Below are 54,289 nucleotides of genomic sequence, written 5' to 3'. Positions count from 1 at the left end.
TAGCGGTCGGCGGCGGTCTTGGCGAGCGCCTTCATCACCGTGGTGTTCACGGCGGCGGGGAGCGTGGTGCGGGTCTGGTCGAGTGGACGCGGATTCTCGGTGAGCGAGCGCGCCAGGATGGCTTGCACGGTGGGTCCCGTGAACGGCGGCTCACCGGCGAGCATCTCGTAGAGCACGCAGCCGAGGGCGTAGATGTCGGTGCGTCCGTCAATATCGGTCGCGCCAGTGGCCTGCTCGGGACTCATGTAGACCGGCGTCCCAATCGCGAGGCCGGTCTGCGTCAGCGCTTCGCCGCTGCTTTCCATCGCGCGCGCGATGCCGAAGTCGGCGACCAGGGCGTGACCTGCACTGAGCAGGATGTTGGCCGGCTTGATGTCGCGGTGGACAATCCCCCGCGCATGCGCGTAGGCCAACGCCTCGGCGACCTCGCGCGCGAGCCGCAGCGCCTCGAGTGCCGGCATCTGCTTGTCGCGCGCCATCCGCTCGGGGAGCGACTCGCCCTCGACCAGCGGCATGACATAGTAGAGGAAGCCGTCGGCCTCGCCCGAGTCGTACACCGGGAGGATGTTCGGATGCGACAGCTTGGCGGCGATCTCGACTTCGCGCAGGAAGCGGTCGGCGCCCATGGACGCCGAGAGTTCCGGGCGCATCACCTTGATGGCGACCTGGCGCCGGTGCTTGAGGTCTTCGGCGACGTAGACGGTGGCCATGCCGCCGCGACCGAGCTCGCGCTCGATCCGGTAGCGATCCGCCAATGCGGCGATCAGACGGGCTGGTGCGCTCACGCGCCTCGCTCGGGTCCGGAGGGATTCAGTTGTGTCGGGAACCCGGGAAATCTACTGCCGGAACGGGGATGGCGGAACGGGATGGGGCGCCAGGACCCGCCGTCGAGCTCGTCGCTCACGAGCTCGTCGCTAAAGCGACGGCTCGGCGGATGTCGCTAAAGCGACGGATCCCCACCTTGCGGGGGGCGTGTCGCTTTAGCGACACCAACCGAGCCGCGCCTTGAGCCGCGGGCCCCCGCGGGGCGCGTGGCGCAAGCGACCGGGGAGGGGGGGCGGCGAAGCGCCAGCCGGGGCGAGCGCCGCCGGTACCCCGGTTGGGCGTCCGTTGTCCTAGCCTTCGGCCATGCATCATCGTCTGCATGTCCACCTCGTCTGGACCACGCGGGATCGGGTCCCTTCGCTCGATTCCGGGCGGGCGGCGTATCTCAGCGAACATTTGCCGATCATCGCCAGGCAGGAGAGGGCTCGAGTGCTGGCGATTGGCCTGGTGACCACCCATCTCCATCTGCTCGTGCGGTTACATCCCACAAGCGACCTTCCACGTCTCCTGCAACGCATGAAGGGCGGCACCGCCCATGGGATCAATGCGGCCACCCCTGGTGCCCGTCGGCCGCTGAAATGGGCCAAGGGGTACAGTGTCACCTCGGTCAGCCCTGGTGGCCTCGAACGCGTCCGCGCCTACGTGTGCGCGCAGCACGTGCGCCATCCGACCGAGGCCATCGCGGGGTGGCCGCCTTTGGACGTTGTTGAATAGATCTCGTCGCGAACGAGCTCGTCGCTAAAGCGACGGGCTCCGTTCGGCATGGGGCATGTCGCTTTAGCGACACCAACCGAGCCGCGGCTCGGGAGCTCCCCCCCCGGGGCGCGGCGCCCGCCCCCGCGGCCCCCCCCCCGCCGGCCCGGCGGGGCCCCGGCCGCCGGCCCCCCCCCGCCGGGGCCCGACACCGACGCGGCTTTAGCCGCGAGCTCAATCGCGCCGCGGCTTGCAGCCGCGAGCTCAATCGCGCGACACCCTCACCGCTTCAGCCGCGCCGCCAGGTCGGTGAACCAGTTCCGTACCAGGATCACCGTCGGCCGAGCCGACCCGACGCCCGACGAGCGCTGGCGGGCGAAGAGGAAGCTCTTGCCGTCGGGGGCGACGGCGAAGGACTGGTGGAAGAGGTCGAGGTTGTAGCCGGTGACGTCGAACAAGGTCTGCAGCTGGACCACCTCGAAGGCGGTCGTGGTCCGGAGCTCGGCGGCGATCAGCTGCCCGGTGCCGCCGATGAAGTAGAGCTCCTTGCTGTCCGGGGACCAGACCGGCGACATCCCGCCGCCGTTCGAGACCTGCCACCGCCCGCCGTTTGTGGCGGGGAAGGGGCGCACGTAGATCTCGTTCGCCCCCGATTCGTCAGAGATGTAGGCGAGCCAGCGGCCGTCTGGCGAGAGCGCCGGGTGCATCTCGGTGAACTTCGAGGCCACCAACGGCACCGGCGTCGAATCACCACTGGTGCGGACGCCGACCAGGTCGCCCGCGCCGGCGGTGCCATTGTCGGTCCGGAGCACCAGCCACTGGCCGTCGTTCGACCAGATGACCTCCTGGATCGGCCGGTCGATCTTCGCCAGGCGCCGCTCTCCGCCGCTGCCGTCGGCGGCGATGCCATAGACGCCGCCGCCATTCAGCGAGTCGCGGATGAAGGCGACGGTCTTGCCATCGGGCGACCAGGCTGGCCGGCGATCCTGCCCGCCGAAGGAGAGGCGGGAGAAGGCGCCGGCGTCGAGCTGTTTGAGGTAGACCGAGAGGCCGCCACCAGTGGTGCCAGTGCCGACCGCGACGCGACGGCCATCCGCCGAGAGTGCGAACGAGTTGAAGACGCCCGACCAGCTGGTGTCGATGCGCGTGGCGGTCCCCTGCCGGTCGACGCGGACGAATTCGGAGTTCGCGTTCCCCGCCTTGCCGCGCGCGAAGAGCAACGTCCCGCTCCGCGAGATGGCGAGCATCGGCACGGTGCGGAAGAGGGCATGGATCGTCGTGCCATCGAGGACCGCCGTGGCCGGTCCGGTGATCGTCAACTTGTCGAGGTCGAACGGCGCCACCATCGCGGTGAAGTCGGTCCGCACGTAGAGCAGGTTGCCGCTCGGGAGGTACCACGCCTTCATGACGTCGGGGAGGAGCCTGGTGAGCTTGCTCGTCTTCAGGTCGATGACGCTCATCGTGCTGGTGGCGCAGTTCGATGTGCAGACGGCGGTGAGCACGCCGCGCGCGCCGGGGAGCGCGGTGACGTTGAGCAGGCCGAAGCCTCGGAGGGCCGTGTCCGCAAAGGTCGCGGTGTAGCCGCCCCCGGCGGCGCTCACGCGACGGAGCTCCGAGCCCGAGGGTGACGGATAGACGATGGTGTTGTCGTCGAGCCAGGCGAGGCCGTACTCCTGTGAGGCGGCCGAATCGGCGAGGACCATCGAGGCGCCGCCGTCGAGCCGCACCTTCTTGAGCTGGCGGTCGGCGGTGAAGGCGATCCACTGGCCGTCCGGCGAGAAGGCGGGCGTCGCCCCGCGCTCGGTGCCCGGAATGGCGGCGGCCTCGAGGCGGTCGGCGCGCTTGAGCCAGATCGGACTGTTCTGGATGCTCTTGCGGAACAGGATGTTCTCGCCGGTCGGCGAGATGGCGAGCATCGAGCCGGGCTGGTCAAACTCGAGCGAGTCGCTGACGACGATCGTCTGCCAGTTGGGTGCCTCGACCGCCACCGGGCGGAACCACGCGAACGCCGCGGCCGCGAGCGAGAGCACCGTCGCGCTGCCGAGCAGCATCGTGCTGCGATTGCTGCGGGGCGGCGGCGGCGCGCGTCCGGGCGGTGGAGACGGTTGCACCGGTCGCGTTGCTGAGGGCGACGGCGAACTCGGTCGCCGTGGCGTAACGATCGGCTGGCAGCTTCTCGAGCGCGCGCAACACCGCCGCCTCGACATGGTCGGGCACCGCCTTGCGCTGCGCCGAGAGCGGGCGCGGCTCCTCGGTAATCAAGCGCGCCACGATCGCCTGCACGCTAGGGCCCGTGAACGGCGCCTCGCCGACCAGCATTTCGTACGTCACCGCACCAAGCGCATACACGTCGCTGCGCGCATCGATGGTGCGCTCGCCCATCGCCTGCTCGGGCGACATGTATTGCGGCGTGCCGAGACTCAGTCCGGTCTGCGTCATCCGCTGGCCGCCGGCCTGCTGCACGGCGAGGGCGATGCCGAAGTCGGCGACCAGTGCGTGGCCGCCCTGCAGCAGGATGTTCTCGGGCTTGATGTCGCGGTGGATCACGCCGAGGCCGTGGGCGTAGCCGAGGGCATCGGCGACTTCGCGCGCGGTGCGGATCGCTTCGTCCACCGGCAACTGGCGGTCACGCTCGAGGCGGCTGCGCAGCGTCTCGCCGGTGACCAGCGGCATCACGTAGTAGAGCAGGCCGTCGGCCTCGCCCGAGTCGAGCAGCGGCAGGATGTGCGGATGCTGCAGGCGGGCCGTGGTGCGGATCTCGGAGAGGAAGCGCTCGCCACCGAGGGCCGCGCCCAGGTCGGGATGCAGCACCTTGATGGCGACGTCGCGATCGTGCTTGAGGTCGTGCGCGAGGTAGACGGTGGCCATGCCGCCCTGCCCGAGCTCGCGGTCGAGGCGGTAGCGGTCGGACAGTGCGGCAGCGAGGCGGTCGAGCGTGCTCATGGCTTGGTCACCGGGCGTTCACGACTGAAGACGTACTTCGTGGGAAAGTCCGGATGGCGATAGATGCCGGGCCAGGTCAATTCCAACCGACCGTCCTTGAGCAGACGGAACCGTCGCTGCGACATCCCGCCCGAGGGGCGGCTGCGTTCCAGGACGAGGACGTCCTTCTTCCACTCCGCGCGGGTCAGAAAGAGCTGCTCACCAACGGCCTCCTGACGCGCCACGCCGTTGGCGGTCCACCAGGTCGGGTACGCGCCGTCGGCAAAGATCGTCAACGTGGAATCCTCCATGGCGAAGATGATCGAATCGCGCGGGTTCATCTCGACCCAGAGTGAATAGGCGTCGCTCGGCCGCGGCGGCACCGGGAAGGGACCGTCGGCAAATCGAATCGCGTCCCGCGGCACCAGCACCGGCGGCCGGGACGGTTGGGTTGGCGCCGCAATGACGCGGGTCGAGTCGTAGACAGGATGCTTCGTGACGAGGTGCCAGGTCCCCAGCAGCGCCTGCGGGACCGGTGATGGCGACGACTGGGCGCCGGCCTGCTGCGCCGGAACAAGTGCCACACCACAGGCCACCATCAGGCGCAGGATCGTGGGGCGAGTGGTGTGACAGGCGCGCACGCTCACGGGAGCTCTCGGGTCGCTGGGGCAATTGTGATGGGAAGAGCTGGAAGATACTGCGTAGGCTGCTATTCGACTTCGGGTGATGTGGTGACGGATGATCAATGATCGATCACCGACTCACGTCTTGAACCCCAACGCCTCCGCCACCGCCCGCTGTCGATCGTCCAAGGTCAAGAAGGTGAGTTCGCTCGGGTCCGGGGCCATGGAGAGGGCCGTGGCCAAGTGCCAGGCATCGGCGCCGCGGACGTAGCCGGCCGCGAAGACGCGCTCCAGTTCTTCGCTGAGGGTACGCTCCTGGAAGACCCACTGGACCAGCTCGAGTTCCGCGAGGTTGGGTTCGATCTGCTCGCGACACAGGGCGCTTCGCCATTCCGCCTCGAGTAGGGGCGAGGCGTACAACTCGAAGCGGGTCAGGGCGTCTCGAAATCGCTCCGCGCCAGGCTGGCTGAATCGGATCGCGACCACGACAGAGGTGTCCAGGTAGGCCAACATCAGTCGCGATCGTCAAGGAAACGCTGCAGCGCACCTTCGCGATACTCCCCGATCGGGAACGCCCGCGGGTCGTCCGGCGTCGTCCGAGCCGGCGTGATCAGCCCCTTGGCGCGGAGTTCCTCGATCCGCTCCGCCAGCGTCGTCGCCTTCGGCTTCGGCTCGATCGGCCGCAGCTCCGCGACCGGCTGGCCGTGGACGGTGATCACAAAGCTCCGCCCCTCGCGGACCTGGCGGACAAGCGCCGAGAGCTTCGCCTTGGCGTCGTAGATGGAATATTCTTCGGCCATGGGGTATAATCTGGTCAGACTAGTCAGACTAGTCAATTGGTTGTAAGTCGTAGGTCGTAGGTCGTAGGTCGTGCGAGAGTCTTGGCGCGGACGCTACCTTTGGGTTGTCATCTTCCGCGCGACTTACGGCCGCTGGTCACAGGTCACACGTCACTGGCACTGGTGACGCCCGCGGCTCACAGCCTCCACCGAGCTCCCCATGCGCCTCCTCCCAGCCCTGCTCCTCCTCGCCGCCCCCCTCTCGGCCCAAAGCGGCGGCATCGTCCCGCCCGGCACGCTCTGGGAGAAGGGCTTCCGCGCCTGGGATGCTGGCCGCTACATCGAGGCGACCGACGCGCTCCGCTCGCTGTTGGTCCCCGGTGTGGCCCGGTCGTGGATCGACTCGGTCGCAGTCCTCACCGGTGAGCGCTACGAGACCGTGGAACTGACCCCCGACGGCGGGCGGCCGACCTGGTCCGCCGACGGTCAGACGATCGCCTACGAGAGCGGCCTCCCGGCCTCGCGCGTGACCCGGGTGGTCCGCCGCAGCGCCCCGACGAAGGCGCTGCTCGAGGTGGTAGGGAGTGGCGCCGCGCTCTCGCCGAGCGGATCGCTGGTGGCGTGGGTGGCGCCGAGCACGATGAATCGCGTACCGCTGGGCATCAAAGAGGTCGCCACCGGACGCGAGCTGCCGATTACCGGCCTCGGCGAGTGGCTGCCGACCGGCGCCACCTTCGGCTCCGACGACGCCACGCTCTTCGTGGTGGTCTCGCGCGCATCGGACGCGACCCGCAACGACATCCTCCGCCTGACGAGGAGCGGTGACGCCTTCGCGGTGCAGGGGATTGTCGCGCCGACCGCCGGCTTCAAGGGTGTGCCGGTGGCGCTCCCCGGTGGACGCTTCCTGGTGTACCCGATTCCGAGCGGCAATCCCGTGCGCCTCCCGGTCGGCCTGGCCGGACTGCGGGCCGCAGTGAGCTTCGCGATCGTCGACCTGCAGGCCAACACGGTTCGCCGTATCGACGGGCGCGCCGCGACCATCTCGGCCGACGGCTCAATGATGGCCTGGGTCGAGGGGAACCTCGTGGTGCAGGGAAGCGTCGCCATGGAAGAGAACCGGCTGGTGGCCGCACCCGTCGCGGGCGGCGGCGCGATGACGCTCTACAAGGGCATTCGTCGGATCGACGCGCCGGCGCTCTCTCCCGACGGCAACCGGATCGCGTTCCAGATGATGCCGGTGCAGGACTATGAGCTCTACACCCTCGACATTTCGCCGACCGCCAATGCAACACCGACACGCCTCACCCGCGAGATACAGCACGACGTCGTCCCGCAGTGGCTCAACCCCACGACCGTGATGGCCGTCATGGGTGAGCCGAGGCATCGCCGCTCCTATCTGTATGACGCCGAGACCGGCGCGCGGACCCGGCTCTTCCACAACAACACGGTGCGCACGATCGCCCCCGAGTACGAGTGGTTGCCGACGCCCGACGGCTCGGCAGTGCTCACCGTGGCCGAGCGCGATGGCAACACCGTGAGCGTGGAGCGCGGCCTCTATCTGACCGAGTTGAAGCGGCCCGTGACGCGCGAGGCGGTGATCGCGCGGCTCGACGCCGACCGTGCCGGCGAGGTGTCGCTGCGTGACCGTGGCATCGCCTCGTTTGCGCCGATTGCGGCCAAGGTCCGCGCCGTGACGACGCAGGTCGATGTGGGCCGCGTGTACGGCTACGAGAAGGCGCTCTTCGACTTCGACTCGAAGCACATCTCGCAGCCCGGCAACGCCAAGGCGATCGACTACCTCCTCGCGACCTACAAGAGCTTCGGCTACGACGCCCAGCCGCAGTGGTTCTCGCCGCAGGGGGCGTTGGGTGGGAAGTCGGCCAACGTCCTCGCAGTGCTCAAGGGGACGGAGAATCCGGAGCTGGTGTACGTGGTGAGTTCGCACTTCGATTCGCGCGCCGAGGGGCCGGGCGCGGACGACAACACCTCGGGGACGGCCGCACTGCTCGAGGCGGCGCGTGTCATGGCCAGGCATCCGCAGCCGGCGACGATCGTCTTCGCCTCGTTCACGGCCGAGGAGTCGGGATTGCTCGGGTCGCGCGAATACGTCCGCCGCGCGGTCGCCGATTCGCTCAAGCTCGTCGGTGCGCTCAACAACGACATGCTCGGCTGGGCCAACGACCATCACCTCGACAACACCATCCGTTACTCCAACCCCGGCATCCGCGACATCCAGCACGCCGCCGCGGCGCAGTTCTCGTCGATGATCACCTACGACGCGCTCTACTACAAGAGCACGGATGCGGCCGCGTACTACGAGGCCTACGGTGACATCGTCGGCGGCATCGGCTCCTATCCGGTCCTCGGCAACCCGCACTACCACATGCCGCACGACATCCTCGAGGTGGAGAGCCATCAACTCATCGCCGAGGCGAGCAAGACGACGGTGGCGACGCTGATGCTGCTGGCGTCGAGCCCTTCGCGCCTCAAGAACCTCGCGGTCGCGAACGGTGTGGCGACGTGGACCAGGAGCCCCGAGAAGGGTATCACCGGCTACCTGGTGACGTGGGGCCCGGCCGATGCGCCCGAGAAGAACCGCCTCCGCGTGACGACGCCGACGGCGCGGATTCCCCGACTGACCGCCGGGATGGTGGTGCAGGTGAAGGCGGTGAACGCGCGGGGGTTGATGGGGTGGGATTGGGCGCGCTTCACTGTGAAATAGGCGTAGCACAAGGCTTGTCATCCTGAGCGAAGCAGCCGGAACGGCTGCGCAGTCGAAGGACCTCTATCCCAGCGCACCGGGAAGAGGTCCTTCGACTTCGCCCGCTTCGCGGGCTTCGCTCAGGATGACAACGTGTTGCCACCCCCTCACTCCTCACCGCTCAATAGTTGTTCGGATACAGGAAGTAGCTGATCGACGTCCCATCCTCCATCTGCGCCTCGACCCAGACCAGGCCAAAGCGGTGATTGGCGTGGTAGACAAACTTGCGCACGCCGGCGAGGTGGGAATCCTGCTCCACCTTGATCGTCTTGATCATGAACAGGCCGTAGGCGAAGTCATCCGTCGTCGACACCTTTGTCACGGTCCGGGTGATGGTGCTCCCGTCGCTGAGGGTGGTGCGATACGTGTCGCCCACCTTCGCGTCGTAGCGCACCAGCGTTTGCTGTTTCTTGTCGGCGTTGAAGAAGTCCTGGATCCCCTCCGAGGTGATCCGGAGCTTGATGTCGGTGCTGATCGCGCCGCCCGAGAGGAAGCCGGCGACCCAGCCCCCGACGCCGGCCAGCGAGCCGGCCATGGCATTGACCTTGGTCTGCAACGCCGGGGCGTTGGAGAGGTCAGCGGTCAGGTGGAGCGTGGTCAGGCCGTTGTTGTTGGCGGTGACGGTCAGCGAACTGCCGACGTTGTAATAGGTCCCGTTCAGGTTGATCGAGCCGGTCGGGATGGCGTTGCCGACGGCGCTGATGGCGAGATCGGTGTCGCCGCCGATCGGTTCCGAGCCGGTGGGGCTGTCCTTGCCGCACGCGACAAACAACCCGCCGACGACGGCGAGCGCGAGAAGTCGAGTCCTGGTCCACATAGCGCCTCCAAGAGAAGAGGAGGAGTTGGGGGTGTCCTCCCAGCGGTGCGCTGAATCGAAGTTATGGGTCGCGGGGTGCGGGAACCAGATGGCGGCGCGGTCGGGATTCGCCGCGTTGCCGAGGCCGCGTGGGTCCTGCTATTCTTGGCGTCGGATCAGGCGTGGGTGTCGTCGCCCGCCGGAACGTTTCAAGGAGAAACTTCGTGCTCTATTATGTCGGAATGGTCCTGGCCGGGCTCGGCGCCGGGGTGTTGATCAGCGCGCTGACCTACGTGACCGTCATGCTCGGTCTCGTCATCACGTCGATGTTCGCCTTCACGGCCGGCCCGATTCTGGACAAGGTCCTCAAGGACTGACCGGCGGATCGCCCTCCTCCTTGGCGTCACGCTCTGGCGTGGCCGCGGTGCGGATGGCGCCTTCCAGGTTGATCTTCACGCCGGCGAGCAGCTCCCGCAGCCCGCGCACCTTGACCTGCAGCCCCCCCGCGCGGCGCAGCATCATCCCCATGTAACCGAAGCCGTCGCCGATCGGGGTCAGGTTCAGGGAACCGGCCTGGGCCTTGAGCTCGTCGCACATCCGGCCGAGGCCGCGCACCTGGCTTTCGTCGGCCTGCATGGTGCTGATCATCTCGATGATCCGAGTGGCCTTCTCGATCTTCGGGGGGAGCGATTCGAGCCAGGCCAGTTGGGCTTGCTGACGTGCGGTAAGCTTGGCGCCCATCACGAACTCCTGCGGGTTGAACCTCGGGGTCCTGCAATCCGTAGTCTCGGCGGGCACCGCGCCCACCGACCCCGTCAAGATAGAGCATCGCGATGAAGATTTCGGACGTATCGATCTCCCGACCCGTACTGGCCACGATGGGCTCCCTCGCCCTCGTGCTCTTCGGCGTGCTCGGCTACCTGCGCCTGCCGGTGCGTGAACTCCCCGACATCGATCCGCCGATTGTCTCGGTCGAGACCTCGCTGCGGGGTGCCAATCCGCGGGTGATGGAGTCGTCGGTGACGGACGTGCTCGAGGAGGAGCTGAGCACTGCCGAGGGGATCCGGACGCTGACCTCGTCGAGCAACGAGCAGCGCAGCAGTGTCCGGCTGGAGTTCGGCCTCGCGGGATGTTGAATCGGCGGCGCAGGACGTCCGCGACCTGGTGAGTCGGGTGCGCGGCCGACTCCCCGAGGACGTGGACGAGCCGGTGGTCGCCAAGCAGGATGCCGACGCGCGCCCGTTCTACTATCTGGCGCTCACGTCGACCACGCTCGACCTCCTCCAGCTCAACGACGTCGCCGACCGGATCGTCAAGCAGCGCCTGCAGACGATTCCGGGCGTGGCGCGCGCGCAGATCCAGGGCGAGCGGCGCTACGCGATGAAGATCTGGCTGGACCAGAACGCGCTCACGGCGCGGTCGCTCACGGTGCAGGATGTCGCGGCGGCGATCCGCGCCCGCAACGTCGAGGTGCCGGCGGGCCGGATCGAGTCGTCGCAGCGCGAGTTCACGGTGCGCTCGCTGGGCGAGTTGCGCACGCCGAATGAATTTGCCGACCTCGTGGTCTCCAGCCAGGGCGGCGTCCTCACTCAGGTTGCGCGACGTCGGCCGGGTCGAGCTCGGCCCGGCAAACGACCGCTCCGCCCTCCGCTTCGATCAGATGCCCGGCATCGGCCTCGGCGTGATCCGCCAGTCGAAGGCCAATGTCATCGAGGTCTCCAAGGCGATCCAGGCGGCGCTGCCCTCGATCAGGCCGCACTGCCGCCCGGCGTGAAGCTGGTGCAGGCATTCGACCAGTCGGTCTTCGTCGAACGCTCGATCCGCGACGCCCAGCGCACGCTGATCGAGGCGGCGCTGCTGGTCGTGGTCATCATCTTCCTCTTCCTGCGCAACCTGCGGGCGACGATCATCCCCGCCTTCGCCATTCCGGCCTCGATCATCGCGACCTTCGCGGTGATGTCGGCGCTCGGATTCTCGATCAACAACTTCACGCTGTTGGCGCTGACGATCGCGATCGGCATCGTCGTCGACGACGCGATCATCGTGCTCGAGAACGCCTATCGCCACCAGGAAGAGCTTGGCAAGTCGCCCGAGCAGGCCGCACGCGACGGCACCCGCGAGATCGGCTTCGCCGTCGTGGCGACGACGGCCTCGCTCATGGCGGTCTTCGTCCCGCTCGCCTTCCTCAAGGGCAATACCGGCAAGCTCTTCAACGAATTCGGCATCGCGGTGGCCGGCTCGGTCTTCATCTCCGGCTTCGTCGCGCTGACGCTGACGCCGATGCTCTGCGCCAAGCTGCTCAAGGTGCCGCCCAGCCACGGTCGGATGTACCAGCTGCTGGAGCGCGGTTTCGACGGCCTCGCGGCCGGCTATGCACGGGTCCTCGGCCGCGCCTTGCGCCACCCGCTCACGGTGGTGGTCGGGATGTTGGCGCTGGTGGTCGGCGCGGCGCTGGTGTTCCAGACGCTCAAGCGCGAGTTCATCCCGGCCGACGACCGTGGCGTGATCAACATCAACATCGTCGGCCCCGAAGGCGCGACGCTGCAGTACACCGACGGCTACCAGAAGCAGGTCGAGGCGATCCTCGCCAAGGTGCCGGAGGTCAACTCCGTCTTCTCAGTGATCGGTCGTGGCGGCTCGCCCAATGGCGGTTTCGTCGTTGCGCGGCTCAGGTACTGGGAGGACCGCGAGCGCAACATCGAGGATATCATCGCCGAGCTGCGGCCGAAGTTCGCGGCGATCGCCGGCGTGCAGATCTTCGCCTCCAACCCGTCGGCGATCGGCGGATTCGGGTCGCCGGTGCAGTTCATCGTGCGCCACCCCGACTATGACTCGTTGCTGGTCGCCAACGAGCGACTGATCGCGGCGGCGCGCAAGATTCCCGGCCTGGTCAACGTCGATACCGACCTGAAGAACAACAAGCCGGAACTGACCATCGCCTACGATCGCGACCGCGCCGACGACCTCGGCGTGCCGATCGGCGATGTCGCCACGACGCTGCAGTCGATGCTCCGGCGGCACCCGCGTCTCGACCTTCACGCGCGACTCGCGCATCTATGACGTCTTCCTGCAGCTTGATGCCGCCCACCGCGCCACGCCGCAGGACATGGACCAGCTCTTCGTGCGCGGGCGCAACGGGCAGCTGGTGCGCGTGGATGCGCTGGCGTCGATCACCGAGACCACCGGACCGCGCGGGATCGCCCACTACGAGCGGGTGCGCGCCTTCACTCTCTCCCGCCTCGCTGGCGCCGAGCCTCGCCCTCGGCGACGCGATCGATTCGCTCACCGCGATCGCCACGGCGCAGCTCCCGGCCAACACCACGATTGCCCTCGGCGGTGACGCCCGGGAGCTGAGCGAGAGCGGCAACGAGCTGCTGCTCGCCTTCGGCCTCGCGATCCTGGTGGTGTTCATGGTGCTGGCCTCGCAGTTCGAGTCGGTGGTGCATCCGTTCACCGTGCTCATGGCGGTGCCGCTGGCGGTGATCGGCGCGATCTTCACGCTCAAGCTGGCCGGGGCCACCATCAACCTCTACTCGCAGATCGGGATGATCCTGCTGGTCGGGTTGGTAACCAAGAACTCGATCCTGCTGGTGGACTACGCCAACCAGCTCCGCGCCAAGGGGATGGAGGTCGTGGACGCGATGCTCGAGGCGGGACGGATCCGGTTGCGGCCGATCCTGATGACCTCGGTGGCGACGATCATGGGCGCGATCCCGATCGCGCTCGGCTCCGGCGCCGGTGCCACCGCGCGCCGTCCGCTCGGCTACGCCATCGTCGGCGGGATCGCCTTCTCCACCGTGCTGACGCTCTTCGTGGTGCCGGTCGTCTGGATGCTGGCCGAGCGGGGGCTGGCGCGTCGACGCGCCATTCGGGAAGCGACGGCCGAGTTCGCGACGGTGGAGGCTCCATGATCGCCGCCCTCCATCTGCTCGCCACGCTGACGATGGCGCCGGTCGACACCCTGCCAGTGGTCACGCTGCGCGACGCGCTGCGGGAAGCGGTGCGTCTCGATCCGCTGTGGGTGCAGTCGGCCGGACTGGTCGACAACGCCGAGTGGGCGCGAAAGGCGGCGCTGCTGGTGTTCGTGCTGCCGACGATCAACGCCACGGCCGACTACTCCGAGCTCTCGACGCAGCAGTTCAACATCGGCACCGGCCGCGCGGCGAACGCCACGGGCCGCGCCTCGATTGACGCGCGGTACTGAGCTGTTCACCGGCGGGCGCAAGCTCTTCGGGGCACGGCAGGCGAGTGCCGACCTCGAGACGGCGCGGGCCGGCGAGCTCGCGCAACGCTACGAGACGGCGCTCAACGTGGAGCGTGACTACTACGACGTCCTCGGCGCGCGTGAACTGCTCGATGTGGCGCGCGACCGGGCCACTCGCGCGGCCGAACAGTTCGGCACCGCGCGCGCCCGCGTGACGAGCGGCGCGACGGTGCCGTCGGATTCGCTGCAGGTGCTGCTGGAACAGCAGCGCGCGGAGGCCGAGGTGTTGCGGCGTGAGGCGGCGCTGACCGTGGCGCGGCTGCAGCTGGGGCGGCGAATCGGCCGGGCGGTGCCGGTCGATGCGGCGCCGATCGATTCCACCACCCCCGCCGCGCTCTCCATCACGCTCGACGAAGCGGTGACTCGGGCGGTGGAACAGGGGCCGGCGTGGCGCGAGGCGCGCTCGGCCGAGAAGTCGAGCGAGGCGCAGATCCGCGTGCGGCAGGCGAGTTATCTGCCGTCGGTCACGCTGACGGCGTCGCTCGGCAAGTTCGACGACAAGTTCTTCCCGACCCTGACCAATCGGCGCAGCATCGGCTTCTCGATCGCGTTGCCGATCTGGGATGGCGGCCAGCGCGAGCTCGCCATCCAGCGGCTCAAGACCAACCGCACCGTGGCCCGCGCCATCCGCGAGGACCTCGAGCGCTCGGCGCGGCGCGACGTGACCGAGGCCTACACCGGCTACGACGTCTCGCGGCGGGCGCTCGACCTGGCCCACGCCGGGGTCGGGGTCGCCGCCGAAATTCTCCGGGTGCAGAACGCCCGCTATCGCGCCGGTGCCGCCACGGTGCTCGAACTGCTCGACGCGCAGGCGCAGCTGGTGCAGGCGCAGGCCGACCTGGTCCAGGCGCGTTACGCGGTCCGCCTGGCGCGCGCCTCGCTCGAGGTGATCCTCGGGCAACGATTGACCCCAGATTCTGAACGGAGCACCCCGTGAGCCGTCGTCCCCTGATTGGATATGCCCTGCTGCTCCTCGTCGCGTGCGGCGGCGCCGACCCGAAGGACGCCAAGGGCGGCGGCGGTGGCCGGGGTGGCGCGCAGGTGCTGCCGGTCGAGGTGAGTGCCGCCTTCACCGACACGGTGATCGATGCGATCATCGCCACCGGCCAGGTCGAGGCGATGCAGCGCATCGAGCTCCGTCCCGATATCGAAGGCCGAGTGGTCGACATCCTCGCCCGCGAGGGCGCCACCGTTGGCGTCGGCACGCCGCTCCTCAAGATCGACGATGCCGAGCTCAAGGCGCAGGTGGCCCGTGCCACCGCCGATCGCGATCTCGCGAGGCAGGCGCTCGAGCGGACCCGGTTGCTCCTGGCGGAGAAGGCGGCGGCGCCGGCCGACCTGGAGCGCGCCGAGGCGTCGTCGCGCGCGGCCACGGCATCGCTCGACCTGCTGGCGCTGCGCCTCGAGCGGACGGTGGTACGTGCTCCGTTCGCCGGCGTGGTCGGGCAGCGGCTGGTCTCGATGGGCGACTTCGTCAACAGCCAATCGCGGCTGCTCACGCTGCAGACCGTCTCGCCGGCGCGGATCAACTTTGCCGTGCCGGAGCGCTACGCCGCCGAGTTGAAGATGGGGCAGGAGGTCACCTTCCAGGTGGCGTCGTTGCCGGGCAAGACATTCACCGCGCGCGTCGATTTCGTCGATCCGGTCGTCACGCTGCCGGGGCGCACCATCACCGTGAAGGCGATCACCGCGAATAGCGGCGGCACGCTGCAGCCGGGGATGTTCCTCGAGGCACGGCTGGCGACTGCGATGCGCGCCAACGCCGTGGTAGTCCCCGAGGAATCGATCGTACCGACGGCCGGGGCCACCTACATCTGGGTGCAACAGGACAGCACGGTCACGCGGCGCGAGGTCGAACTCGGCGTGCGTTCCCCCGGCTTCGTCGAGATCCGACGCGGCATCGAGGTCGGGGACCGCGTCGTGGTGGGCGGGCTCGAGCGGCTGGTCGAAGGGGTGACCGTCAAGGCCACCACCGTCGAGCGGCGGCCGAAGGGCGCGCGCGAAGGGTGACGTTCCGCGCGGCGGCCGCTGCCTGCTGGCTGGTGCCGACCGTGCTCGGCGCGCAGGAGCCTGCCACGCGCTGGGCGGTGCAACTGCGCACCGCCGCCGGCGTGGAGTTCGCCGACCTGCGGCTGGATGGTGCGCGCAGTCGGATTCTGCTCGAATCGCACGACTCGCTCTTCTTCCCGCTCACCAAGCTGCAGCGCACCGGCAATCATCTCTCCTTCGCCGTCGGCGCGCTCGGTCTGCGCGCCGAGCTTGATGTCGATGGCGATGGTGCAGCGATGTCGGGCCGCCTCCGCTACCCCGATGGCGGCGGCGCCTCCTGGGAGGGCGAGCTGATCCGACCCGGGACGGCGCGCTGGCCGGTGCGACCGCGCGTGCGGGTGCGTCAGCTCGCCGTCGGCACCGGCGCCAACGCCACGGTGATCCCCGCTGCGTGGGTCGCCGCGCTCCCGGACTCGATGACACTCGAGCGAGAGTATGCCGAGTTGATGCGACGGACCGGCCTTCCGGTGGTGCGCGATCGTGAGCGGGCCGACCGTTCCCGCGCGATGGCACTCGGTGCCGACGAGGCGACGCGAGCGAGCGTGCGGCGGACCCTCGCGGCGATCGCGGCAAGCCCCGCCGCCGACAGCACCTTCCGTCGGCTCTTCGTCGGCCCCGCCGGAGTGATCATCGACCTGCACGAGCGCGCCGAGGCGCTGGCAATGGCGCGCAGTCGAGGAGGCTACCAACGGGACGCGGCCGCGCGCGGATTGCGCCGCCTCGGCGTGCTCGACGCAAACACCGTGAACGACGTGGGCCGGATGCGCGCCGCCGCGCTGGCGTCCTGGCCCGCCTGGTTTCGCCACGACAGCACGATGGCCCGCGCGATGGCGGCGCTTGACGCCAGCGACCCCGAAGCTCGTCGCGAGCTCAACCTGCTCTTCGAGTGCTACCTCGACGCAGTGCCATGGTGGCGCGAGGCAGTGCAATGGCTGCTCGATCACCCGTGGATCGACACTCCCATGGGGCCCCGCGCCCCCGCCCAGTTGATGGCCAAGGTCTGGGGCCGTGCGACGCTCGCCCCACCGGTGCTGCTCCCGGAGCCACTCGGTGGCTTCGCAGCGATGCCACTCGTCAACGGCGATCGCCTGGCCCGGACCCTGGTCGAGCCGGCGAATGCCTCGGCCCGTGAGTGGCTGCCGGCGGGGCGCGTCGAGGCGCTCACGGCATGGTCCGCCCTGACCTGGTCCGACACGCTCACCTTGTCGGCGGCGGGCGGCGACATCGCCCTCCTCCCGCCGTCCCGCGTGCCGGGCCTGCAGACGCTGCTCGCGACGGCCGACGGGGTTCGGATCGACCCGGGCATCATGCCGCTGCTGGCGGTGGCAACCGTGATCCACGAGTGGCACCACATTCTCGCGGCCGCGACCCGACTCGAAGGGCAGGGTGTCTCACGGACCGACCGGTCGACCGTCGTCCGCCTGCTCGAGGACGATCCCTGGTTGGCGGAGGGATTCGCCGAATGGGCCACCGAGGAGACGCTCCGTCCCGCCGCGGCGTCGACGCCGCTCCTGCTGCTGCTCGACGCCGAGAAGCGGATGGCGCTGTGGGGCGGCATGAGCGAGGATCCCCACGCGCTCGGGTACCGACTGGTCCGGGCGGCTGCGGCGCGCCTTCCGGTGGCGACTCGACGGAGTACCTTCGTCACGCGACTGCACGATCCGGCCGCCGTCGCCCGACTCGCTAACTTCCCCGCCGGCGCGCGCGGTGCGCCGTTGCTGCTGCGACGGCCGGTGACGGCCGCGGTGGTACCTGAAATCACCCTGACCTGGGATGCCGGCGTGGCCGATGCCGTGGCTCGTCGACTCCTTTTTCCTCCCTACCCTCCGGAGCACTGATGGCCCGCCCGCTTTCCTGGCTCGCTGGTGTCGCCCTTCTGGCCGCCGCGCCACTCGCTGCGCAGCAGACTGTTCCCGAGCGCACCGCCGGGGAGCGGACGTCGAGTCACGCCGAGGTGCTGGCCTTCCTCGACTCGCTGGCCAACCACGGCGCCGCGATCCGCGTCGGGACGCTGGGCGAGTCGCCGCAGGGTCGCCGGATTCCGTACGTCGTCGCGGCACGCCCGATGGTGGCCGACCCGGCCGAGGCCAAGCGCAGTGGCAAGCCGGTCTTCTACATCCAGGGCAACATCCACGCGGGTGAAGTCGAGGGGAAGGAAGCGGTGCAGCGGTTGCTGCGTGACATGACCCTGGGGCCGCTCACCAAGCTGCTCGACAGCGTGATCGTGGTCTGGGTGCCGATCTACAACAGCGATGGCAACGACGCCTTCGGTCCCGGGGATCGCAACCGCGGGGGGCAGAACGGCCCCGCGATCGTCGGCCTGCGCGCCAACGGGCAGGGGCTCGACCTCAACCGCGACTACGTCAAGCAGGAAGCACCGGAGACGCGCGGTTCGCTGGCGCTGGTGGCGGCGTGGGATCCGGATGTCTGGATGGACCTGCACACCACCAACGGCTCGTACCACGGCTACGCCCTGACGTGGGCGCCGGGGCTCAATCCGAATCAGACACCGGCCAACATCTGGTTGCAGGACAAGGCGCTGCCCGAGATTCGCAAGCGGATGCGGGACCGCCACAAGTTCGAGACCTTCCCCTACGGCAACTTCCGCAACCAGCATCCCGACTCGCTGGTGCTCGGCTGGGACACCTATGAGTCCTACGCGCGCTACGGCAGCAACCTGATGGGGATGTCGCGGATCTCGATCCTCTCCGAGGCGTACAGCAACGACCCGCTACTGAAGCGGATCGATGCCACCTACGCGTTCATGATCGAGTCGCTGCGCTACATGGCCGAGAAGCAGGCCGACCTGCGCCGGGTGATGGCGGCGACGATTGCCGCGCGTCCCGACTCCGTCGCCGTGCGCAGCGCCTTCGCGCCGCCGCGCATGGACACCGTCATTGCCGAGCTCACCAAGCAGGGTGAGGGGAACGGCGGCTTCTCGCGGCGTCAGCGCACCGGCGAGATGAAGAAGGTCTTCATGCCGGTGGTCGATCGCTTCGTCGCCACCCGTCGCGAGGCGATTCCGGCGGCGTACGTGCTCGACGCGCAGTGGACCGAGGTCGTGGCGCTGCTTCGTCGGCAAGGCATCGTGGTCGAGAAGCTCACGCAGCCGTGGGTCGGCCAGAGTGCGCGCTTCCAGGTCGACTCGGCCGTGGTCGCCGCCCGCCCCTTCGAGGGGCATCGGGCCATGAAGGTCGACGGCAAGTGGGTCGCCCCGGCGGCCGATTCCCTCCCGGCCGGCAGCTACATCATCCCGACCAACCAGCGCTTCGGCATGCTGGCGGCCTTCCTGCTCGAGCCCGCGTCGGAGGACGGCTACACCACCTGGAACTCCTTTGACCGCGCCGTTCGTGCCCGGGCGAGCCATCCGGTGCGCCGGTTGGCGGCCCTGCCCAGCGTGCCCCGCGCGCTGGTGCCGTGACCTCCGCAGCATTACGGATGCTCCAACCCGGGGACAGGGCGCCAGATTTCACGACGCTCGACGCCGAGGGGAAGCCGGTCGCCCTCTCGGCGCTGCGGGGCCAGCGAGTGGTGCTTTATTTCTACCCGAAGGACGATACCTCGGATTGCACCGAGCAGGCGTGCGGCTTCCGCGATGCCTGGCGGAAGCTCCGCCGGCGAGGCACCACGGTCCTCGGCGTGTCGCGGGACGACGTGAAGGCGCATCGGAAGTTCGCAGCGAAGCACGCGTTGCCCTTTCCGCTGCTGGCCGATGATGAGCATGCCATCGCGCAGGCCTACGGCGTCTGGGTCGAGAAGTCGATGTATGGCAAGAAGTATTTCGGGATCGCACGCACCACGTTCGTGATCGACGCCGAGGGCGTCATCACCCACGTGTTCGAGAAGGTGAAGGTGACCGGGCATGCCGAGGCGGTCTTGGCAGCGCTTGATGACTGACTGCTGTTTTCACGCACCACGAGGTTTCCCATTCGTACCCCATTGTCGGCCACTGCTGCCCTCGTCCTCCTCGCCGGCTGCGCCACGCAGACGGCCAACCCAGGGCCCGGCAGTTCGGCCTCGACGACCTTCTTCGCGCCCGAGCCGGGAGAGCGGCACTTCGGCCGCCTGCGCCAGCTCACCTTTGGCGGCAACAACGCCGAGGCGTATTTCTCGAGCGACGGCAAGTGGCTCACCTTCCAGAAGCAGAAGAAGGTGACCGAGGGTTGCGACCAGCAGTACATCATGCGCGCCGACGGCTCCGACCTGCGGCAGGTCTCGAACGGCCTCGGCCGGACCACCTGCGGCTACTTCATCGCGAAGGACCAGCGGATCATCTTCTCCTCGACGTACCGGGGCGACCCGGCCTGCCCGGTCCCGCCGGATCGGGCGATGGGCTACGTCTGGCCGCTCGGCCGCTTCGAGCTCTTCACCGTCAAGCGGGACGGCACCGATCTCCAGCAGCTGACCGACAATGGGGCGTACAACGCCGAGGCGACGGTGTCGCCCGACGGGAAGCACGTGATCTTCACGTCGACCCGCGACGGCGACGTCGAGCTCTACACGATGAATCCTGACGGCAGCAATCTCCGTCGTCTGACCACACGGGTCGGCTACGACGGCGGCGCCTTCTTCTCGCCCGATGGGACCAAGATCGTCTGGCGGGCGCAGTACCCGGTGACGGCCACCGACAGCGCGGACTATCAGCGGCTGTTGAAGGCGCGCCTGGTGCGCCCGGCCAAGCTCGAGCTCTGGGTCGCCAACGCCGACGGCAGCAACCCGAAGCAGATCACCGCGCTCGGCGGCGCCAACTTCGCGCCGTTCTTCCACCCGGATGGGAAGCGGATCATCTTCTCGTCGAACCACAAGGACCCGAAGGGCCGTGGCTTCGACCTGTTCATGATCAACGCCGACGGCACGGGGATCGAGCAGATCACGCAGTACGGTGACTTCGACGGCTTCCCGATGTTCTCGCCGGATGGCAAGCAGCTGGTGTTCGCGTCGAATCGCCACGGCAGCGAATCGGGCGAGACGAACCTCTTCATCGCCGACTGGAAGAACTGAGCATGATCAAGGGCCGCGTGGCCGGTGCGCTCCGCATTCTGGTGGACTGGGTCAAGTCCATCAGCATCGCACTGGTCGCGTGGTTCCTGTTGCGCACCTTCCTGATCGAGGCGTTCCGCATCCCCTCGGGGAGCATGCAGAACACGCTGCAGATCGGCGACTTCCTCTTCGTCAACAAGTTCCTCTACGGCGCCGAAGTGCCGCTGCTCAAGGCGAAGCTGCCCGCGGTGCGCGAGCCGGCGCGTGGCGACATCGTCGTCTTCGACTCGATCGAGGAAGACCTGAAGGTCGTCAAGCGGCTGATCGGCCTTGCCGGCGACACGCTCGAGATGCGGAGCGGCGTGGTGTATCGGAACGGTCGCCGTCTCGAGGAGCCGTACGCGGTCAACAGCGAGCCGGAAAAGTCCGAGGACCAGCTGATGCGCTCACGGATGCGCGCGTGGCAGGTGCCGCACTTCGCCGGGCCGGTGCCGATGGGCTACGAGCCCGACCTGCACGACTGGGGTCCGGTCGTGGTGCCGCAGGATTCGCTGTTCGTGATGGGAGACAATCGCGACGGCTCGTATGACGGCCGCTACTGGGGCTTCCTGCCGCGCGTCAACGTCGTCGGCACGCCGGTGCTGGTGTACTTCAGCTACGACGTGCAGAGCCTGAAGTCGATGGCGTTCCTGACCGAGGTGCGGTGGCACCGGCTCTTCAGCACGCCGCGCTGATCACCCGTGTGCGACGCACGACAACGGCCACTCCTTACGGGGTGGCCGTTTGCCGTTCCCTCGGGAAGAGCGTTGCCGCCAGCAGCAGCGCCCCCGCCGCCATCGCCGCCGAGAGGCGGAAGGCGCCTTCCGCCGACGCCGCCTGCATCACGGCGCCGGCGACGATCGGCCCGATGATCCGTGCCAGTGACGACGCGCTCTGCGTGACGCCGAGCGTGCGGCCCTGCACGGTGGCCGCGGCGCGGCGCGAGGCGAGGCCGATCATCGCGGGGCCGGCCATCCCGAAGCCGGCACCGAGCAGCGCCAGCGCGGTGTAGAAGAGCGGGCCCGGTGCGCCGACCGCGCCGGCGGGCGGAATCAGCAGGAAGCCGACCGCCATCACGCCGGCGCCGAGGCGCGCGACACCGACCTCGCCGAGCCGAGTGACCAGGCGCCCGAGCAGTCCGCCCTGCACGATCGCTGTTGCGAGCCCCACGTACGCAAACCAGTAGCTCACCACGCTGCGGCTCGCCTTGAAGCGCAACTCGCCGAAGAGCGGGAACACCACGTACATCACCGAGAAGGCGAGCGTGGCGAGGAAGAGCACCGCGACCGGTGCGGCGAGCGCGCGCCACGGCGTGCGTGCGGCCGGGGCATTGGCGGCCACCGCGGCGGGGATCGACTCCGGCAGCACCCGCCACGCCATGATCAGATTGATGGCGGTGATGATGGCGGCGATGATCCCCGGCAGCGTGTTGCCGATCGCGGCGGTGATGCCGCCGAGGATCGGGCCGACGATGAAGCCCAGTCCGAAGGCCGCGCCGACCATCCCCATCGCCTTGGTGCGCTGCTCGGGGGTGGTCTCGTCGGCGAGGTACGCCTGCGCCACGTTGACCGTCGCTCCCGACCCGCCGTCGAGGACGCGCGAGAGCAGCAAGAGGGGCAGCGAGTTGGCGAAGGCGAAGACCAGGTACGAGGCGACGCTCCCCGCCAGCCCGATCAGCAGCACCGGACGGCGGCCGATCCGGTCGGAGACCCGGCCCCAGAGTGGCGCCAGGACGAACTGGATGGCCGAGTAGGAGGCGACCAGCAACCCGATGTTCCCCGGCGTCCCCCCCAGCCGCGCCGCATAGCTCGGCAGGAGCGGCAGGACCATCCCGAACCCGATGACGTCGATGAAGACGGTGGCAATGACGATGGGAATGGCGGAACGGGGCAGGGACGCAGACGTGGTCATCGGGGGAGGATGGCCGACCCCCGGAGGCAGGTCAAGCTGGGGGGTCGATCAGCGAGGCGAGGTGGAGATGCCGGCCCGGTCGATATAGGCGACCAGACGGGCGCACTGTCCGCAGGTGAGGACGACCCGACCCAGCGACGCTCCCCCTTCGGCGGGGCGCTCGGGTGTTCGCTCCATGGCCTCACTGCCGCAGGATGGGCAGTGGATTGCCCGTCCCTCCCGGTCGGCGCTGATGAGGGCGAGTGCCTCGTCCGGCCGGTATTCCTTCACGTGGCGACGGCCCATCGTCGCTCCTCTGTGGCTCCGGGGGCCGGGAAGTCGGACCCGTGGCACACCCTCTTAGCTACGCTTTTTCGGGGGGTCCGTCAAGAGTCCGACCGTCCAATACCTTGACGGGGGGTGTCCGCGGCGCGTACGTTGCCGTTTTTCCGAGGCCCGTGAATGACCGAATTGGCCGCGCCACAGATCTCCTCCTTGATGGAAGCCCTCCCGGGCATTGCGCATGTCCTCCGGAGTCCGGTCGCCAACGCGATCGTGGCGCTGTCGCGGGCTGGCGCAGGCTTGGAAGAGTATGCCATCGCCCACGCCGAAGAGCTGATGCGCTACGGCGTCCGGCGGAACCTGCTGACCCACGACGAGGTCGAGAAGGTCCTGGCCGAGATTCGCGAGACCCCGGCCGGGAAGGCGTCGAAGCCGTTGGTGATCGAGAAGCCGAAGCGGCCAACGCCCCCGCCGCCGGTCCACCACACGCCCGCCAAGCCCCCGGAAGCCCCGGTGGCTGCCAAGGCGGTCGGGGTGAAGGCCGCGGTGACCTCCAAGGACCCGAAGGCCGCCCGCACGGCTCCTCCGGTCAAGCCGGCCGCCAAGGCTCCGGCCAAGCCCGCACCGAAGCCTCCGCCGAAGCCCGCGGCCAAGGCCGCCGCCAAGCCCGCGCCAAAGGTTGCCGCCAAGGCGCCGGCCAAGCCGGCCCCCAAGAAGCCGGTGGCCAAGGCCGCGCCCGCCAAGAAGGTGGTGCCAGTGAAGAAGGCGGCGAAGAAGAAGAAGTGACCTGTCACCAGTAACCTGTGACCCGGGTCACTGGTCACTGGTCACCTCAGTTCAGACGCGGAACCCGCGCACCAGTCTCGTCAGTCGATCGGCGGTGTCCACTACGGTGGTCGCCGCCGTTGCGATTTCATGGGTGGCGCCCGACTGCTCGACGGCCGAATCGGTCACCGCCTGCGCCGCGTGCGCGTTGACCTGCGCGGCACGAGCCACGTCAGCCGCGGTGGCCCCCAGGCGGTCGGCGAGCTCGCGGTGCGCGGCGGCCTCGCGCGCCACCGTCCCGGCGGCTGCGGCAACTTCCTCGACCGAGCCGACGATCTCCGCCAGCGCCGCGGTCACCCCAGCCGCCACGTCCTCGACGCCCGCCACGCGCTCCGTCCCCGCCTCGACCGTCTGCGCCACCAACCGCACCTGCTCATCGAGCGTCGCCACCGTCTTGGCGATCCGCCGCGCCCCTTCCGCACTGGTCTCGGCGAGCTGCCGGATTTCGCCGGCGACGACCGCGAAGCCTTCCCCGGCCGCCCCCGCGCGCGCCGCCTCGATCGCCGCGTTGAGCGCCAGCAACTCGGTCTGCGCCGCCAACTGGCCGGTGAGCGCCACGAACTCCGACACCGCCGCGGCTGCATTGGTCAGCCGGCCGACCGAGGACGTCGTCTGCGCCACCACCTCGTGCAACTCGAGCAGCGTCTCGGAGGCCGCGCCAAGGTGGCTGCGGTGGGTGTCGGCGGTGCGGCGAATCCGATCGGCCACCAACACCACGCGCTGGCCCGCGCCCGCGCTGCGTGCCGCGGCCGCGCGCAGGTCGCTGAGCAGGTCGTCGCTCTCACGCGTGGCCGTCGCCTGTTTCTCGGCAGAGGCCGACACCGCACCGATCGCGCGCGACACCTGGGTGGCGCTCTCGGTGAGCTGCTCCGATCGCCGCGAGAGCGCGCCGGCATTCTCGGTCAGCGTGCTGCTGACGTCGGCGACGCTGCCCACCACGCCGCGCAGTCCTTCGCTCATCCGGCGCACCGCGGCGGCGAGGAGGCCGAGCTCCTTCGGCATCGGGCCCAGGTCGATCGGGCGGAGGTCGCCAGCGCCGACTCGTTCGGTGGCCTCGACCAGTCGGCGCAACGGGAGCACCACCGCACGCACGGTGTAGACCGCCGACCAGATGCCGAGGATCAGGGCCAGGCCGAAGAGGAGCCAGACATAGGTCCGCCGCTCCTCGCTGTTGCTGGCGAGGTCGCTGGCACGATCCGACGCGGCCGCCGCCTGCACCGCGACCAGGGCGCGCACGTCGTCGAGCAACGAATCGGCGGTCGCGACCCGGCGGCCGTCCGGCGTCCCGGGGGCGCTGCTCCGTTCGAGTCGCGAGACCAGGGTATCGATACGGCGGAGGGCCTTCCGCTCGGGATCGGTGAGCGAGAGCGCGCTGTAGCTGCCGCTCGCACCGCGCACATTGGCGAAGGCCGCCGAGAGCTGGACGCGGCTCGCCGAGTCGTCCGGCGTCAACGCCAGTGCATCCCCGATCCGGACGGCCGTCACCACGTCGCGAGTGAGTTCCTGGACGACGACCGTTGCCTCTCGGAACGTCGCCAGCTCGTCCTGCACCGCCGAATCGAGCGATTTCATCGCCGACACGCCCTGCAACGTCATCCCCCAGACCAGCAGGAGGAGGAGGACGGTGCCGGCGGTGACCCGACTGCGGAGAGAGGGGAGGTCGCTCATGGCGCGAAACGTGGGTCCGCACGAGGCATGGACGCAAGCGGGGGCCCTACCCGCGACTGCCTCGGCGGTCTATCATCACAGCATGACAACCCCGACGACGCTGACGATTCGCACCTTCGCGGACCGGGCCGAGGCGATGGCGCATGCGGTGCTGCGAGCCGGCGAGGCGCCGCGCTTCACCGCCTTCGACGACACGATCGGCTGCCCGATGGAACAGCTGCTCGGTGCCCTCGAGTGGACGCGCGTCGTCGGCATTCTCCCCGATGACGACCTCCTCCATGCGGGGCGCCTCACCAGCGACACTGCGGCGGCCGTCGTCGAACGGAAGACTGCCGAGGGACGCCGCTACATCTTCCTCGGCCCACGCCTCGACACGCCGCAGGCACTGCCGGAAGATGGCGAGGTGCTGCTCGACGAGCCGGGTGTATTGGCGATCGGTTTTGCGGAGCGGGCGATCGCGCTGGCGCACTTCCTTCGCATCACCATGGGCGCCGGGGCGATCTTTGCGCAGCTGGGGCGTCGTGCCCCGGAGCTGCGCCACTTGCGGCGCTGGTTGCCGCCGATCGTGCAGGAACTGGATGGATCACGCCGAATGATTGCCGGGTGGTTTGCCGCCTCAGCCGGGGGTGTCCTCTTCCTCGGCGACGAGGGGACCGACGCGGCCTGGCGCTACATCGAAGTGGGGATCGACTCATGAAGGCCGGATGGATGATGCTGGGCGCCTTGCTGGTGGCTGCACCGCTCGCGGCGCAGGCACCGCCCTCGCCCTCGGAAGCGATCAAGAAGATGACTCCAGAGGAGCGGGCCCTGGCGCAGCGCAAGCTGAACTCCGCTGCCTCGATGCTCTACGACATTCCGCTCGACTCGGCCAAGAGCGGGCTGCGCGGCCTGCTGATGGTGATGCGCGACTCACTGATGGTCGTGCAGGCGGAAGCGTCACGGTTGCAGCGCGCGTCGTCGCCAGCGGTCGCCACGTCGGCGGCCCGGCGGCTCCGCGCCGCTTGCGGTGCGGCGTCGCGGGTGATGATCGGTGCGGAGCCGCACATCGCCGGGATGAAGGCGTCGGCCAAGGCCGGGGCTGAGGCGCTGATCGCCTATCAGAAGGCGATCGTCGTGACCAACGCCGAGATGATCAAGTGCGACCGCAGCGTGGCGCTCCAGTTGGCCTCGCCCAACCCGGGGCTGCCCCAGCTCAGGACCAGTGCCGTCGGCGCCGAAGCAGCCGCCGTGAACTACGATCAGGCGGCCGACGGCCTGCTGCGGGTGTTCGACATCCCGATGCGCCCCAAGGGTGTCCCCGGCGGATTGTAACGAAGTACGGCGGATGGCATGTGGGGATGTGGATTAACATCTCCACATCCCGTGGAGAAAGGGGGGAACTGCCGTGGTGATGGGCACTTCGAACCCACATTGTTGCCCACCGCAGGTGAGCTAACCCGAATAAAATCAGGCACTTGCGGCTTTTCTGGGGTACGGTAGCTTGGTAGGAGTACCGATGGGGCGTGTCGCACGCTTCATCCTCTCCGATCCAGCGCCTCGGAGAGCCGTGTGGGCGAACGGTCCGCGAGCCGATCTGACCCACAGCGCTCATTCCCTCGCAACGCCCCCGAGCGTCTGCGCTGGAGTGCGAAGCGGTCGATCAGCCCTGCTGGTCGGCCGCTTCTTCGTTCCCGCCATCCTCGTCTCGCCCGAAGTCGGGCGCCAACCGCACCAACCAGCGATTGTCGAACTGCCAGACCTTCTTGGTCGAGGTCCGTGCGTCGCCCGGGAAGAGCTCGGGTGAGGCATAGGCGTCGTTGATCGAGGCCGTCTTGGCCGAGGCGTCGTCGGCGTAGTGGAGAATCTCCGCCTCGAGGGTCAGCGGCCGCACCGGCGAGCCAAACTCGAGCTGGCCGTGGTGCGAGAGGATCAGGTGCTCGATCAGGAGCTGTTCCTCCGGCGTGCACGGCGGCGTCGGCTGCGCGGCGACGCGCTCGCGGAACATGGCGTAGCCCTGGGTCACGTGCCCGAGGAGCCGGCCGCGCTCGGTGGTGTCGAAGACGCCGGTCTCCCAACTGTAGGTCTCCAGCTTGCCGATGTCGTGGAGCATCGCGCCGACGGTGACGATCTCCGCATCGGCCCGCGCCACGCGCGCCATCTGCTTGCCGATGCTGACCACTTCGCAGGTGTGCTGCAACAGCCCGCCGATCGCGGCGTGGTGGCCGGTGCCCGGCGCGCCGGGGCATTCCTGATACCGGCTGCGGAACTCGTCGTCGGCATAGAAGAGGTCGACCACGGCGCGGAGCCGCGGTGCGGTCAGCTTGGCGCGGATATCGTCGAGGAACTGCCAGTAGCCATCGACCGCGCCGACGGACGGCGCCAGATCGGCGAGCGGGATCGACCCCTTCGGCAGCGCCCGCACCGAGGTGGCATCGAGCTGGCGCGACTCGCGGTACGCCGTCACCGTCCCGACCACCTGGACGATCATCCCCTTGCTGAGTCCCTTCACCTGATCGTCGCGCCCGGCCCAGAACGGCGCCGTGTCGATCCGCCCGGTCCGGTTGCCGAGGACGAGGACGGTGCGCGGGTGGTCGCCACCCTTGGCCACCACGTCGAGGACGAGGAAGGGGTGGTGGACGGAGTCGCCGACGGCGAGGGCGGAGATGTCGAGCATGCGGGGGGACCGGTGAGGGGTGACCAGTGACCAGTGACCAGTGGCTCCGACCCGGGTGGTCTTCCTGGTGACGGGTTACGGGTTACTGGTTACGCTGGCAGCAATCTACTCGTGTCCCGTGACGCCCTTCCCCGTATCATTCACCCATGCCCTCCCTCCACATCCGCCTCCTCGTCACCGATCCCGCCCGCGAGGACGTCGTCGCCCTGGCCGACACGCTCCGGGCTGGTGGGCACGTGGTGGTCTTCGAGGAGGTCGCGACGGTGCCGCCCGGGGTGGCACCGGCACCGGAGTTCGTGGTGACCGAGGCGGCGATGCTGCCGGCCCCCGAGACGCTGGAGGCCGCTGAAGCGCGTCACCTCCGCGCCACGCTGCACTTCACCCACGGCAACCGGCGTCAGGCGGCGCTGCTCCTCGGCATCGCCCGCTCGACGCTGCTGGCCAAGATTCGGAAGTACCACCTCACGGGGTGATCCGCCCCAACCGCGAGATGACGACCCGGCGGCTCGCCCCAAGGCGCGTCAACGTGAGCGTCCGATTCGACACCCCCACCGCCAGCCCTGCCGCCCCGAAGTGGATCGGCGCCCCGCCCCCGCTCAGCTGGACCCCGCGCGTCCCCGCCCCCGCATGCTGCCAGCGCAGCGTGGTGTCGCCATCCATGAGCAGCTCGAGTCGATAACTGCTGTCGCTCAATGTGAGCCGAGTCACCGCACCGAAGCGGATGGCGTCGAGCCGGGCGGCGTCGAGCGCCACGACCAGCTCGGTGGCCTCGTGGCGGAGCGCCGCTGCCGAGGCGACGGCGCCGAGGTGAGGGAGGCCCAAGCCGGCGAGGATGCCGATGAGGACGAGAACGAGCAAGAGCTCCAGCAGGGTGACGCCGCGAGTCATGCCCCGACAATAGCAAACGCGGGATCCAGTGCTCGGCACCGAACCCCGCGTGATGGACCCGATTGCCGCCGATCAGGGCGCGCGACTCTCGTCGAGGAAGACCAACGCCCGCCGACGGGTGATCACCGCCGCCAGCGCCCGATGCACATCCGGCGAAATCACCGTGCCGACCAGGTCGCGCATCCGGGACACCGCCTGCTCCTGACTCATCTTCTCCTGATACGGCCGCACGGTGGTCAACGCGTCGAACACCTCGGCCACGCCCAGGATGCGCGCACCGATCGGGATCGCCTCGCCCACCAGGCCGTCCGGATAGCCCGTGCCGTCATGACGCTCATGGTGCGACCGGACGTAGCTGATCACCTCACGCAGGTGATGCAGCGGCGCGAGGATCTGCGCCCCGATCAGCACGTGCGTCTTGACGTGGTCGAACTCCTCCTCGGAGAGCGGCCCGTGCTTGTGCAGCACCGCTTCGCGGATGCCGATCTTGCCGATGTCGTGGAGACGGCCCGCCGTGCGCACCATCTCGATCTGCTCGTCGGAGAGCCCCATCTCGGCGGCGATCATCGCGGAGAGGTCGGCCACCCGCGCCGAGTGGCCGCGGAGATAGGCGTCCTTGGCCTCGAGCGCGTTGACGAGCGCTTCGAGCGTGGCCACCGAAATCCGCTCGAGATTGCCGCGCTCGCGCCGCAGCTCGGCGCCGCGCTGGACGATCTCCTGCTTGAGCCACGCCTGCGTCTCGGCCTGTTCGATCAGGTCGCGCCGACGCGCCAGTGCCCGCCCGATGGCGCGCTCGAGGTCCTGCAGGTCGACCGGCTTGACGAGATAGTCCATCGCCCCGCGCTGCATGCAGAGTGCGGCGGTGTTGGCGTCGTTCACGGCGGTGAGCATCAGGATGGCGGCGTTGGGCTCTTCCTTCAGGATCATCGGCACCATGTCGGGGCCGGAGGCATCCGGCAGCCGGACATCGAGCAGGATGCAGGCGATCTTGCGCCGGCGGATCTCGGCCAGCGCCTCGCCGGCCGTTCCCGTGGCGATCACCTCGTGACCCATGCTGGTGAGCAGGCGCTGCAGGGCCGACCGGATCGAATCCTCGTCATCGACCACCAAGGTCGTGACCAGGTCGATCTCATCTCCCATCGGGTCGGCGGTGTCGGGGCTCATCCGTGCTCCGGAAGTGGTAGTCCTGCTCCTCCTCTCAATATATCGGTCGTTCCGATCCGCGCCTCGTGTGGCGGTCCCGATTCGAAACCCCCGGCGCCATTCGCCCCGTACAGGGAGGGCTGTGTGGCCGTCGGGTGGTCCCGTTGGGCCGCCCGATCGCCCCCCGGGCGCGGCGGCCGGGTGTTAGCTTATCCGACTCAATTCCCACCCCCTCATGAGGTCGTCCCCGATGAAGCGAGTCTGTTCGGCACTGCTGCTGCTCCCGCTGGCCGTGAGCGCGGTTTCCGCGTCTGGCGGGCGCGACGAGCGCGCGTCGTCTCTCCCATCCTTTGGCGCCACCGTGGCGATCGTCGGCGACCAGGCCTTCGTCGGCGAACCCCGCGGCGCCAAGGGCGGGACGGTCCACATCTACCGCCGCGGGCCGGCGGGCTGGAAGGAGACCGGGACCTTGACCGCTCCGGCCGGCGCCCCCAACGACGGCTTCGGCACGACCCTCGTGAGCGACGGGACCACCCTGCTGGTCTCGCGGATCGATGGCCCCACCGCGACCGATAGCGCCAAGGGCGCGGTGCACGTCTTCCGGAAGAACGCCGCCGGCGTCTGGACTGCCGCCGGCGTGTTGCAGGCCGGGACCCGCGTTGCCCGCGGCGACTTCGGCCGCTCGATGACCATCCTCGGCGACGTGGTCGCCATCGGCTCGCCGCGCGACGGCGCCGGCGCGGTCTACCTCTACCGCCGTGGGACCGACGGGAGCTACACCGCCGCCGGCACGCTGGCCGGTGCCGAGCTCGGCGATGCCTTCGGGTCCTCGCTGGCGTCGGATGGCCAGCGGATCGCCGTCGGTGCGCCGAGCCGGTCGATGCGGAAGGGCGCCGTGCTGGTCTTTGGCCGGCAGACTGATGGCAGCTTCAAGTCGGAGGGGGTGCTGCTCGCCTCCCGCGGCGCCGACAACGCGCAGTTCGGCGTGTCGATCGCCATCAAGGGCGACATGATCGCCGTCGGCTCGCCGGGGGCGCTGCCGATCACCGGCCAGGGCAACGGCACGGTCGGGATGGTGGTCGCCTATCAGTGGAATCCGAAGACGTCCGCCTGGCGTGAGACCGATGCCGCGGTGCCGTTCTCCTATGCCGGTGCCGGTTTCGGCACCTCGGTGGCGTTCGCCGGCAACGAGTTGCTGATCGGTGCGCCGGCGGCGGTGCGCAACACCGGCCACCTCTATCGCGCCGCGCTCGGCAAGGATGGCAAGTTCACGTCGGTCGCTCGCGTCGACGTGGCGGGGATCGACCCGGGTGCCCGGTTGGCCGATGTGGTGGCCGTCTCGGGTGACGGCGCCGCGATCGGCATGCCGCGCGATGGTGGTGGCGAAGGGACCGTGCTCTTCCTCGGCCGCTCGGTTGCCGGCACCTGGAGCGTCAAGAACACCATCATCCCGGCACCCGCCGAGACGTGGACGGCGATGACAGGTGCCGAAGTCGTCTGCAAGGACGGCAAGGTGAAGGATTGGGAGTGCGGCAACACCGGGCTGATGTCGTACCTGCCGATCTCGGCGATCGGCGGCAAGCGCGGCGTCGGGCTCAGCGGCAACTGGGGCTGGACCGACCCCGAGACGGGCAAGGACTACGCGCTCGTCGGCCGCACCGATGGCACCTCGTTCGTCGATGTGACGGATCCGGCGCGCCCGCGCTACCTCGGCAACCTGCCGAAGACCGCCGAGGCGCAGGCCACCTCGTGGCGCGAGATCAAGACGCTCAAGCACTACGCCCTGATCGTTTCCGACGCGTCGGGCCCGCACGGTGTGCAGATCTTCGACATGCACCGGCTGCGTGGCGTGAAGACGCCGCAGGAATTCACCCCCGACGTCACCTACGACAAGGTCGCCTCCGTGCACGACATCCTCACCAACGAGGAGTCGATGTTCGCCTACGCGGTCGGCAGCAACGGCCCGGGTGAGAATTGCGGTGGCGGCTACCACATGATCGACATGCGCGATCCGCTCAAGCCGACCTTCGCCGGCTGCCACGCCGACAAGCGCACCGGCCGCAGCGGCACCGGCTATTCGCACGACGCGCTCTGCCAGGTCTACCGCGGGCCGGACACGCGTTATCAGGGGAAGGAGATCTGCCTCGGCTCGAACGAGACGGCCATCTCCATCGCCGACTTCAGCGACAAGAAGAATCCGACGGTCCTCGGTCTGGCGACCTATCCGGATGTCGGCTACACGCACCAGGGGTGGTGGAGCGAGGACATGCGCTACTTTTACCTCAACGACGAACTCGACGAGACCGGTGGCAAGGGCGACGCCGCCAAGGCGACCCGCACCCTGATCTTCGACTTCGCCAAGCTCGATGACCCCGTCTTCGTCGGGCCGTTCCTCGGCACCAGCAAGGCGTCGGACCACAACCTGTACGTGAAGGGCAACCGGATGTACCAGTCGAACTACAAGGCTGGCCTCCGCATCATCGACATCACCAACCCGACGCAACCCCGCGAAGTCGGCTTCTTCGACGTCGAGCCGGGCGAGAACTCGCCGGGCTTCTCGGGGACGTGGAACAGCTACCCGTACTTCAAGAACGGCTCGATCCTCGTGAACAACATGGGGAAGGGGATCTTCCTGGTGCGTGACCGCACCTCGACGGTGCCATGATCCGCAGGTTCCTGACGGCCGGGGCGGCATTCGCCGCCCTGGCCTGCAGCGGCGGGGGTGCTGCCCCCGCCACGGCCCCGAGCCCGTCCGGCGGGGCCAAGTTGTATGTGGTGAATCAGTCCGGGGCGAGCATCTCGGTGATCGACCAGCAGCGGCTCGCGGTCGACACCGTGATCGACCTCCGCGGCCTCGGCTTCACCGCCAACGCCAAGCCGCACCATATCGCCGTCGAAGCCGACGGCGCGTTCTGGTATGTCTCGCTGATCGGTGACGGTCGCGTGCTGAAGTTCGACCGCGCCAATCGTCTGCTCGGTCAAGTGAAGATGGAGACGCCGGGATTGCTGACGCTCGACCCGGTGCACGACTCGCTCTATGTCGGCCGCTCGATGACGGCGGTGAATCCGCCGAAGGCACTCGGCGTGATTGCGCGGAAGGCGTTCGTGATGGTCGAGGAGCAGGAGATCCTGATTCCGCGGCCGCATGCACTCGCCGTCACGCTCGACGGGAAGTGGGTCCACACCGCGTCGCTCGCCGAGAACCGGATCGCGTCGGTCGAGACGGCGACGGGTCGGGTGACGATCACCACGATCCCCGGTGCGCCACGCTCGCTGGTGCAGTTCGCGCTCTCGCCCGATGGCAAGACGATGGTGGCCGGCGGTGAATTGTCGAACACGCTGTTGCTGTTCGACCTCACCAAGCCGCCGCCGTTTGTGCCGGTGAAGGAGATTCCGCTGGCGGGGAAGCCGTGGGATCCACGCTTCTCGCGTGATGGCAAGCAGGTCTACATCACGCTGCTGGTGAAGAACGCGCTGGCCGAGGTGGACGTCGCGACTGGCACGGTGCGGCGCATCATCGAGGGGCGGATGGCGCAGCCCTACGGCCTGCTCCTCCGTGCCGACAACAAGTACGCCTTCATCGTGAACCAGAACACCGGGGCGATCACGCCGGGGCAGAGCGGGCACGAGATGCACGGCATGGAGGGCCACGCCGCCACCGATGGCTGGCTGACGATCCTCGACCTTGCCGCCGGTACCGTCCACTCGACGCTGATGCTGGGCAACGGCCCGACCGGGATCGGCGCGGCGCGCGCCCGGTGAGCCGCCGTCACACTCTCGCGGTGTGTGCCGCCCTGCTCCCCGCTATGCTCGGGGCGCAGGGCGGTGCCGCGTTCGCTCGGAAGATCGCGCCGTTCCCCGTCGCCGACCGCGCCGGCACGCCGATCGCCGAACCGTTTCTTGGCGGGCTCGACGTGCCGCGGCCGCAGCTGGTCGACATCGACGGTGACGGCGACCTCGATCTCTTCCTGCAGGAACGCGCCGACGCGCTGATGTTCTTCGAGAACGTCAAGGGCAAGCTGCAGTGGCGCACCGATCAATACGGCGGGATGGCAGTGGGGGAGTGGGCCCGCTTCGTCGACCTCGATCAGGACGGCGTGATCGACCTCCTCACCGAGATGCCGAACAGCTACATCCGCCTCTGGCGCAACGTCGGGACCAAGACCGCCGCACAGTTCGAGGCGGCCGCCGACTCGCTGCGCGACAGCGAGGGACAGCCGATCTTCGCCGATCGGCAGAACATCCTGAATCTCGTCGACCTCAACTGCAACGGCCGGCTCGACCTCTTCATCGGGCGGGTCAGCGGGACGATCGTGCATTACGAGGCCGAGGTGGCGACGAAGGGGAGCATCCCGCGATTCCGGATGCTCACCGAGCGCTTCGAGGAGATCGAGATCGTCGGGACTGGCAGTGACGGCACCCGTCCCTCGCTGCATGGCGCCAACACCATGGCCTTCGGTGATGTCGACGGCGATGGCGACCCGGACCTGCTCTGGGGCGACTTCTTCGAACCGGGGCTGTTGTTGATCGCCAATCAGGGGAGCTGTGCGCAGCCCGACCTGCGTCACCCGCCGGCGCAGTTCCCGGTGACGCCGCCGCTGCTCACCAGCGGCTACAACGCCCCCTCGCTCGGCGACTTCGACGGCGACGGCGACCTCGACCTGGTGATGGGCGTGATTGGCGGCGCCTTCGGCCCGAACCGGACCTCGATCGACAATCTCTACCTGGTGGAGCAGGTGAAGCGCGGCGAGTGGAGCACGCGCACCTCGCGCTTGTTGCCGATGCTCGATGTCGGCAGCGAGAGCGTGCCGACGCTGGCCGACCTCGATGGCGACGGCGACCTCGACCTGCTGGTGGGCAATAGAATCGTGCAGGGGGAGGGCGAACGCGGCACGCTGACGTGGCTCGAGAATGTCGGCAGCCGCACGGCGCCGTCATTCCGCGACCGCGGGCCGCTCGGGTTGCCGACCGAGTTCAATCCCACCGCCGCCGTGGCCGACCTCGATGGCGACGGCCTGCCGGACCTGGTGGTGGGCACCTGGCGCGACCGCGTCCAGTGGTTCCGGAACAGCGGCACCAAGTCCGCCCCGACGTGGACGCTGGCCGACAGCGCCCTGATCGTGCTGACGCGCGGCAGCAACTCGGTGCCGGCGCTCGCCGACCTCGATGGCGACGGCGATCTCGACATGATGGTCGGTGAGGCGAGCGGGCAGCTCAATCTCTATCGCAATGTCGGCAGCCGCACCGCGCCGAAGTTCGAGCTGGTCAGCGACAACTTCCAGGGAATCGACGTCGGCCGCCGTGCCTCACCGACCTTTGCCGACCCCGAGCGCACCGGCCGCCCCGACCTCTTCCTCGGCAGCGATGACGGCGGCCTTCAGCGCTGGCGCAACGTCAGCGCCGGCAACGAGATCCGCTTCGTCCTCGACTCGAACTACACCGTCGCGACGCACCGCGGGTCGGCGGCGACCTTCGGAGACTTGTATGGGAGCGGGGTGCTGGCGTTGCTGGTGGGTGATGTGAGTGGGGGATTGCTGTACTTCGAGCGGCCGAGATAGTCGATGATCGATGATCGATGATCGATCATCGAGTGTCATCCTGAGCGGAGCAGCCCGAAGGGCTGCGCAGTCGAAGGACCTCTCTCCGCGAATGCGGAAGAGGTCCTTCGACTGCGCCCGCTTCGCGGGCTGCGCTCAGGATGACAATCTCAATCCATCATCGATCATCGATCATCGACCATCGATCATCCCACAAATTCCACTTCCACCTTCCCCGGAATGATCCCCGCCTCCGCCGCCTCATCGAGCAGCAGCTGCACCGCTTCGCGGCCGCGATCGCCGTAATCGACGGTCCACTCGTTGACGTACATCCCGACAAATTCATCGGTGCGCTCATCGGAGATGCCGCGGTTGTACTGCTTGGCGTGGGCCAGGGCGTCGGCGCGGTGGACGAGGCCGTAGACGATCGACGCCTTGAGGTCCTTGGCGACCTGCTCGATCACCTCGCGGCCGAGGTCGCGGCGGACGACGTTGCCGCCGAGCGGGAGCGGGAGGCCGGTCTCGTCGAGCCACCACTCGCCGGTGTCGGCCCAGAGGTGGAGGCCGTCGTCGACGTAGGTGAGCTGCCCCTCGTGGATGATCAACCCGAGGTCCACCTCGCCCTTGTGGACGGCCTCTTCGATGGCGTCGAACGCCATCACCACCGGGACGAAGTCGGGCTGCCAGAGCTTGAGCGCCAGGTAGGCGGTGGTCAGCAGCCCCGGGACGGCGATCCGCTTCCCCTTGGCGGCTTCGCGGATGATCGCAGAGTCAGCGCGGCGGTCGCCCGGGGGCGGCGTCAGCGAGACGAGCCGCGGGCCGTAGCCGTCGCCCATCGACGAGCCGCTGTTGAGCAGCGCGTAGTCGTGGGCGATATAGGCGTAGGCGTGGATCGAGACCGCCGAGACGTCGAGTTCCTTGTGACGCGCGCGCTGGTTGAGCGACTCGATGTCCGAGAGCTCATGCACGTACGTGATGTCGGTGTCGATCTTCCCTTCGGCCAGCGCATAGAACATGAACGCGTCGTCGGAGTCCGGCGAATGGGCGACGCGAATGGTCGTGGTCATTTACTTGGGTCCCGGGGTGGTCTTGAAGTTCTCGAGCAGGGGACGATGTGCCTCGTACTCGTCGCGCTTCTTGGCGATCTCGGCGTCGTAGTGCTTCCGGAAGGCGGCCCGCGCGGCCTCAGCCTCGGCCTTCTTCCCCTGATAGTCGCCCACGATGGCCTGGACGAAGAAGCCCATCAGGTTGTTCGGGGCTTCCTTCAGCATCGTGTCGGCCAGGGCCAGCGCCTCGGGGAACATCCCGACCTGGGCCTGGATCATCGCCGTGTGGTAGCGGGCGTCGATGTCGCGGTCACCCGGGGGGAGATTGGTGTAGGCGCCGAGGGCCATCGGGGTGAAGCGGAAGACGGTGGCGGTGTCGCCCTTTTCGGCCGCGGCGGTGACCCGGTCCGTGAGCCGGGTGAACTGCTCGCGCGGCGTCATGTTGGAGATGTCCGGGGCGGCGGTGGCTCCCAGCGCGCCTCCGGCCGGGGCCGCGCTGCCCATCGCCGGCGGCTCGGCGGAGGTCCGGTCGGTCGCGGCATAGATCACGGCCACCACCGCGACCACCGTCAGCAGCCCGGCCACGATCCAGGGAGCCGCCTGCGTCGGGGCCGTCGGGGCCGCCGAGCCGCCCGCCGCAGCGTGGACGTGCTGGGCGGCGTGACCCGCCGGCGCGCCACCGGCCGGGGTTCCACAGGCCGAGCAGAAGCGGACACCGTTCGGCAGGGCCACGCCGCAGCCGGTGCAGAAGCGCTTGGTCGAGGAGGAAGCAGGGGTATCGGACACGGAGTCTCCAGGGAATTGCCGGGGGATCGCCACCATCGGCGGCGCCGCAATATAGTGTCCCCTGCTGGCGCAGGCCGTGGCCCCTCGCTACCCTTGAAACGTCTTTCGCCCCGGTGACCATGACCACACCTCCTTCCGATACGATCGACCTCTCCAATGCCGACCACATGGGCGACCTCGCCCGGGGCGGCACCAATTGGTCGGTCCACCTCGAGACGCGCCAGGACGGCCCCCTCGCCGTCGGCCGGGTCCACTTCGTCGCTGGCGACGTCCGCCGCTCCTCCGCGTGGATCTTTCGCGAATGGAGCGTCCCCGACGTGAAGGCCCGATTCGCGGAGTTTTCGCCGCTGGAGTTGTGGCGGCTGTTGGAGTCGTTGAGCTGAAGAAAAACAGGATGATCGATGATCGATGATCGATGGTCGATGGGGCTCCGTGCGTTCACGGGGGCTGTCGCTCGGCGTGCGCTATCGATCATCGATCATCGATCATCGATCATCGTGGCGTTGATCCTCGCCCCGGCACCGCTGCTCGCCCAGGCCACCGTCGCCGCCGTCGTCCTCGAACGCCGCTCCATCTTCGACCCCGACGAGTCCCGCTTCTGGTTGCTCAACCTCGTCAATCGGCTCCACATCACCACGCTGCCGTATGTGGTCCGGCGCGAGGTGCTGCTCCATCCGGGCGAGCCGTATGACTCGGCGAAGATCGCCGAGAGTGAGCGCAACCTCCGCCGGCTCGGGGTGTTCCGCAGCGTGAAGATCGACACCAGCTCGGTCGATTCCGGGCTGGTGGTGACGGTCACCACGCGCGACGGCTGGAGTACGCGGCCCGACTTCCGCTTCGGCTCCACCGGCGGCCAGGTCGTCTATACCCTGGCGCTGATCGAGGACAACCTCCTCGGCACCGCGACGCAGACGTCGTTGCTGTACCGGAAGAACCCCGATCGGAGCACCACCACGCTGGCGTTCCGGCAGCCGCGGCTGATCGGCGGCACCATCGGCATGGTGGCCGCGCTGGAGGACCGCAGCGACGGCCAGTTGGCGGCGGGTACCATCGGGAAGTCGTTCTTCAACCTCGGCGCCAAGTCGGCGTGGAGCATCACCGGCGACACTCGCCGCGAACGGATCCTCCGCTTCCGCGACGGGATCGAGCAGGCGACCGACACGCTGCAGCGGCGCTACGTCCTCGGCCGCGCCGAAGTGGCGCGCGCGCTGCGGACACCGAGCCTCGGCTATGTGCGGGCCGGAGTGGTGGCGCAGCTCCGGCGCGACGACTTCACCACGCAGGCCACGTATGACAACATCGGGATCACCGAGCGATCGGTGACCGGTGCGGTCGGCGGCTGGATCGAGGCGCGGAAAGGACGCTACGTGAAGCTGCAGGGCTACAACTCGCTCTCGCGCGACGAGGACGTCGATCTCAGTACCGTGGTGCGCGCCTCGCTGCTGCTGGCACCGTCGGTGTTCGGTTACGAGAAGAGCGGCATCGCCCCGGCGATCGCGGGCCGCACCGGACACGGCTCGGCGCGCGGCTTCTCGCTGCTCGAGTGGAATGTCGGCGGGATGATCACCAGCAGCGGCCTCGACTCGGCCACCGCGCAGGTCGCGGCCACGGCGGCGTGGATCCCTTCGCCGAAGCATCTCGCGCTCGTGCATGCCTCGGGGGGCGTCCTCCGCGGACTCCTCCCTGGCAGCGAGTTCGACCTCGGGCTGGGCGCCGGGCCGCGCGCCTTCCGGTCGCACGCGTTCACTGGAGACCGCGCCTTCTTCGTGACGGCCGAGTATCGCTACGGCGCGGCGGTCGACTTCCTGAAGGTGATGGACGTGGGGATCGCGACGTTCGTGGACCATGGTGGCGCCTGGTATCGTGGTTCGACGATGCGCACCGGGTGGGACATGGGGGTCGGGCTGCGGCTCGGCGCCTCGCGCGCGCCGGACCTCGAGGCCAACCGGATGGATCTGGTCTATCGGGTGGGGAATGACCGCGAAGCGTCGGGCTGGGTCTTCGTGGTGGGGAAGGGCTTTACCTTTTCGACTGGGCTGCGCGGCGGACGCTGAGCGGCGGCGGGTCGATACCGAGGGAGGAGCACGTCATGTCCGAATCCGATGCACCGAAGAAGAAGCGCCGTTGGGGACTGATCGCCGTGGCGGTCGTGGCGACCCCCGTCCTCCTCTTCTCGATCTACGCGGGCGCCGCGCTCAACTGGGCCTACTCCGAAGGGGAGCGCGCCGGCGTGCTGCAGAAGTTTTCGAACAAGGGATGGCTCTGCAAGACGTGGGAAGGGGAGATCGCGATGACCACCGTGCCGGGCGTCGCCCCGGTCATGTGGACCTTCACGGTGCGGGACGACCTCGTCGCCAAGTCGATGAGCGAGGCGGTCGGGAAGCGTGTCGTGCTCCACTACGCCGAGCATCGCGGGGTGCCGACGACCTGCTTCGGCGACACGCCGTACTTCGTCGACAAGGTCACCATCGCGCCCTGACGGCCCACTATATTGTGGGGTCTGCCAACGTGGAGCGCACGTGATGTTGTCCAAGGTTGTCGCGGTGGTGATCGGTGCGGTGGTCGCGCCGGCAGCGCTGCTGTTTCACACTGAACTGAAGAGCTCCATCCCCGAGCGCGATTCCACCGTGAAGGGGCCGCCGCGTGAGGTCGTCCTGACCTTCACCGGCAAGGTGAATCCGAAGCTGTCGTCGATCACCATCCTGCGTCCCGATTCCAGCAACGTGATGTCGCTGGTGATCGACACCAAGGCGGCCGGCAAGGAGCTCCACGCACCGGTGACCCGGCCGATCCCGCCGGGGCGGTACGTCGTGCGCTGGAAGACCGCCGCGGCCGACGGCCACGTGGTCCGCGGCGCCTACAGCTTCTCGGTCGACTTCGTCGAGTGAGGCGGGCGTGGTCGGTGCTGCTCGCCGTGGGCGTGCTGGCTTGCGGCGAGAAGATCGATCGTGAGCTCTCCCCCGGCGGCTTCATCGGCGCCGAGGTGGTCACGCCGCGCCCGATGCCGAACGTGGTCCTCACCGACGCCAAGGGCGCGCCGTACAACCTGGCCGAGCAGACGCGCGGCACGGTGACGCTGCTCTTCTTCGGCTACATGCATTGCCCCGATGTCTGTCCGGTGCACCTCGCCAACATCGCGGCGGTGCTCGACAAGCTGCCCGAAGAGGTCTCGCGCCAGATCAAGGTCGTCTTCGTGACGGTCGATCCGGCGCGCGACTCGATGGCGGTGCTGGCGCCGTGGGTGGCGGGCTTCGACCCGCGCTTCACTGCGCTCACCGGCAGCGACTCCACCATCAAGGCGGCGCAACTCGCCGCCGGATTGCTGACGGCCGAGCAGGACACGGTGACGGCGAGTGCCGCGGGGACGTACCTGGTGGGGCACGCCTCGCAGGTGATCGCGCACACGCGCGACGGCCTCGGCCGGGTGCAGTATCCGTTCGGGACCAGGCAGCGGGATTGGGCGCATGACTTGCCGAGGCTGGTGGAGTATGGCCGATGATCGATGATGGATGATGGATGATGGATGGTGAGGGGTGAGGGGTGCTCACCGCGTTGTCATCCTGAGCGGAGCCCGCGCAGCGGGCGAAGTCGAAGGACCTTGTTGCCTCGGCGAGAGGTCCTTCGACTGCGCAGCCCTTCGGGCTGCTCCGCTCAGGATGACAACTTTGCGAGACCTACGACCTACGACCTACGACTTACGACTTATGACCTCCGCGCGCCTGCTCCTGCTGCTCATCTGCACCACCGCCTGCGGCGCGGCGGAGGGTCCGCTCAGGGTGTCGCGGCTCGAGGTGAGTGTGGCGCCGGTCGGTGCGGTGGCCGCGTCGGGGTATCTGGTGTTGCGGAATGCTGGCGAGTCGGCCGACACGCTCGATCGGGTGACGACGCCCGCTGCCGATTCGGTGACGCTGCACGAATCGATGGATCATGGCGACGGCCAGGTGATGATGATGCCGCTGACGTGGATCGCGGTGCCGGCGGGTGACTCGGTGGTCTTCGCCATGGGCGGGCATCATCTGATGCTGGAGCATTTCCCGACGCCCCTCGCGGTAGGTGCCGACGTGGTGCTGACGTTCCACTTCCGCAGTGGGCTGACGATTGAGCAGTCGACCACCGTGCGCGCAGTGGGCGGAAAGGAGTAGCTGATGCAGTGGTGGTGTGCGGCGACCGGGTTGCCGTGGAGCTGGCAGTGGCAATGGTATCCAGGGGTGAACCTCGCGCTGCTGCTGCTCGCGTACGCGTGGTGGCAGCTCGGCGTGCGGCAGCAGTGGACGCGCCGTCCGTGGGGGTGGTTCTGCACGGCGTGGATCGCGCTGCTCGTCACGCTCGACTGGCCGGTCGGCAAACTCGGCGCGGGGTATCTCGCCTCGGTGCACACCTTCCAGTTCCTGATGCTCACCCTGCTGGTGGGGCCGGCGCTGCTGCGCTCGATCCCCGAGGAAGGGTGGCTCGCGTTTGCGCCGGTGGGCTCGAGTCGTCACCGGCTGCTGAGCACGATGGCGAAGGCGATTCCCGGGCTGGCCTGCTACAACCTGATCGTGGTGACGAGCCACCTCCCCGCCGTCGTCGACCCGGCGATGCAGTCGCAGCTCGGCTCGTTCCTGATCGATTGCAGCTGGCTGGCGGCGGGGCTCTTCCTCTGGTGGCCGCTGGTGGCGCCGAAGGCGTTCAAGCAGCTCGGCACCTTCGGCAAGATGGGCTACCTCTTCGGCGCGACGATCATCCCGACGATTCCGGCGATGATGATGGTCTTCTCCGACTGGCCGATGTACGCGCTGTATGAGCTGGCGCCGCGCGTCGACGTCCGCTTCTCCGCCAACGACGACATCATGCTCGCCGGCCTCACGATGAAGCTGCTCGGCGACATTCCGCTCTGGATCGCGCTGGCCGTGGTCTTTTTCCGGGGCACGGCAGAGCGGGATACCGTCGATGCATAAACGAGCGGTGATGGTCGCCTTGGCAAGCGCTGACGGCGGCGAGGTGAGGGGTGAGGGGGAACTGATCGAGATTCCCTTTGGCACGCGCGTGGTGCGCGCGGTCGGGATCTTCGTGGTGGCAATACTGGCGTCGGTGGCGCTGATCCCGATTCCGATCATCCATCTGATGGGACCGCCGCTGCTGCTGATTGGTGGCGGCATCGCGGCGGGGCGGCAGCTGCGGGCGGTGGCGCGGCTCACCCCGATCCGGCTCGCCTGCCCGAAGTGTCAGGCGGTGAACCGGATCGGCGGCGGCTTCGGCATGATCCACCCCGACCAGCCGCTCGCGATCAGCTGCGACTCGTGCCGGCGGGGGCTGACGGTGACGCTGGAGCGGGATGGGTAGAGTCCAGCCCTGGCCGAGGTCACAGCGTGGCGAAATAGGTGCGAGTACGCCACGAGCTTCGTCGGTGCACCACGCCTGAGCTACCGACTCGGACGGTGCAGCACCTTGGTGAGTGTGCTGTCCGCAAGCAATCCGATAGTCCACTCCCCTCCCTTGCTCCCGTCTTCGGCCCAGTAGACCGAGCCGAGGCGTGCCAGACGAATGCGCTGCACTGACGCATGCTTGGATGGGAAGAGTAAGCCTGCGCGAGCACAGAGCGCGTCATCACGAATGATGATCACGCTATCGGCTGGCATGGTTTTCAGCCCGAGTCGATTTCGAAGGTCCTGCAAGATCGGATGCGCAACGACGCCGCGCACGTAGATCTCAAAGTCTGAAAGTTCCTTCTCCGCTGGCCAGCAGTTGGTGCTGGTGTTGCCCCCTGGCACCGCGTGCCCAGGAAAAACACCAAGGGTGATTGCGGCTAGTACGCCGAGCATGCTTCGCACGGTGATCATTGGCTGGCTCCTAGTACGTGAAGCGGACCGGACACCCGGTCGCGAAGTAGGCCCACCGATTGCGGTTCCCCAGCCGATTCTGTGTTAGTACGCCGGGATCGAGTCGCCATATATCGGTCGCGTCGACAGTGTAGGTGCTGATCTTGGTCGTCGTTGCCCCGTCCCAATCTTCAGGGGAGCCACCACCACCCGCGATATTGTCTGGGCTGACTGACCCGCCGCCTTTAATGCACGGCGTGTTCACTCCGACGACCGCTTGATGCGTGTGAACGTATCCAACAATCGCACCGGGCGCTTGTCCCGTCGCGAGCGGATAGAACTTGCACGCATCGGTGAGCGTCAAGTCGGGTGCAAGCCGGATGAACTGAATTGGAGAGTTGTAGTACTCCTGATAGAAGTACCCTCCCATTTCTGTGTTGGCGGCCCTTGCGTCAGCAAACAGCGCGCGTAGTGAATCCATCATCGCTTGGCTGTTCATTGGGCCGCTTCGGCCTGCCAATTTGCCGGGTTCAACCGTCTCGTTGTTCCAAGCCCTGCACAAGGTATCTGACGCCGCGAGCGGGTCCCAAGGGGCAAGATCACCTGGGGGCGTTCCGCCCACACCGGATCCTCGGTCGACCCCAAATTTCTGGCGGTGTCCACGGCATAGGATACGGCAGGCCACCGTCGTGCCACCAGCGGTCAGCGTGCCAGAACGGGCCGGTTGCCATCGCCTGAATGACGGTCGTCGTGATGTCACCCAGGTACTGGATCGAGTCACCGTTGCTTTCCTGCGAGGCCATGCGGTCAGCCGGAAGCGTAACCGTCGCTTCGTCGGCGCCTGTCGGAAGTTGAGCGCAACCGAGGACGAACAGGATCATCATGGGTAGCACACTTCGTTTCATCCACGCCAATCTCATGGAGCCCTCAGGGGAAGTGATGGGGAGCCGGGGCGGAAGGTCAGAGCTTTCTAGGCCCTGGCGGTCCAGGCTTTCCGAGTATTCGATGAGGAGGGCGCGTGGTGGATCACCGGCAGCCAACCCCACCACCACAGGGTAAGCTGCCACTATCAACGGATCATCAAATCGAGAAACACCAAGGCGTGTCGCGGCCGTGGTCTTTCAGTACGTTACGGGGTGGGTGTGGGCAGTTGCTGCCCCGGGAGGTTCGGGCAGGGGAAACTTCTTGCGGCGCTAGGCTGCGCGGGCTGCGGCCCTACCGCCCCAGCACCACGTCGACTTCCTGAAGAATCTGCTCCACCTGCTTCGCCGTGAGCTTCCCGGCCCTCTCCGTCAGCACGGCACGATCCAGTGCCAAGATCAGGGTGGCGTTGGCGACCGAGGCCTTGGGCAGGCCGGTCGACTTGGCGGACAACGGCGTGTTCCCCGGCGCCTCTGCCCAGGTCAGGTTGCTCGTCAGTGGGATGCAGACCACCGTCGGGAGCTTGCTTCGGTTGAGCGAGTTGCCCTGCACGACGACGACTGGTCGACGAAAGCCCGGTCCCGAACCGACCGGGTCAGGCAGTTCCGCCCACCAGACATCGCCCTGCGCGACGGCTACCACTCGCTCTGCTCGAGCGTGCGTCGGCTCGCGGCCTCGATGAACGGGTCGATGGCGCCCGCGCCGAGCTGGTCGACCACGCGGTTCATCGCCTCGGTCACCTCATCCGGGGCGTGCCGGGTCAGATATTCCGTCAACGCGTCAGCGTACAGCTGGCTGCGGGATTTGCGCGCGCGCTTTGCCAGCTGGTCGGCCGCGCGGAACAGTGCGTCCGGAAGGGAGATCGCCGTTTTCATACCCATAGTATAACCGCCGGCCGGAACGGGGCGCCACCACCTTCCCCGGGGTCCGACGCCGCGACGGGCACCGCACCCCGTGATGCAGGGTACGCTGCCCGTCTCAAGGCATCGTCAACGCGGGCGGGGTTCGCCCGAGTGCGCGCCTACGCCACCTTCGGCCCGCAGCGGTTGATGCCCAGGGCGGTGTAGAGGGGGCAGAAGCCGGTCAGCCCGGTCAGCAGGGGGACGAAGCCGAGCCACTGCAGCACGGTCCCGGCGGTCCCGGTGACAGTGTGGGTCCAGCCGAGGTAGAGCATGGCGAGGCCGGCGACGACACGGATCCCGCGGAACAGGGGGGATTCATTGCAGGGCATGGGGTACTCCGGATTGGGCAGGGAGGGGGGACACCCTGCCCAAGAGGATAACGCCGGGTACCGGCCCCCGGTTCCCGATTCGGTGGACACTGGCCAGAGGGGCGACTAGAATCCCCCGGCATTCGGCGCCGTAGCCAAGTGGTAAGGCAGAGGTCTGCAAAACCTCCATCACCGGTTCGACTCCGGTCGGCGCCTTGAGAAGCAGCGAACAGCGAACGGCGAACAGCGGACAATTCGCCGTTCGCCGTTCGCCGTTCGCCAATCCGGACTCCCCCTATGGTGAATCTTTCCCCAGTTCCGGGGTATGATGAGACTCACTTCTACTGTTGAGCCCATAATGATCTCGGATCTGCTGGCTTTTGGTGGCGTTGGGGCACATCCCGTTCAACCGAAGGAACTCGCGGCCGCTCGGCCGCTGTACGAATGCCGCGCGGCGCTGCTCGCGGCGCACCTGGCGCATGTCGAGGCGACCTCGCCGGCCGACGCCGGTCCGCACCGGATCGCCGCGGCGCGTGCGCAGGGCGAGCTCGCGTGGCTGGCCGTCCGTGAGGCCGAGGAGCGGACGTACGCCGAGTACACGCGGGCGAACCCGGCGGGGCTGGGAAGGGATTTGAAGGAGATGGTGGCGAGTTTCTTCGGACGGTGAAGGGGGCTCAAGGCTTGTCATCCTGAGCGGAGCCCGCGAAGCGGGCGCAGTCGAAGGACCTCTCCCGGCGCACGGCAAGAGGTCCTTCGACTACGCAACCGTTCCGGTTGCTCCACTCAGGATGACACACGCCTAGGGAACCACCCTTCTCGCTATCTTGCCGCATGCCCCCGCTTTCCCCCCGTTTCGTCGGTCGCCGCTGGACCCTCGTCGGCCTCGTGCTGGCGATGTTCCTCTCGGCGATCGAGGCCACCGTCGTGGCCACCGCCCTCCCGACCATCGTGCACGACCTGGGCGGTGACGCCCGCTACGGTTGGGTCAACATCGCCTATCTGCTGGCCAGCACGGTCGCGATTCCGCTCTACGGCAAGCTCGCCGATCGGCATGGTCGCGCGCCGCTGCTCTATGTCGGCCTCCTCCTCTTTGCGCTCGGCTCGCTCGTCTCCGGCTTTGCGCCGACCTTCGACCTGCTGGTCCTCGGCCGAGTGATCCAGGGTGCCGGGGCCGGCGCGATCCAGCCGGTCACGATGACGATCGTCGGCGATCTCTGGGAAGTGCACGAGCGCGGCAAGGTGCAGGGGATCATCGGCGCGGTCTGGGGCACGTCCGGCGCGATCGGTCCGCTGCTCGGGTCGCTGCTCGCGACCACCATCGGCTGGCGCTGGATCTTCTGGATCAACATTCCGTTTGCACTCGCGGCGATCGGCATCGTGGCGCTCGCCTATCGCGAGCCCGCACGCGTGCGCAGCACTGTCCCGCTCGACCGACTCGGCGTGCTCTGCACCGCGGTCGGTGCGTTTGCGTTGCTGCTCGCGATCGAGCAGGTCGCGACGCTCCCGATGGCGATCCTCTCTGCGGCAGCGTTCGGTGCGCTGATCTTTGTCGAGGGACGCGCCGCCGATCCGGTCATCCCGGTGCAGATCCTCCGCTCACCGCGCCTCGGCACCGGCATCGCGCTGCTCGGTTTAGTCGGGGCGATGATGATGGTGGTGCTCACTTGGCTGCCGCTGCGGCTGATTGCAGGTGGTGGCTCGATCGCCGCGTCGGCCGCGCTCTCGCCGCTGCTGCTGGGCTGGCCGATCGCGGCGAGCCGGTCGCCGGCGTTGATGATCAAGAACGGCCGGCAAGCGACCATCCGGCTGGGCGCGCTGCTGCTCGCGATCGGGGCGATCGCACTCGCGGGCTTCGTCTCGAGCAGCGCACCGATCTGGGTGCTCGCAGTGATCATGTTCGTGATGGGCCTGGGCTTCGGCCTCCTCTCGACGACGACGGTGGTCGATGCGCAATCGACCGTCGCGCACGGCCAGCGCGGCGTCGTCACCGCACTCGGCGCCTTCTCACGCTTCCTGGGCGGTGCGATCGGTGTCGCCGCCCTCGGCGCGCTGCGCGGACTCCCTGGCCCGGTGGCCGGGCACGGGATGACGTGGGTGTTTGTCGGGCTGGCGGGGGTCGGGCTGGTGACGATGGTGGTGGCGATGGGTTATGCGCATGACATGCATGTCGAGGTTTCAGCCGCGCATGCTTGACCTGAGCGTAGCGAAGGGTCAATGCGCGGTGATCGATGATCGATGATGGATGATGGATGATGGATCACGGCGTTGTCATCCTGAGCGGAGCAGCCCGAAGGGCTGCGCAGTCGAAGGACCTTACCCGGATGGCTCTTCAAACAGGGGCGGATTGGAGTGGCGCCTCGCCCGGCTCGGTATGCTGATAGCTTCATCAAGACTCTCAGGAGGCCACCGATGGCAGGTTCCGAAAAGGTCCAGGGCCCAGCGTCCTACTTCCCGTCCATTGAGAAGAAGTACGGCCATCCAGTGGCCCACTGGTTCGGCGTGCTGAAGCGCGCCGGCGATCTCAAGCACATGGAGCTGGTCGCGCTGCTCAAATCGGAGCACGGCCTCGGGCACGGCCACGCGAATGCGCTGGTCGCGTATCATCTGGCGAAGCGGTAGGGCTCGGCCGAGCTTCCGCGCCACTGGCGGCCGCGCCGGTGACGGGGTCGTGGTAGCTGGAATGAGTGAGCGTCCGGGCCCCTTTCGCCCGGCGCAACGTCCACCCCGCAGCACCACGCACGATGGCACTTCCCCATCCCCCTGATGAGGCGCCACCATGTTCGGGAACATCGGCCCCCTCGAGTACTTGATCGTCCTCAACATCATCGCTGTCCCGGTGGCTGCGGGCTGGCTCCTGATCCGGGCCTGGGACCGGCGGGACAGTGCGGCGCGCGACCTGCACCGGCTCAGCGCGGAGGTCGCGGCGCTGGCCGAGCAGAATTTCCTGCTGGCCGACGAACTGGCCGAGCTCGCCGCCGAGGCGAAGGGGTCGACACGCCTCGCGGCAACCGAGCGGCAGCCGCGCGCGACGAGCAGCCTGACCCATCCACCGACGGCGTAGGAGACTGACTGATGGGCGGACTCCTGCTGTTCATGGTCCTGGGTGGTGCCGCGTACTATGCCGTGCGGATGCGCCGGAACAACGAGATCCACGGTTCCCTCGCGGTGCGCGTGAGTGAGCTCACCAGTCAGGTCGGTCAGCTTCGCGAGGCACAATGGAAGATGCGGGCGGCGATTGACAGCTTGCGCGAAGAGCAGGATTTCAGGGATCAACTCACCACGCCGAGCGACAAGGGAACAGTGGGCGCCACGAGCCACGATCCCGGACATCGAGGGATCGTGATCACCCCGGAGGTTGTATCCTGCTGAGACAGATCGCGCTCGCCGGCGCACTCACCCTGCTCACCTCTTGCCGCGAGGCCGACCCTGCGTCGACGTCCGCCGCGGTCATCGACCTCGGCCCGGTCCTCGACAGCGTCGTCGGCGTCGATCAGCCCGAGGTGGCCTACGAGACGGCACCTGGTGTGTTGCTGCTCCCGACCCACGCCTGCCCGGATTGATCCGACTCGATTTTCGCGACCGGACGCCGCGACACGATCGGTCGCGCCGGGGACGGCCCCGGGGAGTATCGGGGACCAGGCTTCGTCTTCGCGTTGCCGGCAGGCCGCATTGGCGTCGTCGACGGAGTCGCCAGGCGCGTCACTGTCTTGGCCCCGGCGCTGACCTTCGAGGAGCACCGTGCCATTCCCGCGGGGCTCTCGCCGTTCCTGCTGCGTGCCGACACGCTGGGCAATCAGCTCGGTGTCGGCCCAGGCGCCCCGCAAGCGGCGCCCGGTGATTCCGCGCCCGTCGTGCGCCTTCGTGCGGCGGCCACGACCGTCGACACCGTCGGCTTTGTGGAGCGGTTGCAGACGGCCCCGATCCAGATCGGTCAGATGGGGATGATGGCGCCGGCGGAGTACGCGCCGCGCGACCTCTGGGGCGTCGATCACGACGGCACGGTGTGGATCGCGCGGGGATCGCGCCGAGTGTTGGAGTTCATCAGTCGCGAGGGCACGCTGACGACCTTCCCGCTCCCGTTCGCGCCGATCCCGACCGTCGACGCCGATCGCGCGCTCTTCCGCGGCCTGCCCGCGCCCGAGGGGCTCGACCGCGCCGCGCGGGAGCTGGCACCGATCAAGGGTCCGTTCCAGGAAGTCCGCGCCGACCTGTCGGGGCGCTACTTCCCTCTGGCTGAATCAGCCGGCGGGCTACACCACGGAGCAGTATGCAGAGTTCGATCGCACCGGCGTCCACCTCCGCACCCTCGTGCTGCCACAGTCGTGGAAGATCATCGCCGTGAGTGCCACCGCGATCTATGCCGCGCGGGAGTCGGAGAGCGGGGAGTGGGTGGTCCGGCGCTACGAGCGGCCGCGGTGAGGGCCGCGCTCTCTGGAACCGCCTCGATGAGAGGACCTCGATGATTCGCACGCTCTGCATGACGCTGATCCTCGCCCTCCCCTCCGTGGTCGCGGCGCAAGGGAAGCCGGCGCCGCCCACCTTGGTGCGCACCGAGCCCGGCAGCTGTGCGCGCTGCACGATGACGCTCAGTTACGTCGCGACCGTCGGCTCCATGAACGACAAGGAGTTGATCAACGACGAGGGCGCGCTGCTGGCGCTCCCGAGCGGTGAGTTTCTCGTCTGGGGCGAAGGGCCGATCCTCCGCTACGCTGCCGATGGACGCTTCCTCGGTACCCTCGGCCGGATTGGTGATGGACCGGGGGAATACCGCGGGCAGAAGTCGGTCGTTGCAGCGCGCGGCGATTCCGTCTCGATCTTCTCCTACGGCAGGGTGACGACGATCGCCGTCTCGACCGGGCGCGGGCGCAGTGCCCAGGCCGCAAAACCGCTGAGCGCGTTTCGTCATCTCGCACTTGCGAACGGCGACGTGCTCGTCCAGAACTACGCCGCCCCGACGCTGCCATTCGTCGTGCTCGCGCCGAATGCCGCCCTGAAACTGACATTCGGTCCTCCGGCAACGGTCGTGGACTTCGGCAACGGTGGCCAAGGGCCGGATTACGACAGCCAGCAGTACCTGGTTGCTCCGGCAACGGGCGACGGTTTCTGGGCTGCGCCGCAATTCTACCGCTACGGCCTGCAGCGCTGGTCCGCCAGCGGCGAGAAGCTGCAGACCATTGCTCGCACGCCGAGCTGGTTCCCGACGCATGACTACGCCGCGTTAGCCGAGGCGCGTCGTCGCGGGGCAGGGGTCACCCCGCCGCTCCCCTTCGCGCTCGCGCTCTGGTCGGACAGCGGGCGGCTCTTTCTCCTCGCGCGAGCGGCGGATGCCAAGTGGAAGGCCGACCCGAACTCGCCGAAGGTCGCGAAGATCCCTGCGGGAGGAGGCGAACGGCAAGCCGCGCCCTGGGTTCCCACCGGTGGGCTCGGCCGGTACTTCGACGGGGTCATCGATGTGTACGACAGTACCGCCGGGAGCTTCCTGGGGTCGTGGCGCGCCGATGCCTGGATCAGTGCGGCCATCGGGAACGGCATGCTCGCCACGCGCGTGGAGTCGGCGGACGGGGTGGTATCGTTTCATGTGTGGCGCGTCGTCTTCACGGGTACATGATGGCATTCGCCGAGGCTCGAGTCTCTTGATGCATCTGACCCGCTGGTGCACCACCGCTTTCGCGCTCATCGCGACCATGCCTGCGACCCGGTCGATCTCGGGGCCGCTCCCCTGGCACTGGATCAGCGAGCGCGTCATCGCACCACCCGAAGGCTCCAAGGGTGAACTCGGCGAGATCACCTCACTGGCGATCGCCGACGACGGTACCATCTACGCGATGCAGAAGAAGCCGGCGACCGTGCTGGTCTTCGGGCCCGACGGGAAATTCCTCCGCACCATCGGCAGGGAGGGCGACGGCCCCGGCGAACTGCGCAGCGGCGTGATCGGCGTCAGAAGCAACCTCCTGCTGGTGCAGGACTGGAGCGCGCGACGCTTCACGATCTTCCGAACCAACGGCACTCACGTCATCACCGGTGCCGTCGCTCTGCTGCTTCAGCACGGCCTCTCTTCATGTCGATGGGAACGGACGTGCGTGGGTGCAGGGGATACTGCGCGGTGGCGCGCGCGGCTACCTGCGCATCGACGCGACCGGGCGGGTGCTCGATACCCTCACCGTGCCGGAGAACAAACTCAGCAAGACGTGGCGAGCCGAAGCACGGAATGCATCGATACCAACGGAATACACCCTCACGGTCCCTGGTCATCCGTACGAATTTTCGGCCCTGCGCTACGACGGCCTGATGGTGATGGGCCGCAGCGACTCGATGCGATTCGTGGTCTCGCGCACCGGTCGCGACACCGTCAGGGTCTTCGAGGGGCCGACGAAGCGGCTGCCGGTCACGGCCGCCGAAAAGGAAAGGATGATTGAGGGAATCGTCGAAGGGCTCCCGTCGACCGCCCTGCAGGAGGCGCTGCGAAAGGTCGCCAAGCCGAGCGACATCCCTGACCGGAGCAACGCGTGGAACGGGGTGATGATCGACCAGGCGGATCGGACCTGGGTCGGCCTGCCGGCCGCCAAGGGCGGCGCAGCCCACTACGGCGTCTTCGACCCCAGTGGCAAGTACCTCGGCGAGGTGCCCTTCCCGGCGAGTCGACCGGCCCGGCTCTGGGTGATGGGGCGCGATCGCTTGGCCGCTCTCGAAGAGAACGACGACGGCCTCCCGCAGATCCGGATCTACAAATTGATGATTGCCGGCAAGTAATCGGGTCAGTGCGTGTGCTGGCTCATCACGTCCGCTCCCCTGGAACCACCGCGATGACACGACTCCAAACGCTGCAACTGCTGGTCCAGATCGGCATCTCCGTGCTGCTCCTGCTCATGATGCTCTATGCAGGGTGGCGCCGACACGGCTTGCGGCGAACGCTCCCCCCTCTGGGGGGAATGGCCATCTACCTGGCGACGATCATCTTCCTGCACCATCGATACGGATCGCTCCCGCTCTGGATCCTCCTCGCTGCGGCCGTGGTGCTGCTGGCAGGCACCGCCTACTCGTTCTATCCGAATTGGGCGCCGTACTTCGGCTTCACGTCGACTAGGCTACCGAAGGATTTGAGCTTTCACCACAGACCCGAGCCAGCGGCGCCGGAGCAGGAGCAGTGAGTCGCACCTCAACCCACCCCAACGAGGCCGCATTCCCCAAGGGCGTCGGCGGCCCGGTGTTGCGCGCGCTCGCCAACGCGAATATCCGCTCACTCGGGGACCTGGCCAAGTGGTCGGAGGGCGACGTCGCGGCATTGCACGGCGTGGGGCCGAAGGGGCTGCGGCTGTTGAGCGAGGCGTTGGGAGAAGCGGGGAAGCACTGGCACGGGGCGCGGTAGGTGTCGATTGCCGCGCCCCCAGGGCCGTCAACGAAGCCTGTGCGACCATGGAAGGTCATGCCCTTGGTGGTGTTCTGGTTCCTCGGTGTGGCGTACGCGGCGGGCTTCGGCGTGTGGGTATGGACTGACCCAGGCGTGCTGCTCTACGCTGGGCACGCAATCTCGCTGCTATTCTACGGCGTCCCGCTCCTCCTGTTGGTCTTGGTCTCCTGGCCGTTGTTACGAATCTGGACTAAGCGTCGGCAGCGGATGCCGCTGATCTTTCTTCTGGTGTGGATCGGGATGGTGTTTACTCCCCCGCCACCCCCGCCGATGTCGCACTACACGCAGGGAATGCCGGAGCCGGAAACGGCGATGCCATGGCTCTTTTTGGCATTCGCGGCGGGCCTGAGCGTCGCACCGCTGATCCTCTCCGCGGGCATGCTGCGCGCGACGCTCAGGGCTCGTCGCCAACTCATGGAGATGGCGCGTTCGGCTGGCATTCCCTCGTGGGATCACTCCGATGCACTGCCACAGCTTCCCACCGATCGCGCGCCCTGACGCGCGCCTCCTGATCCTCGGCTCGATGCCGGGGAAGGTCTCGCTGCGCGACCAGCAGTACTACGCCCATCCGCAGAATGCCTTCTGGAAGATCACTGCCGAGATCCTCGGCTTCGATCCGACCACTCCCTACGCCGAGCGCGTGGCGATGCTGCAGAGCAATCGGATCGCCCTCTGGGATGTGCTAAAGTCATGCACGCGCGAGAGCAGCCTCGACGCAGACATCGAGCCGTCGACGATCGTCCCGAACGACTTTGCGCAGTTCTTCGCGAAGCATCCCGAGATCCGCCGCATCTGCTTCAACGGCGCCAAGGCGGCGACGCTCTTCGCCAGGCACGTCGCCCCCGCGCTCCCGGCGATGCTCGATCTTGAACTGCGGCAGCTCCCCTCCACCAGCCCCGCCAACGCCGGCGTGTCGCGCGCGGAGAAGTTGCGGGCGTGGCGGGTGATTGGGCATGTTGACTAGCCCTCCCCCTCGGAGCCCCCATGCCCGGCCGCATTGAAGCCCTCTGGAGCAAGCGCGCCCATCGCGGGCCGATGGACCCGCAGGCCGAAGCCACGCTGGTGCCGAATCAGGGCATGGCCGGGAGCGTGGGGCGCAGCAAACGCCGCCAAATTCACCATCCTCCCGCGAGGCGTGGGATGCCGCGACGAGCGAGCCCGGCTGCCGCCGTCGATCCCGCGGTGCGCCGCGCCAACATCCTCAGTCTCCGGCCTCGACTCCTCTACGACACGCGCGGCAAGGGTCCTGCGCATCGGCAGATGCCGACGGTCATCGGCGGGCGAACCTTCACGCCGTGCGAGCGGATGGACGAGGCGTCGCTGGCCTGCAGGCGGCGCTCACGCCGCGCTGGCGCGGCGGCGTCTTCGCGCCGGTGGAGGAGGGTGGGGTAACCAGGGTGGGTGATGCGGTGGCATGGGAGGATGCGGTAGTTTTCAGCCGCGCATGTCGATGCGCGGCGGTGAACGGTTGACGGCTTCCTCGACCAAGCTCAGCCCCTGAGC

At 68.2% G+C, this 54,289-nt stretch carries 63 protein-coding genes and 1 tRNA gene (1 of these 64 cut by a window edge); 43 read left to right on the top strand and 21 right to left on the bottom strand.

The genetic code is table 11. The features are described from left to right. On the bottom strand, window positions 1-785 hold the 5' portion of the coding sequence (locus IPG05_14745) for a protein kinase (GenBank protein MBK6496331.1). Its footprint begins 1,843 nt before the window's first position; only the first 785 of its 2,628 coding nucleotides appear in the window; its start codon is at window positions 783-785; its stop codon lies beyond the left edge, outside the window. A 343-nt stretch (window positions 786-1,128) separates the two neighbouring features. Between IPG05_14745 and tnpA the strand changes: the two genes are divergently transcribed. After that, window positions 1,129-1,539, top strand: a complete 411-nt coding sequence (tnpA, locus tag IPG05_14740) for an IS200/IS605 family transposase (GenBank protein MBK6496330.1) — start codon at window positions 1,129-1,131, stop codon at window positions 1,537-1,539. Window positions 1,540-1,799: 260 nt separating this feature from the next. Here the strand turns inward: tnpA and IPG05_14735 are convergent, their stop codons facing one another. The 4 genes from IPG05_14735 to IPG05_14720 all read right to left on the bottom strand — a co-directional run bounded on the left by IPG05_14735 (window position 1,800) and on the right by IPG05_14720 (window position 5,863). Continuing rightward, window positions 1,800-3,569 (bottom strand): PD40 domain-containing protein, encoded by a 1,770-nt coding sequence (locus IPG05_14735; GenBank protein MBK6496329.1) that lies wholly within the window; start codon window positions 3,567-3,569, stop codon window positions 1,800-1,802. A gap of 888 nt (window positions 3,570-4,457) precedes the next feature. Then, window positions 4,458-5,087: a hypothetical protein gene (locus IPG05_14730; GenBank protein MBK6496328.1), complete on the bottom strand. Its 630-nt coding sequence runs from the start codon at window positions 5,085-5,087 to the stop codon at window positions 4,458-4,460. A gap of 114 nt (window positions 5,088-5,201) precedes the next feature. Beyond that, on the bottom strand, window positions 5,202-5,576 hold the full coding sequence (locus IPG05_14725) for a type II toxin-antitoxin system VapC family toxin (protein MBK6496327.1): 375 nt from the start codon (window positions 5,574-5,576) through the stop codon (window positions 5,202-5,204). Continuing rightward, on the bottom strand, window positions 5,576-5,863 hold the full coding sequence (locus IPG05_14720; GenBank protein MBK6496326.1) for a type II toxin-antitoxin system prevent-host-death family antitoxin: 288 nt from the start codon (window positions 5,861-5,863) through the stop codon (window positions 5,576-5,578). Before IPG05_14720 ends, IPG05_14725 begins: the two co-directional genes overlap by 1 nt. A 199-nt stretch (window positions 5,864-6,062) precedes the next feature. Between IPG05_14720 and IPG05_14715 the strand changes: the two genes are divergently transcribed. Further along, window positions 6,063-8,564 carry a M20/M25/M40 family metallo-hydrolase gene (locus tag IPG05_14715; GenBank protein ID MBK6496325.1) on the top strand — a complete coding sequence of 834 codons (2,502 nt, stop codon included), beginning with the start codon at window positions 6,063-6,065 and terminating at the stop codon, window positions 8,562-8,564. Window positions 8,565-8,724: 160 nt separating this feature from the next. On the opposite strand, the gene IPG05_14710 is transcribed toward IPG05_14715, so the two are convergent. Next, window positions 8,725-9,420, bottom strand: a complete 696-nt coding sequence (locus IPG05_14710) for a hypothetical protein (GenBank protein MBK6496324.1) — start codon at window positions 9,418-9,420, stop codon at window positions 8,725-8,727. Between the two features lie 203 nt (window positions 9,421-9,623). On the opposite strand from IPG05_14710, the gene IPG05_14705 reads away from it, so the two are divergent. After that, a complete protein-coding gene (locus IPG05_14705; GenBank protein ID MBK6496323.1) occupies window positions 9,624-9,776 on the top strand; it encodes a hypothetical protein in 153 nt (50 codons plus the stop codon). Here the strand turns inward: IPG05_14705 and IPG05_14700 are convergent. Further along, complete coding sequence (locus IPG05_14700) at window positions 9,766-10,140, bottom strand: hypothetical protein (protein ID MBK6496322.1); 375 nt, start codon at window positions 10,138-10,140, stop codon at window positions 9,766-9,768. The two genes, IPG05_14705 and IPG05_14700, sit on opposite strands and share 11 nt — an antisense overlap. A gap of 92 nt (window positions 10,141-10,232) precedes the next feature. Between IPG05_14700 and IPG05_14695 the strand changes: the two genes are divergently transcribed. The 11 genes from IPG05_14695 to lepB all read left to right on the top strand — a co-directional run bounded on the left by IPG05_14695 (window position 10,233) and on the right by lepB (window position 21,426). Beyond that, on the top strand, window positions 10,233-10,535 hold the full coding sequence (locus IPG05_14695) for an efflux RND transporter permease subunit (protein ID MBK6496321.1): 303 nt from the start codon (window positions 10,233-10,235) through the stop codon (window positions 10,533-10,535). Then, entirely contained in the window at window positions 10,501-12,459 is a 1,959-nt protein-coding gene (locus IPG05_14690; GenBank protein ID MBK6496320.1) for an efflux RND transporter permease subunit, read from the top strand. Before IPG05_14695 ends, IPG05_14690 begins: the two co-directional genes overlap by 35 nt. Before the next feature lie 95 nt (window positions 12,460-12,554). Continuing rightward, window positions 12,555-13,310, top strand: a complete 756-nt coding sequence (locus IPG05_14685) for an efflux RND transporter permease subunit (GenBank protein ID MBK6496319.1) — start codon at window positions 12,555-12,557, stop codon at window positions 13,308-13,310. Next, on the top strand, window positions 13,307-13,603 hold the full coding sequence (locus IPG05_14680; GenBank protein ID MBK6496318.1) for a hypothetical protein: 297 nt from the start codon (window positions 13,307-13,309) through the stop codon (window positions 13,601-13,603). The genes IPG05_14685 and IPG05_14680 overlap by 4 nt, the downstream gene beginning before the upstream one ends. Continuing rightward, on the top strand, window positions 13,587-14,600 hold the full coding sequence (locus IPG05_14675; protein MBK6496317.1) for a TolC family protein: 1,014 nt from the start codon (window positions 13,587-13,589) through the stop codon (window positions 14,598-14,600). The genes IPG05_14680 and IPG05_14675 overlap by 17 nt, the downstream gene beginning before the upstream one ends. After that, on the top strand, window positions 14,597-15,673 hold the full coding sequence (locus tag IPG05_14670) for an efflux RND transporter periplasmic adaptor subunit (GenBank protein ID MBK6496316.1): 1,077 nt from the start codon (window positions 14,597-14,599) through the stop codon (window positions 15,671-15,673). The genes IPG05_14675 and IPG05_14670 overlap by 4 nt, the downstream gene beginning before the upstream one ends. Then, window positions 15,670-17,550 (top strand): hypothetical protein, encoded by a 1,881-nt coding sequence (locus IPG05_14665; protein MBK6496315.1) that lies wholly within the window; start codon window positions 15,670-15,672, stop codon window positions 17,548-17,550. The genes IPG05_14670 and IPG05_14665 overlap by 4 nt, the downstream gene beginning before the upstream one ends. Further along, complete coding sequence (locus IPG05_14660; protein MBK6496314.1) at window positions 17,550-19,133, top strand: hypothetical protein; 1,584 nt, start codon at window positions 17,550-17,552, stop codon at window positions 19,131-19,133. The genes IPG05_14665 and IPG05_14660 overlap by 1 nt, the downstream gene beginning before the upstream one ends. A 17-nt stretch (window positions 19,134-19,150) precedes the next feature. After that, entirely contained in the window at window positions 19,151-19,609 is a 459-nt protein-coding gene (gene bcp / locus IPG05_14655) for a thioredoxin-dependent thiol peroxidase (GenBank protein ID MBK6496313.1), read from the top strand. Window positions 19,610-19,651: 42 nt separating this feature from the next. Further along, window positions 19,652-20,713 carry a PD40 domain-containing protein gene (locus IPG05_14650; GenBank protein ID MBK6496312.1) on the top strand — a complete coding sequence of 354 codons (1,062 nt, stop codon included), beginning with the start codon at window positions 19,652-19,654 and terminating at the stop codon, window positions 20,711-20,713. A gap of 2 nt (window positions 20,714-20,715) precedes the next feature. Then, window positions 20,716-21,426: a signal peptidase I gene (lepB, locus tag IPG05_14645; protein ID MBK6496311.1), complete on the top strand. Its 711-nt coding sequence runs from the start codon at window positions 20,716-20,718 to the stop codon at window positions 21,424-21,426. A 34-nt stretch (window positions 21,427-21,460) separates the two neighbouring features. On the opposite strand, the gene IPG05_14640 is transcribed toward lepB, so the two are convergent. Together IPG05_14640 and IPG05_14635 are read right to left on the bottom strand one after the other, a co-directional pair. Continuing rightward, entirely contained in the window at window positions 21,461-22,642 is a 1,182-nt protein-coding gene (locus IPG05_14640) for an MFS transporter (GenBank protein ID MBK6496310.1), read from the bottom strand. 48 nt (window positions 22,643-22,690) lie between these two features. Then, window positions 22,691-22,927 carry a hypothetical protein gene (locus IPG05_14635; protein ID MBK6496309.1) on the bottom strand — a complete coding sequence of 79 codons (237 nt, stop codon included), beginning with the start codon at window positions 22,925-22,927 and terminating at the stop codon, window positions 22,691-22,693. A 156-nt stretch (window positions 22,928-23,083) separates the two neighbouring features. On the opposite strand from IPG05_14635, the gene IPG05_14630 reads away from it, so the two are divergent. Continuing rightward, the gene (locus IPG05_14630) at window positions 23,084-23,689 is read left to right on the top strand and encodes a hypothetical protein (GenBank protein ID MBK6496308.1); all 606 of its coding nucleotides are present in this window, start codon (window positions 23,084-23,086) and stop codon (window positions 23,687-23,689) included. A gap of 51 nt (window positions 23,690-23,740) precedes the next feature. On the opposite strand, the gene IPG05_14625 is transcribed toward IPG05_14630, so the two are convergent. Then, on the bottom strand, window positions 23,741-25,396 hold the full coding sequence (locus IPG05_14625) for a methyl-accepting chemotaxis protein (protein ID MBK6496307.1): 1,656 nt from the start codon (window positions 25,394-25,396) through the stop codon (window positions 23,741-23,743). Between the two features lie 82 nt (window positions 25,397-25,478). On the opposite strand from IPG05_14625, the gene IPG05_14620 reads away from it, so the two are divergent. Both IPG05_14620 and IPG05_14615 read left to right on the top strand, forming a co-directional pair. Next, window positions 25,479-26,093 (top strand): hypothetical protein, encoded by a 615-nt coding sequence (locus IPG05_14620; protein ID MBK6496306.1) that lies wholly within the window; start codon window positions 25,479-25,481, stop codon window positions 26,091-26,093. After that, the gene (locus IPG05_14615; protein ID MBK6496305.1) at window positions 26,090-26,707 is read left to right on the top strand and encodes a hypothetical protein; all 618 of its coding nucleotides are present in this window, start codon (window positions 26,090-26,092) and stop codon (window positions 26,705-26,707) included. Before IPG05_14620 ends, IPG05_14615 begins: the two co-directional genes overlap by 4 nt. 328 nt (window positions 26,708-27,035) lie before the next feature. Here the strand turns inward: IPG05_14615 and IPG05_14610 are convergent, their stop codons facing one another. Beyond that, window positions 27,036-28,049: an HD domain-containing protein gene (locus IPG05_14610; GenBank protein ID MBK6496304.1), complete on the bottom strand. Its 1,014-nt coding sequence runs from the start codon at window positions 28,047-28,049 to the stop codon at window positions 27,036-27,038. A gap of 146 nt (window positions 28,050-28,195) precedes the next feature. Between IPG05_14610 and IPG05_14605 the strand changes: the two genes are divergently transcribed. Then, window positions 28,196-28,522 (top strand): hypothetical protein, encoded by a 327-nt coding sequence (locus IPG05_14605; GenBank protein ID MBK6496303.1) that lies wholly within the window; start codon window positions 28,196-28,198, stop codon window positions 28,520-28,522. Here IPG05_14605 and IPG05_14600 read toward each other — a convergent pair. Next, window positions 28,512-28,937, bottom strand: coding sequence for a GspH/FimT family pseudopilin (locus IPG05_14600; protein ID MBK6496302.1), 426 nt, complete (start codon window positions 28,935-28,937; stop codon window positions 28,512-28,514). The two genes, IPG05_14605 and IPG05_14600, sit on opposite strands and share 11 nt — an antisense overlap. 72 nt (window positions 28,938-29,009) lie before the next feature. Further along, window positions 29,010-30,101 carry a response regulator gene (locus IPG05_14595; protein MBK6496301.1) on the bottom strand — a complete coding sequence of 364 codons (1,092 nt, stop codon included), beginning with the start codon at window positions 30,099-30,101 and terminating at the stop codon, window positions 29,010-29,012. Between the two features lie 229 nt (window positions 30,102-30,330). Between IPG05_14595 and IPG05_14590 the strand changes: the two genes are divergently transcribed. From IPG05_14590 to IPG05_14580, 3 genes are read left to right on the top strand one after another with little or no spacing between them, the layout of a single operon-like run. Beyond that, entirely contained in the window at window positions 30,331-32,745 is a 2,415-nt protein-coding gene (locus tag IPG05_14590) for a choice-of-anchor B family protein (protein ID MBK6496300.1), read from the top strand. Next, complete coding sequence (locus IPG05_14585) at window positions 32,742-33,842, top strand: hypothetical protein (protein ID MBK6496299.1); 1,101 nt, start codon at window positions 32,742-32,744, stop codon at window positions 33,840-33,842. Before IPG05_14590 ends, IPG05_14585 begins: the two co-directional genes overlap by 4 nt. Next, on the top strand, window positions 33,839-35,638 hold the full coding sequence (locus IPG05_14580; GenBank protein ID MBK6496298.1) for a VCBS repeat-containing protein: 1,800 nt from the start codon (window positions 33,839-33,841) through the stop codon (window positions 35,636-35,638). Before IPG05_14585 ends, IPG05_14580 begins: the two co-directional genes overlap by 4 nt. A gap of 185 nt (window positions 35,639-35,823) precedes the next feature. On the opposite strand, the gene IPG05_14575 is transcribed toward IPG05_14580, so the two are convergent. Both IPG05_14575 and IPG05_14570 read right to left on the bottom strand, forming a co-directional pair. Then, complete coding sequence (locus tag IPG05_14575) at window positions 35,824-36,684, bottom strand: ABC transporter substrate-binding protein (protein MBK6496297.1); 861 nt, start codon at window positions 36,682-36,684, stop codon at window positions 35,824-35,826. Continuing rightward, a complete protein-coding gene (locus IPG05_14570) occupies window positions 36,685-37,449 on the bottom strand; it encodes a zinc ribbon domain-containing protein (protein ID MBK6496296.1) in 765 nt (254 codons plus the stop codon). It lies immediately after the preceding gene. A 119-nt stretch (window positions 37,450-37,568) separates the two neighbouring features. Here IPG05_14570 and IPG05_14565 point away from each other — a divergent pair, with 119 nt between their 5' ends. The 8 genes from IPG05_14565 to IPG05_14530 all read left to right on the top strand — a co-directional run bounded on the left by IPG05_14565 (window position 37,569) and on the right by IPG05_14530 (window position 42,771). Then, window positions 37,569-37,832, top strand: coding sequence for a hypothetical protein (locus tag IPG05_14565; protein MBK6496295.1), 264 nt, complete (start codon window positions 37,569-37,571; stop codon window positions 37,830-37,832). Window positions 37,833-37,850: 18 nt separating this feature from the next. Next, window positions 37,851-39,503: a hypothetical protein gene (locus IPG05_14560; protein ID MBK6496294.1), complete on the top strand. Its 1,653-nt coding sequence runs from the start codon at window positions 37,851-37,853 to the stop codon at window positions 39,501-39,503. A gap of 35 nt (window positions 39,504-39,538) precedes the next feature. Beyond that, entirely contained in the window at window positions 39,539-39,928 is a 390-nt protein-coding gene (locus IPG05_14555; GenBank protein ID MBK6496293.1) for a hypothetical protein, read from the top strand. Window positions 39,929-39,971: 43 nt separating this feature from the next. Further along, window positions 39,972-40,337 carry a copper resistance protein CopC gene (locus IPG05_14550; protein ID MBK6496292.1) on the top strand — a complete coding sequence of 122 codons (366 nt, stop codon included), beginning with the start codon at window positions 39,972-39,974 and terminating at the stop codon, window positions 40,335-40,337. Next, the gene (locus IPG05_14545; GenBank protein MBK6496291.1) at window positions 40,334-40,948 is read left to right on the top strand and encodes an SCO family protein; all 615 of its coding nucleotides are present in this window, start codon (window positions 40,334-40,336) and stop codon (window positions 40,946-40,948) included. The genes IPG05_14550 and IPG05_14545 overlap by 4 nt, the downstream gene beginning before the upstream one ends. Window positions 40,949-41,153: 205 nt before the next feature. After that, on the top strand, window positions 41,154-41,591 hold the full coding sequence (locus IPG05_14540) for a copper chaperone PCu(A)C (protein ID MBK6496290.1): 438 nt from the start codon (window positions 41,154-41,156) through the stop codon (window positions 41,589-41,591). 3 nt (window positions 41,592-41,594) lie between these two features. Next, the gene (locus IPG05_14535; GenBank protein MBK6496289.1) at window positions 41,595-42,386 is read left to right on the top strand and encodes a cytochrome c oxidase assembly protein; all 792 of its coding nucleotides are present in this window, start codon (window positions 41,595-41,597) and stop codon (window positions 42,384-42,386) included. A gap of 10 nt (window positions 42,387-42,396) precedes the next feature. Then, entirely contained in the window at window positions 42,397-42,771 is a 375-nt protein-coding gene (locus IPG05_14530) for a hypothetical protein (protein ID MBK6496288.1), read from the top strand. An 80-nt stretch (window positions 42,772-42,851) separates the two neighbouring features. On the opposite strand, the gene IPG05_14525 is transcribed toward IPG05_14530, so the two are convergent. The 5 genes from IPG05_14525 to IPG05_14505 all read right to left on the bottom strand — a co-directional run bounded on the left by IPG05_14525 (window position 42,852) and on the right by IPG05_14505 (window position 45,399). Further along, window positions 42,852-43,268 (bottom strand): hypothetical protein, encoded by a 417-nt coding sequence (locus IPG05_14525; protein MBK6496287.1) that lies wholly within the window; start codon window positions 43,266-43,268, stop codon window positions 42,852-42,854. Window positions 43,269-43,278: 10 nt separating this feature from the next. Further along, window positions 43,279-43,746, bottom strand: a complete 468-nt coding sequence (locus IPG05_14520; protein ID MBK6496286.1) for a hypothetical protein — start codon at window positions 43,744-43,746, stop codon at window positions 43,279-43,281. A gap of 716 nt (window positions 43,747-44,462) precedes the next feature. Beyond that, entirely contained in the window at window positions 44,463-44,810 is a 348-nt protein-coding gene (locus IPG05_14515) for a type II toxin-antitoxin system PemK/MazF family toxin (protein MBK6496285.1), read from the bottom strand. After that, complete coding sequence (locus IPG05_14510) at window positions 44,804-45,043, bottom strand: ribbon-helix-helix protein, CopG family (GenBank protein MBK6496284.1); 240 nt, start codon at window positions 45,041-45,043, stop codon at window positions 44,804-44,806. The genes IPG05_14515 and IPG05_14510 overlap by 7 nt, the downstream gene beginning before the upstream one ends. Before the next feature lie 146 nt (window positions 45,044-45,189). After that, window positions 45,190-45,399, bottom strand: coding sequence for a DUF2892 domain-containing protein (locus tag IPG05_14505; protein MBK6496283.1), 210 nt, complete (start codon window positions 45,397-45,399; stop codon window positions 45,190-45,192). 124 nt (window positions 45,400-45,523) lie between these two features. Here IPG05_14505 and IPG05_14500 point away from each other — a divergent pair. The 8 genes from IPG05_14500 to IPG05_14465 all read left to right on the top strand — a co-directional run bounded on the left by IPG05_14500 (window position 45,524) and on the right by IPG05_14465 (window position 50,986). Then, window positions 45,524-45,594, top strand: a tRNA-Cys gene (locus tag IPG05_14500). Between the two features lie 142 nt (window positions 45,595-45,736). Continuing rightward, window positions 45,737-46,045 (top strand): hypothetical protein, encoded by a 309-nt coding sequence (locus IPG05_14495; protein MBK6496282.1) that lies wholly within the window; start codon window positions 45,737-45,739, stop codon window positions 46,043-46,045. 164 nt (window positions 46,046-46,209) lie between these two features. Further along, window positions 46,210-47,571, top strand: a complete 1,362-nt coding sequence (locus tag IPG05_14490) for an MFS transporter (protein MBK6496281.1) — start codon at window positions 46,210-46,212, stop codon at window positions 47,569-47,571. A 216-nt stretch (window positions 47,572-47,787) separates the two neighbouring features. After that, window positions 47,788-47,997, top strand: coding sequence for a DUF4287 domain-containing protein (locus IPG05_14485; protein ID MBK6496280.1), 210 nt, complete (start codon window positions 47,788-47,790; stop codon window positions 47,995-47,997). 157 nt (window positions 47,998-48,154) lie between these two features. Next, the gene (locus IPG05_14480; GenBank protein MBK6496279.1) at window positions 48,155-48,439 is read left to right on the top strand and encodes a hypothetical protein; all 285 of its coding nucleotides are present in this window, start codon (window positions 48,155-48,157) and stop codon (window positions 48,437-48,439) included. Between the two features lie 11 nt (window positions 48,440-48,450). Continuing rightward, window positions 48,451-48,747: a hypothetical protein gene (locus tag IPG05_14475; GenBank protein MBK6496278.1), complete on the top strand. Its 297-nt coding sequence runs from the start codon at window positions 48,451-48,453 to the stop codon at window positions 48,745-48,747. A 338-nt stretch (window positions 48,748-49,085) separates the two neighbouring features. Beyond that, window positions 49,086-49,841, top strand: coding sequence for a hypothetical protein (locus tag IPG05_14470; protein ID MBK6496277.1), 756 nt, complete (start codon window positions 49,086-49,088; stop codon window positions 49,839-49,841). Then, on the top strand, window positions 49,838-50,986 hold the full coding sequence (locus IPG05_14465) for a hypothetical protein (GenBank protein MBK6496276.1): 1,149 nt from the start codon (window positions 49,838-49,840) through the stop codon (window positions 50,984-50,986). The genes IPG05_14470 and IPG05_14465 overlap by 4 nt, the downstream gene beginning before the upstream one ends. Before the next feature lie 181 nt (window positions 50,987-51,167). Here IPG05_14465 and IPG05_14460 read toward each other — a convergent pair whose 3' ends face one another. Continuing rightward, a complete protein-coding gene (locus IPG05_14460; protein ID MBK6496275.1) occupies window positions 51,168-51,425 on the bottom strand; it encodes a hypothetical protein in 258 nt (85 codons plus the stop codon). A 37-nt stretch (window positions 51,426-51,462) separates the two neighbouring features. On the opposite strand from IPG05_14460, the gene IPG05_14455 reads away from it, so the two are divergent. Genes IPG05_14455 through IPG05_14430 form a run of 6 tightly spaced genes read left to right on the top strand, consistent with a single transcriptional unit; the run spans window position 51,463 to window position 54,178 of the window. Beyond that, a complete protein-coding gene (locus IPG05_14455; protein ID MBK6496274.1) occupies window positions 51,463-52,128 on the top strand; it encodes a hypothetical protein in 666 nt (221 codons plus the stop codon). 53 nt (window positions 52,129-52,181) lie between these two features. Further along, window positions 52,182-52,526, top strand: coding sequence for a hypothetical protein (locus IPG05_14450; protein MBK6496273.1), 345 nt, complete (start codon window positions 52,182-52,184; stop codon window positions 52,524-52,526). Further along, the gene (locus tag IPG05_14445; GenBank protein MBK6496272.1) at window positions 52,523-52,744 is read left to right on the top strand and encodes a DNA-binding protein; all 222 of its coding nucleotides are present in this window, start codon (window positions 52,523-52,525) and stop codon (window positions 52,742-52,744) included. Before IPG05_14450 ends, IPG05_14445 begins: the two co-directional genes overlap by 4 nt. 57 nt (window positions 52,745-52,801) lie before the next feature. Beyond that, window positions 52,802-53,284 carry a hypothetical protein gene (locus IPG05_14440; GenBank protein MBK6496271.1) on the top strand — a complete coding sequence of 161 codons (483 nt, stop codon included), beginning with the start codon at window positions 52,802-52,804 and terminating at the stop codon, window positions 53,282-53,284. Then, window positions 53,247-53,750, top strand: coding sequence for a DNA-deoxyinosine glycosylase (locus IPG05_14435; protein MBK6496270.1), 504 nt, complete (start codon window positions 53,247-53,249; stop codon window positions 53,748-53,750). The genes IPG05_14440 and IPG05_14435 overlap by 38 nt, the downstream gene beginning before the upstream one ends. 20 nt (window positions 53,751-53,770) lie before the next feature. Then, on the top strand, window positions 53,771-54,178 hold the full coding sequence (locus IPG05_14430) for a hypothetical protein (protein MBK6496269.1): 408 nt from the start codon (window positions 53,771-53,773) through the stop codon (window positions 54,176-54,178). The last annotated feature ends 111 nt before the right edge of the window (window positions 54,179-54,289 follow it).

This window comes from Gemmatimonadota bacterium (assembly GCA_016704275.1).
In the GTDB taxonomy this organism is placed as follows: domain Bacteria; phylum Gemmatimonadota; class Gemmatimonadetes; order Gemmatimonadales; family GWC2-71-9; genus Palsa-1233.
This window is presented reverse-complemented; position numbering and strand designations above follow the sequence as displayed.

What these genes read in the sequence shown, in the direction of transcription:
- tnpA (MBK6496330.1), top strand. Translation starts at nt 1,129, where the DNA reads ATGCATCATCGTCTGCATGTCCACCTCGTCTGGACCACGCGGGATCGG.
- IPG05_14735 (MBK6496329.1), bottom strand. Translation starts at nt 3,569, where the DNA reads ATGCTGCTCGGCAGCGCGACGGTGCTCTCGCTCGCGGCCGCGGCGTTC.
- IPG05_14725 (MBK6496327.1), bottom strand. Translation starts at nt 5,576, where the DNA reads ATGTTGGCCTACCTGGACACCTCTGTCGTGGTCGCGATCCGATTCAGC.
- IPG05_14720 (MBK6496326.1), bottom strand. Translation starts at nt 5,863, where the DNA reads ATGGCCGAAGAATATTCCATCTACGACGCCAAGGCGAAGCTCTCGGCG.
- IPG05_14715 (MBK6496325.1), top strand. Translation starts at nt 6,063, where the DNA reads ATGCGCCTCCTCCCAGCCCTGCTCCTCCTCGCCGCCCCCCTCTCGGCC.
- IPG05_14710 (MBK6496324.1), bottom strand. Translation starts at nt 9,420, where the DNA reads ATGTGGACCAGGACTCGACTTCTCGCGCTCGCCGTCGTCGGCGGGTTG.
- IPG05_14700 (MBK6496322.1), bottom strand. Translation starts at nt 10,140, where the DNA reads ATGGGCGCCAAGCTTACCGCACGTCAGCAAGCCCAACTGGCCTGGCTC.
- IPG05_14695 (MBK6496321.1), top strand. Translation starts at nt 10,233, where the DNA reads ATGAAGATTTCGGACGTATCGATCTCCCGACCCGTACTGGCCACGATG.
- IPG05_14685 (MBK6496319.1), top strand. Translation starts at nt 12,555, where the DNA reads ATGCGCTGGCGTCGATCACCGAGACCACCGGACCGCGCGGGATCGCCC.
- IPG05_14680 (MBK6496318.1), top strand. Translation starts at nt 13,307, where the DNA reads ATGATCGCCGCCCTCCATCTGCTCGCCACGCTGACGATGGCGCCGGTC.
- IPG05_14660 (MBK6496314.1), top strand. Translation starts at nt 17,550, where the DNA reads ATGGCCCGCCCGCTTTCCTGGCTCGCTGGTGTCGCCCTTCTGGCCGCC.
- bcp (MBK6496313.1), top strand. Translation starts at nt 19,151, where the DNA reads ATGCTCCAACCCGGGGACAGGGCGCCAGATTTCACGACGCTCGACGCC.
- lepB (MBK6496311.1), top strand. Translation starts at nt 20,716, where the DNA reads ATGATCAAGGGCCGCGTGGCCGGTGCGCTCCGCATTCTGGTGGACTGG.
- IPG05_14640 (MBK6496310.1), bottom strand. Translation starts at nt 22,642, where the DNA reads ATGACCACGTCTGCGTCCCTGCCCCGTTCCGCCATTCCCATCGTCATT.
- IPG05_14635 (MBK6496309.1), bottom strand. Translation starts at nt 22,927, where the DNA reads ATGGGCCGTCGCCACGTGAAGGAATACCGGCCGGACGAGGCACTCGCC.
- IPG05_14630 (MBK6496308.1), top strand. Translation starts at nt 23,084, where the DNA reads ATGACCGAATTGGCCGCGCCACAGATCTCCTCCTTGATGGAAGCCCTC.
- IPG05_14625 (MBK6496307.1), bottom strand. Translation starts at nt 25,396, where the DNA reads ATGAGCGACCTCCCCTCTCTCCGCAGTCGGGTCACCGCCGGCACCGTC.
- IPG05_14620 (MBK6496306.1), top strand. Translation starts at nt 25,479, where the DNA reads ATGACAACCCCGACGACGCTGACGATTCGCACCTTCGCGGACCGGGCC.
- IPG05_14615 (MBK6496305.1), top strand. Translation starts at nt 26,090, where the DNA reads ATGAAGGCCGGATGGATGATGCTGGGCGCCTTGCTGGTGGCTGCACCG.
- IPG05_14610 (MBK6496304.1), bottom strand. Translation starts at nt 28,049, where the DNA reads ATGCTCGACATCTCCGCCCTCGCCGTCGGCGACTCCGTCCACCACCCC.
- IPG05_14605 (MBK6496303.1), top strand. Translation starts at nt 28,196, where the DNA reads ATGCCCTCCCTCCACATCCGCCTCCTCGTCACCGATCCCGCCCGCGAG.
- IPG05_14600 (MBK6496302.1), bottom strand. Translation starts at nt 28,937, where the DNA reads ATGACTCGCGGCGTCACCCTGCTGGAGCTCTTGCTCGTTCTCGTCCTC.
- IPG05_14595 (MBK6496301.1), bottom strand. Translation starts at nt 30,101, where the DNA reads ATGAGCCCCGACACCGCCGACCCGATGGGAGATGAGATCGACCTGGTC.
- IPG05_14590 (MBK6496300.1), top strand. Translation starts at nt 30,331, where the DNA reads ATGAAGCGAGTCTGTTCGGCACTGCTGCTGCTCCCGCTGGCCGTGAGC.
- IPG05_14585 (MBK6496299.1), top strand. Translation starts at nt 32,742, where the DNA reads ATGATCCGCAGGTTCCTGACGGCCGGGGCGGCATTCGCCGCCCTGGCC.
- IPG05_14575 (MBK6496297.1), bottom strand. Translation starts at nt 36,684, where the DNA reads ATGACCACGACCATTCGCGTCGCCCATTCGCCGGACTCCGACGACGCG.
- IPG05_14565 (MBK6496295.1), top strand. Translation starts at nt 37,569, where the DNA reads ATGACCACACCTCCTTCCGATACGATCGACCTCTCCAATGCCGACCAC.
- IPG05_14560 (MBK6496294.1), top strand. Translation starts at nt 37,851, where the DNA reads ATGATCGATGATCGATGGTCGATGGGGCTCCGTGCGTTCACGGGGGCT.
- IPG05_14555 (MBK6496293.1), top strand. Translation starts at nt 39,539, where the DNA reads ATGTCCGAATCCGATGCACCGAAGAAGAAGCGCCGTTGGGGACTGATC.
- IPG05_14550 (MBK6496292.1), top strand. Translation starts at nt 39,972, where the DNA reads ATGTTGTCCAAGGTTGTCGCGGTGGTGATCGGTGCGGTGGTCGCGCCG.
- IPG05_14540 (MBK6496290.1), top strand. Translation starts at nt 41,154, where the DNA reads ATGACCTCCGCGCGCCTGCTCCTGCTGCTCATCTGCACCACCGCCTGC.
- IPG05_14535 (MBK6496289.1), top strand. Translation starts at nt 41,595, where the DNA reads ATGCAGTGGTGGTGTGCGGCGACCGGGTTGCCGTGGAGCTGGCAGTGG.
- IPG05_14530 (MBK6496288.1), top strand. Translation starts at nt 42,397, where the DNA reads ATGGTCGCCTTGGCAAGCGCTGACGGCGGCGAGGTGAGGGGTGAGGGG.
- IPG05_14525 (MBK6496287.1), bottom strand. Translation starts at nt 43,268, where the DNA reads ATGATCACCGTGCGAAGCATGCTCGGCGTACTAGCCGCAATCACCCTT.
- IPG05_14520 (MBK6496286.1), bottom strand. Translation starts at nt 43,746, where the DNA reads ATGAACAGCCAAGCGATGATGGATTCACTACGCGCGCTGTTTGCTGAC.
- IPG05_14510 (MBK6496284.1), bottom strand. Translation starts at nt 45,043, where the DNA reads ATGAAAACGGCGATCTCCCTTCCGGACGCACTGTTCCGCGCGGCCGAC.
- IPG05_14505 (MBK6496283.1), bottom strand. Translation starts at nt 45,399, where the DNA reads ATGCCCTGCAATGAATCCCCCCTGTTCCGCGGGATCCGTGTCGTCGCC.
- IPG05_14495 (MBK6496282.1), top strand. Translation starts at nt 45,737, where the DNA reads ATGATCTCGGATCTGCTGGCTTTTGGTGGCGTTGGGGCACATCCCGTT.
- IPG05_14490 (MBK6496281.1), top strand. Translation starts at nt 46,210, where the DNA reads ATGCCCCCGCTTTCCCCCCGTTTCGTCGGTCGCCGCTGGACCCTCGTC.
- IPG05_14485 (MBK6496280.1), top strand. Translation starts at nt 47,788, where the DNA reads ATGGCAGGTTCCGAAAAGGTCCAGGGCCCAGCGTCCTACTTCCCGTCC.
- IPG05_14480 (MBK6496279.1), top strand. Translation starts at nt 48,155, where the DNA reads ATGTTCGGGAACATCGGCCCCCTCGAGTACTTGATCGTCCTCAACATC.
- IPG05_14475 (MBK6496278.1), top strand. Translation starts at nt 48,451, where the DNA reads ATGGGCGGACTCCTGCTGTTCATGGTCCTGGGTGGTGCCGCGTACTAT.
- IPG05_14465 (MBK6496276.1), top strand. Translation starts at nt 49,838, where the DNA reads ATGATTCGCACGCTCTGCATGACGCTGATCCTCGCCCTCCCCTCCGTG.
- IPG05_14450 (MBK6496273.1), top strand. Translation starts at nt 52,182, where the DNA reads ATGACACGACTCCAAACGCTGCAACTGCTGGTCCAGATCGGCATCTCC.
- IPG05_14440 (MBK6496271.1), top strand. Translation starts at nt 52,802, where the DNA reads ATGCCCTTGGTGGTGTTCTGGTTCCTCGGTGTGGCGTACGCGGCGGGC.
- IPG05_14435 (MBK6496270.1), top strand. Translation starts at nt 53,247, where the DNA reads ATGCACTGCCACAGCTTCCCACCGATCGCGCGCCCTGACGCGCGCCTC.
- IPG05_14430 (MBK6496269.1), top strand. Translation starts at nt 53,771, where the DNA reads ATGCCCGGCCGCATTGAAGCCCTCTGGAGCAAGCGCGCCCATCGCGGG.